Source organism: Pleurocapsa minor HA4230-MV1, assembly GCA_019359095.1.
Taxonomy (GTDB): Bacteria; Cyanobacteriota; Cyanobacteriia; order Cyanobacteriales; family Xenococcaceae; genus Waterburya; species Waterburya minor.
The window spans coordinates 173014-230684 of sequence record JAHHHZ010000020.1 but is presented as its reverse complement, the minus strand read 5'-3'; the positions used below and the strand labels follow the sequence as shown (position 1 = coordinate 230684).

Here is a 57671-nt window from a genome sequence, read left to right as displayed (position 1 = left end):
CGCCTCACTTTCCAAATTAAATCTTGCTACACAAATTTAGATAGTAAACGGTAAAAATTGTCAAACATTTTATGATTAAGTAATGCAAAGCAAAATTGAAGTAATCGCTCAATAATTTTGTTAAAGTTTGTTACATAATATTTAGTTATTGTTATCGAATTGTGTCAGATCGGGGATTTGGCGGATTTAGAGGAGCATTTTTTGATAAAAATACTTTACGTAAGCTTTTTAGTCCAGGTTAAGTTAAAGAGCAAGCTAATCTTGAAATAACCTGTTCATATCGCCAACTATACAAGGAGAGTCAAGTTATATGTTCACCCAGGTCAAATCCACCGTTCGTCACGTTAAACCCGATGCTGTTAACGGACGCGATCTACTTAGGGTGGTCTATGTCGTACTAGAGCCACAGTATCAAAGTACTTTAACTGAGGCAGCCAAGTCGATTAATAATAATAATCCCCACCTAGCTATTGAACTGAGTGGTTATTTAATTGAAGAATTAAGAAACGAAGAAAATTATCATAATTTTAAACATGATGTCGCTCAGGCGAATATATTTATTGCTTCATTAATATTTGTTGAAGATTTAGCTCAAAAAGTAGTTGAGGCCGTAGCACCTCACCGTGATAATTTAGACGCAGCAGTGGTATTTCCTTCGATGCCAGAAGTTATGCGTCTGAACAAGATGGGTAGCTTCTCGATGGCGCAGTTGGGTCAATCCAAAAGTGCGATCGCTCAATTTATGCGTAAGCGTAAAGAAAAGTCGGGCAGTTCTTTCCAAGATGCGATGCTCAAGCTGTTGCGTACTTTGCCTAAAGTATTGAAATATTTACCTGTGGAAAAAGCCCAGGATGCTCGTAATTTCATGTTGAGCTTTCAGTACTGGTTAGGTGGCAATGCCGACAATTTAGAAAACTTTTTATTGATGCTGTCGGATAAATATGTTTATCCAGACAAGCAGGACAAATTTAAATATGCCGAACCAATCACTTATCCTGATATGGGTATCTGGCATCCTTTAGCACCAAAAATGTTTGAGGATATTCAAGCATATTTAGCCTGGTTTAATAGCCGTAAAGATATATCTGACGATCTCAAAGATCCTTTAGCACCTTGTGTTGGTTTGGTGTTGCAGCGAACTCACCTAGTGACTCAAGATAATGCTCACTATGTAGCCATGGTGCAGGAACTAGAGTGTATGGGGGCGCGAGTCATTCCCGTCTTTGCTGGAGGATTAGACTTTTCCAAACCTGTAGATGCTTACTTCTGGCAAGAAAATCAAAATCAAGCCATTGTTGATGTAGTAGTTTCACTGACAGGCTTCGCCCTAGTGGGTGGGCCAGCTAGACAAGATCATCCCAAGGCGATCGAATCCCTCAAACGCCTGAACCGCCCTTATATGGTAGCTTTACCTTTGGTCTTCCAAACCACCGAAGAGTGGGAAGAAAGTGAACTAGGTCTACATCCTGTCCAGGTAGCCTTACAGATTGCTATTCCTGAATTAGATGGAGCGATCGAGCCGATAATTGCCTCTGGTAGAGATGGGGCTACAGGTAAATCCATTGCCCTGCAAGATCGGGTAGAAGCGATCGCCCGTCGAGCGATGAAATGGGGTAGTTTACGTAAGAAACCCAAGCTCAAGAAGAAGGTAGCCATTACCGTTTTTAGTTTCCCTCCTGATAAAGGCAACGTGGGGACGGCAGCTTATCTCAACGTCTTTGGTTCTATCTACGAAGCCATGAAAGGTTTACGGGATAACGGTTATGACATCCAAGACTTACCTGATTCGGCTGAAGACTTGATGCAAGCGGTGATTCATGATGCTCAAGCCCAATATGCTTCTCCTGAACTGAATATTGCCCATCGGATGTCGGTGGAACAGTATGAAAGATTAACACCCTATTCCGTGAAGCTAGAAGAAAACTGGGGGCCACCTCCAGGACACTTAAATAGTGATGGTCAAAACCTGCTGATTTATGGCAAGGAATTTGGTAACGTTTTTATCGGCGTACAACCTACCTTTGGTTATGAAGGCGATCCGATGCGGTTGTTGTTCTCTCGTTCAGCCAGTCCCCATCATGGTTTTGCAGCTTACTATACTTATCTAGAGCATATCTGGCAAGCTGATGCCGTCCTGCACTTTGGTACTCATGGTTCACTAGAATTTATGCCAGGGAAGCAAATGGGTATGTCTGGGGATTGTTACCCTGATAGCCTGATTGGTAGTATTCCCAACATCTACTACTACGCAGCCAATAACCCTTCCGAGGCGACTATTGCTAAACGCCGTAGTTATGCTTCGACAATTTCCTACCTCACTCCTCCTGCCGAAAATGCAGGGCTATATAAAGGTTTGAAAGAACTAGGGGATTTAATTGGTTCCTACCAAAGCCTCAAAGATGGTGGACGAGGTATCCAAATTGTCGATACGGTAATGGATCAGGCACGGATTTGTAATCTAGATAAAGATATTAATTTTCCTGAGCATTCAGCCAAAGAAATGACCCAAGACGAACGGGATACGATCATTGGCTTGGTCTATAAACAGCTAATGGAAATCGAGTCTCGCTTACTGCCTTGTGGCTTACACATCATTGGTAAACCGCCATCTGCCGAAGAAGCGATCGCAACTTTAGTCAGTATTTCCAACCTAGACCGCGAAGAGGAAGGGATTATTTCTTTCCCGCGCATCATTGCCAACAGCATTGGTAGGGATATAGACGAAATTTACACTAATAACGATCGCGGTGTCTTAGCCGACGTGCAGCTATTCCAAGATATTACTCAAGCAACTCGTGCTGCGGTGGGTGCATTAGTCCAGGCTCAAATTGATGCTGAAGGTCGAGTGTCCATGGTGTCCAAGCTTAATTTCTTTAATATTGGCAAGAAAGCCCCTTGGATGGAAGCTTTAAACGAACATGGTTACAAAAATATCGATGAAAATGCTCTCAAGCCTCTAATCGAATATCTCGAATTCTGTCTAGAACAAGTATGTGCCGATAATGAACTGGGTGGACTACTTCAAGCTTTAGAAGGCGAATACGTCTTACCTGGCCCTGGTGGTGATCCGATCCGTAACCCCAATGTCTTACCTACTGGTAAAAACATTCATGCGTTAGATCCGCAGTCGATTCCTACCCTAGCTGCGGTGCAATCAGCCAAAATTGTGGTAGACCGCTTGATTGAACGTCAAAAACTGGACAACGGTGGTAACTACCCAGAAAGTATTGCTTGTGTGCTTTGGGGAACAGATAATATCAAAACCTATGGTGAGTCTTTAGCCCAAATCATGTGGATGATTGGTGTTCGTCCTGTACCCGATGCTTTAGGACGGATCAACAAACTAGAGCTAATTCCTTTAGAAGAACTAGGTCGTCCTCGTATCGACGTGGTAGTTAACTGTTCGGGTGTTTTCCGTGACCTGTTCATTAACCAAATGAACTTATTAGATCGCGGTGTAAAAATGGCAGCCGAAGCCGATGAACCTGTAGACATGAACTTTATCCGCAAACACGCCTTAGAACAAGCGGCAGAAATGGGTATTAATGTCCGTCAAGCAGCTACAAGGATTTTCTCTAACGCTTCTGGTTCATACTCTTCCAACATTAACTTGGCAGTAGAAAACAGCAGTTGGGAAGAAGAAAAAGAACTCCAGGATATGTACCTCAACCGTAAATCCTTTGCTTTTAACTCCGATAACCCAGGAGTCATGGACGAAAGCCGAGGTTTATTTGAATCTTCTTTAAAGCGCGCTGATGTTACTTTCCAAAACTTAGATTCCTCTGAAATCAGCTTAACCGACGTATCTCACTACTTTGATTCCGATCCGACCAAGATCGTATCTAGCCTAAGAGATGACGGTAGAAAACCCACTGCCTACATCGCCGACACTACTACTGCTAACGCTCAAGTGCGCACGTTATCAGAGACTGTACGTTTAGATGCTCGTACCAAGATGCTTAATCCCAAATGGTACGAAGGAATGTTGAGCAACGGTTACGAAGGTGTGCGGGAACTATCCAAGCGTTTAGTTAACACTATGGGATGGTCAGCTACGGCCGATGCAGTAGACAACTGGGTCTATGAAGATGTTAATACTACTTTCATTGACGATCCCGAGATGTGTAAGCGATTGATGGACATGAACCCTAATTCTTTCCGTAAGATTGTGGGTACTTTGCTAGAAGTGAATGGTCGTGGTTATTGGGAAACTAATGAAGAAAATCTCGATCGCCTGCGGGAACTGTATCAAGAAGTGGAAGACAGAATTGAAGGAATTGATTAATTAAATTAATTTCAGGTTAATAATTTAGTTGGGAGGTGCAATGTAATGTTGCATCTCTTTGTTTTGTTTATGAAGTGAAGGACAGGATTGAAGGAATTGATTAGTAGTTAATTTAATCTGGGCAATTATAATAACAAAAATATTAATCAAGACCAAGTAGAGCTAGCATCAATCAAGAAAGCGATCGCAAGTAAAATAATTAAACTATTTATCAATATACTTATAAAGCATAAAATTTTATGACTGATAGATTGTATTTTATATAATCCAATAATTCCATATATAACTCCTAGCATAAGAGTCAATGGTAATAAATGTATTAAAATATATAGTGGACTACCGAGTATAAAGAAAACAATTTTTTGATTCGAGTCTCCTAAAGCATATTGAAAATAATTAATGTACTCATCAGACATTAAAATTCCAACATTAACTACTATTAATAGCCTATAAACACAGAACAATAATATACTTTTAGATTCGTCGTTGATGTCTGTTAGCTTCTGCATGATTTTAAATTATATTTGTAAGTTTTAATTATTACTTTCAAGATAACATTAAGCAATTTGTTCAATGTAATCAACTAATAAAATAAATAAGGTGATAGCCTTTATTTCAGACAGACGATCTCCCTACAGATAAAAAATCAACATTTCATAATTTTGACTTCATAAGCTTTAAACTTGCAATAAGCCTAATGGCATGGCTTCGCTACACGAGTGATAACAATTAAACTTTCAGACACTATTTAAGCGATTGAAATGCGATCGCACCTACTAAAATGGAAAATAACACATAAACCCAAAAAACAACTATGGAGTAGGAAAATGCTATCGCACCTCCTAAAATGAAAAATAGAACATAAACCCAAAAAACAATTATGGATTAAAGATATTCCTTTACCATCAAAAAGAATTGCGATCGCTTCGCAATTCATATTAATAAGTAGAAAATAAGATTAAAGGGATATATACATTAACTTTTTTTATCTATTTTTACTTACTTTAGGTATGACAAACATTATTTCTAACAAGATTTATCAAGGATGTATATCCAAGTTGAAAAAGAGGATTGAATAGTATTATAAATACTAATCCAGTCATCTGGACGGTCGTCAATCTAACCTCCTGATTCATATTTTCTTTATATAGAATAAAAGCTTTCCCAATTATTCCCACCATTGCTGTTCCAAATGAAGGAAATCCAAGCGGAAATGGAAAGAATAAAGTCCACGCTATCCATGTAATTTGATCTAAATAATTAGAACTTTCTGACATTGATATGTCCAGACAATTAATTATCCAAGGAAATGCAAGGATGAAAATAATTAACCAGAATAAAGTATAGGTGGAAAGCAATTTTTCGTTAGGTATTAAAAAAGCAATAAAATAAAATATTACTGGTAATAAATTATAGATGAATAAAAAAATAACTTGTTCCATACATAAATTTTTTTTCAAATAGGATATAAAAACAACTATGGAGTAGGAAAATGCGATCGCACCTCCTAAAATGAAAAATAGAACATAAACCCAAAAAACAATTATGGATTAAAGATATTCCTTTACCATCAAAAAGAATTGCGATCGCTTCATGAATTGTATCAAGAAGTGGAAGACACAATTAAAGGTATCGATCATGAGTAAAATTGAAATTGAAGAACTAAGAGAACTTTTCTGATTTAATTTAGTAACTTTAATATTTAAGTGATTATTCTAAATGTTAAATTAATTCTTTCCGTCAATACTTTGGCAGTTTTTGGTACTTGATGTTTCCAAAAATGTTGTGTTGCACCCTGCATTAGTAGTAGACTACCGTGGGTCAAAGCAAGTTCGATTGTATCTAAATCTTTATTTAATTTATGTCTTAATTGAAAACGTCTTGTTTCACCAAAACTGATTGAAGCAATAATTGAATTTTGCTCTAATTCTGGCTCATCGTCACTATGCCATGAAACGTAATCTTTTCCATTGCGATATAAGTTTAATAAGACACTATTGAAGTTTAGCTCTACTACTTTTTCAACTCTTTCTTTAATTGAAAGTAGTGTCGGTGTCCAGGTATCGGGATTCATGTTAATACCTGAATATTTATAGGATTTACCTCGATCTCCGTACCAAGCAGTCAATCTAGGTAAATCAACTTCTTTACCAAACATTTTTATTTTATCTTGTCGCCAATTTATACTACCTAGTAACTCGTTGAATAGTTGGTCGCTTTCTAATTCTTCAAAAAAATTTCGATACATAATCACTTCTCCATCAGGCATAGATTCACCTGATGGCAAAGTTACAATTTCAGGATGTTTTTTATTATCAGTTTTCTTGGTAGAAAATAGATCGAGATTCAGTTGTTTTTGCATATCATTTAGTATGGCATAATTAAAATTAATTTAATTATGATTAAATCATTTGCACCATAAAAATTTTATGATATCTATCTATATAATAGTTATTATCATAATCGTTCTTTTTCATTGACCAAACTTTATTTCTAATACCAGTATTCTTTGTACATATATTATTTACCATCACGCTATTTGATACAATTTGATAAAACGTTTCAATCCTAGTTCTACCATCATATCGTATCGGACTAATACACATAAAATAATTATTCCCAGTTTGAGTTGTTAGAATGAGTGATGCTAAATCATTTAAATCTATGCTTTGTAAATCAAGAATATTAGAAAATATATGAATTTTTGAAGTCGCGTATTCAGAAGATATATCACTTTCTCCTAAGTTTTCAAGATATTTATTAACAGGTTTAATATTTATTTCCTTTAATTCTTTAGGAGACAAAGCTTGATTAATGTATTCAATCCCTCTTTTGAGTGCAATCAGAGAAGGTTCAATTAATGTAAGTTTTTTAAAAGGTAAATTTATTTGTTTTGAGCGACAATAACTTATTAATGAACAAGTATCAGTTGCAGCACCACAACCATAACTAAAGATTTCCAGCTGTTTATCGTCAAATTTCGATATATCAAGTGCGTCAAACGCTTCTATTAGTTTATAATAATGTTGTATGCCATAAAAAGCGATATAAGTATCTACTTCTTGATTAGATATAAGGATTTTTCTACCATGGTTAATTGAATTAATAACGTCAAATACCTTTTGAGGATTTTGTAGATATTTTTCTAAACAAACTTCATAGACATCTTTAATATAATTAAAGTCAGGTTTGACTAAACTTACTCTTAAAAGCTGGCTTACCATCTTAATTTTTACTTTTGACATTTACTGGTTTTAATCCAATATGTCTTAAAGAAAATTAAGTAGTTGTGATCTCATTACTGTTTATTTAAGTTTAAAACTTAGCCATTTAAACTACTAATAAAAATCTACTAATTCAGGTACTATCGCCTAATTTAAATCTATCAACAAATAAGGATGCTGAAGATAATCAGCACCTTTACTAACTACAAACTACTAATCATTTCTAATACTTCCATCGGGCATAATCGTCTGACCAAACTTTGCACCAGTTAAATTCGCCTTATCAAGATTGGCATCTTTTAAATTTGCTCCCCGTAGATTTGCCCAGACTAATTGCGCGTGTTCGAGATTAGCATTTCTGAGATTTGCTCCACTCAAATTAGTATGATTCAAGGTAGCATGACTTAAGGTGGCTTTTTCTAAATTTGCCTCAATCAAACTAGCCTGATACATTAGTGCCTGGTTGAGATTTGCAGCATAAAGAATTGCTCGATTGAAATAAGCTCTTTCAAGATTAGCTTTACTTAAAATAGCCCGATTTAGATAGGCATCGCTAAAATTAATCGCTGCTAAATGTGCTTTATGCAAACATATATTTTGTAATTGCGATCGCGAAAAATCTCTTCTACCTGCCATATATGCAGCTTTCAGTAACTCCACCTTCATTGCCGTAGTATTGTACTGATCTAATTCCTGTTTTTTAATTACCTGTGCCATTCAATTTTTGCCTCCTAATCTTCTGACCATTCTTCTTTGGCTAAGAGATCGCAGATATGATCTCTTAAGAGATAATCGTTTTTTTCTAATTCACATTCAGCGCAAATCCATTCTCTTGGAGAAATAAACTCGCAAAGAACATAAATTGGTTGATGAGGAGCGATCTTTCCTGTTTTAACTAGATCAGAGGCTTCATTTTTAATCTCATCAATAGAAAAGTTAACTGTGGCAATCATGATTTACCTCATTGGTTAATTCAATCTCATTTTTAAGATAAGCAATAAGCTTGAGGAAATTGTGAGCAATATTAGGAAGTAGGAAATGTTCTATCCCTCTTTTGTCACTTTCCGAGAATTAAACTACAATCAAAAAAGTTGTTGGTAGCGGTGAGGCAGAGAGGGTAATAGATTCAGTATTTAGGAAGTGTCTTAAAGGACTAGCTGCGTGTCGTCCTTTAGGGTTCTTTATTAGTTGGTTTTCATCAATTAATCGCTGTCATGAATCAATTTTCTGTTTATTTTCCTGATGGCTAAATCCTTTTTCTGCTACTCTTTTGCCTCGGAAAGTGACAAAAGAGGGATAAGTTATCCCAACTCCACCTTTACCGAGTACGTTAATAATTTTATAGCGATCGCAAATGATTGTACCCGAAATATTTTTACTCTGCATGCTTTTTTGTCAACTGATTTATGCTAATAATTTTTAATCTTGGTGAGTAATAAATAGGTAAGTTAGGTCAAATTCTGCTTTTAATGCCAACATCAGCTCTAATACTTGGGTATGCAGGGTAGCGTCGAGCCTACCCTATAATTTTCTTTCGTGCCATGCTAGTCCTAATAATAGAGCAATTGAAACCATATAGCCTGGCTCTTCCATTTGAGTAAAAATAAATCCCAAAACTAAGATTGACAGTAAGGTTATTTTTAAAGAACTATTCAAGCCAAAATTTTGCCAAACTAAATAAGCTAAATATAAATATGCTCCTAAACCAAATAAACCCAAATCTCCCCAAATTCCCGCCCAGCCAAAAACAGGGCTAAAAATACTTGAGCTATTAGTAAGCCAATAACCACCCACAAATTTCATGGCATCTGTCCCCATGGAGGTGTAGGTAGCACCAAAACGACTTAGTATAGACCAATAATCGACGAGAAACCACGCTCCCAAGCGACTTACCGTATGACCAGGGCCTAAACCAACAAACCAATTAATTGGGGACTGAAACTCATCTATAATAGCGCGCACCGAATAAAATTTAGCATACCAAGCTTCGCCATCTGTTTCGTATAGTTCTGGTCTTGCCCAAGCTGTAAAGGAACTAAACTGTTCTATGTTTTGAATGCACCAGAAAAATACTAAGCCGAAAATAAGTATTCCGATCATCAACCTAATAGTCTTGCTCAGATCTTGAGAATTAAGCAAAATCAACAATATCCAGGCAACTACATAAGCCAAGATAAGTTGCTTAGAATCAGAAAATAGAAGCTGCCAAAATGCTGCGCTTAAGGCTAATAAACGAATCCAAAAGGGAATTTTTTTGTCATTAAAAAAGTATAAAGCAAATGCTAAAGATACCGAAGCAGAGATGTAATTGCCCGCTCCCGAAACAAAAAATACCCCACCGCAACCATCCGTACCGTTAAAGCCTTCAGCATAAAGTTTATCCGCGTCAATTAGAGGTTTTTGCACGGCAGCAAGTATGAAATTAATTAGAGCAGACCATATTAACCACTTTTTAAGTTTTAAACACGATGCACCAGACATAGGAATACTAACAATGGCAGTTAAGAAGATTATTGGTTCTGCTAGCATCATGAAACTAATGATTGCATTAATAAAACCAGTTTCATTCCATAAGGCACTCGCCACAATTACAGTGAAAAATAAAAATAGTCCTGATAAAAGAGAGTAAGTTAATTTAATTTGTTTAGCATCTTTCGTCGGCGCGGTTGTTAAAATAATCCAAAAAACCCAGGGAATCACTACAAAGTGGGCGTGACTAACAATTGAAGGAATACCCAAGGTGGAGCAGATAATTCGCGAATAAAAAACTATAGCAAAAGCAAAAATAATTAAATTAGTACTATTAGTCCAGGTTATTTTTTTTTTGCCTTTTTAATGCTTAATTGTGAGCTATTTAAGTTCATTAGTTGATTGGTTTAAATAAATTTAAAATAAATAATTAAAATAATTATCTTTTTTTCGCTCTTGCCTTCAATTTCAATTTACTTTACTAATTGACGAAATTTAGTCACAGTCCAATCAATTAATTTAGGACGTTGATGTGGTGCGTATAACCAAGCGATCGCTAGTTTGGCTAATGGTAAAGGCATCCAGCCAACCCAAATAAACCAAAGACTATAAACTAATCGTTTGGGAACATTAAAATCAGAATATTTCCAGAGACTACGAATTCCTTGATAAATTAATTTGGTAGAGCGATCGCTCTCGACTAGATGGGTTTTACCATTAAGTCTAAGAGAGATAATTCGCGACCAAAGACGACCAATTGCACGTTGTTCGAGATCTGGAGGAATTTTATAACCAAATTCTGCTGCTTTATTGCTTAACAAGGCAAAATTTTGGAGGTCATGGCGAACAAAACGCTTAAAGCGATCGCCTGTTACGGTAGCTAATGCCCATTGATTGCTATCGTGGACTCGATACACTCCCAAAGGCTCTTCAATGGCTGCAACTTCTCCATAAAAAGGTACTTGAAAAGATAGATAATCGTCTGCTGTTAGCTTATATTCATCAGGAATAGGAAATAATTTGCTTAAAACCTGACGATTAAGAGCATTGCCACTGGTGGGAGTGCTGACATATCCTCCTTTTTCTAACAGTGTTTGCCAGACTTTGCCACTAGATAAAGGGGAACTTCCTTGAGGACAAGAATAACCTAAAGATTCTCCTTTCCCGTTAACTACATTAAGACGGTAATGCACCTTTGCTAGATTTGGTTTCCAGATGTTAGCGATTTCCGTTAGTGCTTGAGGCAATAAATAATCATCGGAATCAAGAAAGATAATAATATCTCCTTTGCTTCTAGCAAATCCATTATTAAAAGCGGATGCTTGTTTGCCGTTGGGTTGCAGAATCGGGATGATGCGATCGCCATACTCAGCTATAATTACACGGGAATTATCCGTTGAGCCATCATCAACTACAATCACTTCAGTCTCGGGATAGGTTTGATTTAAAGCACTGTTAATTGTTTCGGCTAAAAAGCGATCGTAGTTATAATTATTAATAATAATACTGACAAAAGGTTGAAAATTCATTTTTTTTCATTAAACAACAAACAAGCTTTCAACCTTCTATTCCTGAATCACTCCTAACTTATTCAAAATTGAATTTGGTGTTTCCGAGGGTGCTAGTATTATATGTTCAAGGTCGGGCTTGAATTTTTTTATTTCAATAAATTGACCAGATTTTTTTTGCTCAAAAAAGCGGTAGCTCCAAGGTGAAACAATATTTACTACATCTAAAAATGAATTCCCAAACTTTGGCAAGAAATAATTATTAAATTCACCATAAATAATGGGGCGAGTTTGACTAAGAAAAGACGAACCACCATCCAAAAACATAACTTCAGCCCCTTCAACATCAATCTTGATTAGATGACATTTTTTGATATTTTGTTTTTTGACAAAGGTATCGAGTTTTGTTAAGTGGGCTTTTGAAGTTATACCAAAATAGCTGACTGGTATTTCTCCTTTAACCATTACAGCATTGCCTGTAGTAGAATTATTTTTGTTTTCCAGAGATATTTTGATCTCACCTTCATCATCTCCTAATGCAATTTCGTATGCTCTGACAGTCTCTTCTAAATTATTTAATGAAATGTTAGTTTTAAGACGCTCAAAATTAGATTTAACTGGCTCAAAGGCATATAATTGACCATTTAGTCTCTGTAATTTGCGACCCAATGGGACTGAATAAAACCCAATATTTGCGCCAACATCAAATACAACACATTTTTCTTCTAAGCAATTCGACAATTTTAAAATTATGTCGTTATCATAATAACCTGTCCAATAAGACCACTGCTCTGTTCGACTTCGCACATCTAATTGCATCCAAGTCCCATCTTGCATTTTAACCTTTGAAATACATTCGTGGTTATGATTAAAATTACTTGATAAACGACTAATTGCATTTCCCAAACGACGTTTTCCTCTAAAATAGGGTGTAGAACGAGATAAATAAGCAATTGCATTACGTAATTGATACACTATTTTTACCTAATTATTTTTTATTGAATGTCATATTAAATGTTTTCTAAAAGCAATTGTTTTACTTTTTGCCCTGCTACTTTCCAATTTAAACGTGATTGATATTCATTGAAAGCAGAGAGAGCCATAATTTTATAATCTGCGTAGTTAGAAAATAAATTATATATGTAATCGCAATATTCAGATATATCAGCATTGAGATCGAACAGATTACCATTGATATTTGTTTTGATAATTGTTGGAATCCCACCAACTTTCCTGGAAATACAAGGGACACCAAATGAATTTGCTTCACAAAAAACAACTCCATAGCATTCTGCTTTTGAAGGCAGAATCAAAAAATGAGATTCCGCAATGAGTTGATTAATTCTTTTTTTTCCAGTAGCAGTAGACTTACTGATAAAGCCCAAAGGTTTAACAAAGCTAGGGATAGTTCCTTCCACAATCGGTTCACAACCAACAACTGTTAATTCCGTATCTAAACCTGCATTATTCAGTTCTTCAGCAACCTTGAGCGCAACATCTCCTCCTTTACGATACCAATCAACACCTAAGAACAAGAGTTTGCATTGATTTGAAGGTCTAGCTTCAATCAAATCCTTCACCTCATCCAAAGTTTTTAAAGCATCAACATTTGCGCCAAAGGGTACTACCTTTACTTTAGCAGGGTCTGCATTGTAATACTTAATTGCCGTCTGAGCTGCCCATTCAGAAGCGTAAATTGCTAACTTACACTTTTCTAGGGCAAGCTTTTCTATCATGTGCCAGTTTTCAAGTGATTCCTGGCATAGATTTCTATACTGGGGGTAAAAATCTATCAGACCAGCACCAGTTGCATCTGCCCAGAAAACAATCGGTTGACTACATTCAAGGTAGACAATTGGTCTTATCGTCGCGCTAAACACGATGTCTGCATTTGTTGAAGAAAGCAGGTTAGAAATTTGATGGGCATAATCTTTAAGAACTAATATATCTGAGTCTTTTTCATAATGTGAACTTTGAAATAACCTGTAGTAACTGCGTTTTAACTTTTGTCTCATCCTCAAGTCAACCTTCTCTTTCAAAGGTCCGAGATAGTCCAAATGCATACCTTGGCTTTTCAAAGATTGTGCAATATAGTAGCCTAAGCCAGACCATTCATTTAAGCCAGCTAATCTACGTGAATTATAGGTTGTTGCATAAGCTATCTTCATAAATTTTCTCTTTCAATTGTTTGTAAATGTTTGTAAAAATAAATGATTAGTATTGCCTCAATTATCTAAGACAACTTCTTGATAACTGCCCGATTTAATAATTTGACCCCGATCAAGTTGAAATATTTGATCGCAGTGTTCAATGGTTGAAAGACGATGAGCAATAATAATAATTGTCTTTTTGCCACTTAAGGCTTTAGTCGCTTCTGTTACCAGTTTTTCGGTTTCTGTATCCAACGCAGCAGTTGCTTCATCAAACACCAAAATTTCTCTTTCGTGATACAGTACTCGGGCAATTCCAATTCGCTGTCGTTGTCCTCCCGATAAAAGTACTCCCCGTTCTCCCACCATAGTTTTAATACCATTTGGCAGTTGTTCGATTACCTGAGTCAACTGAGCCATTTCAACCGCTTTTTTTAAACGTTCTTGATCGATTAAGTTATCAGCAACTCCAAAAGCAATATTGCGTTCAATCGTATCGTCAATTAAAAAAATTGTTTGAGGAACATAACCCAGTTGATCTTGCCAAGCACGTAAATTGTTATAGACAGAAATACCATCAACTTTAATATCCCCAGATTGCGGCATAAAAAGACCTAATAAAACATCAACCAGAGTAGTCTTACCAGAACCAGATTTACCAATTAAACCAATCGATTGCCCTTTATTGATAGTCAGAGAAATTTCTTTCAAAGCTTTGTTATGAGCATTAGGATATTGATAAGTAAGCCTATCTAACGTAAGTTGTTGCTCAAAAAGTATAGGTTGTACATCTCGATTGAGTGAGAGATCTTCAGAACGAGTTGGAGATTCAACATTAGATCTAGACTCTCTTTTTTCTAACTCTTTGAAGTCAAAAAAGAGGCGATCAAGAGCATGAGTATTAGTGCGAATGACGTTAATACCAGAAATTAAATTGCCAGTTGCTGGCAATAAACGAATCGATGCCAAAGCAAAAATACCTAAAACCGCAGTTAGATTTTCTTCATTTCCTTGATTTAAATTGATAAATAACAGCGTAAACCCAATTAAAAAGCTAATCATAAACGCTTCGACGACAAAACGGGGTAGATTGCCATAACCTGAAGCCAAACTTAAATTTCTGGCGTATTTTTGGGTTTGAACCGCCATTTGCTGCTGAAAATATGATTCACAACCTAGTACACGAGTTTCCTTAAAACCACCCAAACCATGATTCATAATCCGAATCATCTCACCATTTGCTTTCCATCCTTCACTACCCCAACGAACTAAACGGTCTTTCATAGGATATAACAAACCTAAGCTGACTAAGAGAATAATGGCAATCAAAATTAAAGCCATTGAATTAGTATTGACCAGTAATATTATTAATGCCAGGATAATCACAGCATTAGAGATTGAGGTCAACAGTGACATAATTAAGCCTAGACAAACCATATCGGTTGAGGTGACAACATTTTGAATTAAAGTTGCTGAGTTAGTTCCTAAGTGAAAGCTATAAGGTGCTTCTATATATGCTTTCATTAATTTTGATGCTAGTTCACCTCGCAAACCATAGCCAAATTCAAAAACTGATTTTTGAGCATTAAAACTAAAAAAAGCTTTAATATAAAAAGTAATAATTACTAATAAACCCAAAATAATTAGAAATTGTTGGTGCGAATTAAAATGTAATTGTTGATAAACCAAATTTAGCCAATAATTATTCTTGACTGTATCTGGATTAGTAGCTATCGCAATGAATGGTCCAATTATTCCTGTTCCAAAAACCTCCAAAACGGAAATAAAAATAAATAGAAACATCATTACTAGTAGCTGTTTGTGATTACTTTTTGTAATATAAAAAAATTTATAAAAAAATTGATTCATAAGTATGTATGTATGTATGTATGTATTTGATTTTGAAATAACTTTTCTTAAACGATAATATCCCTCAGTATTTTTTTTACAGTTGACCCAGATGTAGATCAATTTAATCGTCGTTGATATTCATTAAAATAGTTTAAAAAAATATTTTTTACTGTTTAATAAATAATAAATAAATTATAATTATTTATTATTTATTTTATTCCTCTTTTTAAATCCAAAAATAATCGCCAAGTAAACTGTTTTCAAGAAAAAAGATATAGTCATTAAATTAATATGCCATAAAACAACTTTGAGCGCTAAATCAATTAATTTATAACTACATTGATATTTATATTTAGCTCGATAATAACCTTTAGCGTGAATAGAGCTAAAATAAGAGAAAACTTCTTTTCTTCCAGTGCTTATTAGTTTTAAATTTAAAAAATCATCGAGTATATTAAAGTAAGTCTCTGGAAGTAGATTTTGATTCCCGTACCAACTGTTTTTTCCATGAATACGGTACTTTGTAAGAACATGATTAGTTAAATAAACTGTTCCAATCAACGATGCTCCTTTAACCACAAAATCATCTGCTGAAGTTTTAATAGACTCGCTAGGTATAGGAAAAATTTTTTTTGCAAGAGAACGAGTCATTGCTATACCGCTAGTAGGCATTCCCAGATAGGGGATAAACCGATACTTTACAGCAAATTGATAGACTTGTTCGGGAGTACTTAACTTGGTTATTACTTTGTCTATTAATTTATTTTTTTTGCCTCGAATTTTAGATAAGTATCTCCAATCATTGATAGTACTTAAAGTATTCAAAATATCAATATCAATAGTCAATCCTTTTTCATCTATAGGTTGAATGTAATTAGAAATCATTGCATCGGGATTGTGTTGAATTATCTGAGTAAATAATTTCAACAACTCCTCCACTTTATTAGAAATAAATACATCATCAGCATCAAGAAAAAATATAATTTCTCCTTTGCTGGCTGCAAAACCTGCATTTAATGCTGAAGCTTGTCCACCATTTTCTTTAAGCAACGGAATTACACGAGTTCCATAGTCAGCAATAATTTCACGAGAAGAATCATTAGAGCCATCATCGACGACAATGATTTCGGTATAAAGATAACTTTGACTTAAAACACTGTCAATCGCTTGTGACAAAAATTGCTTATAATTATAATTGTTGATAATAACACTAGTTAGTGGTTTAAAATTCATAAATATATTTTTTGTAGTCGCAAAGTTTATTAATTATAAAACTCAAAATTTATAATATTTGGCATTAACGTAGTTTTATTTTATGATAATAAACTTAATATTGGTATATTTATTATTTTAAGAGACATAACAAAATTCATTTTTAAAACTTAAGATCTTCTAAATAAAAAACTTAATATGCGGTCTCTAAATAAGTAATAACGCCAGTGAAGCCAATCTGATAAGAGCAAATTGAATGGATTATTCCGAAAACCATTGTTTTGTACTAAACAAGACCACAAGCGTAGTCGTTCATCAAATGGCATAAGAGACATTTGCCAATGAAATATATTGTTAATCTCAGTACTATTAATGCTTGGTAAAAAAATATCTGGTTCACCTAAAAACATCTCATTTACTAAATTCAATTTTTTAGTTACTCTAGGTATCTTTGTGGCATATGCATAGATTTCATTTAAAGAAGACTGCCAGTTATTGCCCCAATGATTCTCTTCAATTTTACTTTTAGTAGCGTTTCCTAAAGCAAGCCTAAACTTTTCATCTTCAACTAAGCCAGACAAAACTGCTGTGTACTCGTCAATATTTTGAACTCTAATTAAATTGCCGTCTAAACCTGGCATATCAGCACCCAAGATCTCACAAGCATCAGAAGAATATGGATAACGACTTACCAAAGGTAAGCTGTAGCTTCCAGCTTCCAGCAACGATGTAATCGAGACAAAAGGGTATGAGTCAACATATATGTCCGCAGCTTGAAAAAATATATCTGTAGCTTTCGTTTGTCTCAACACTTTAATTCTTCTTTGAGTTTGCTCAATTGCTAAAGACCAATCCTCTTCACCATCACCAGGACCAATTACAACCAAAATCGCTTGTTTATATTTTTTTAATAACGGAACGTGTGCATCAGCAAAACTAAGACCGTTAATTGTTCTATACTTAGCTACCCTAGCAATAGAAAAAAGCATCACAGCATTTTCATCTATACCCAGCTGTCGCTTGGCCTCCAGTCGAGAAAGTTTTCTCAAAGATGGTTCTAGAATTGTTGGTAAAAGTAAATTGCGCTGTTCTTCAATTCCCCTTCGCTTCAAAGATAGGCGCATACCTGATTCACGAAGATTAACTACGATATCGCTGATACCAGCACCTAACCAAAACCAGTGGTCGCCATGGTTTACATATATAATCGGTGGAGACTGTTCTTTGTTGGCAAATGCAATCATTGGAATAACATCATGTTCTAATGTATGTATTACAACAATATCTGCTATTCTGGAATATTGAAATAGCTTTTTAGCTCGATAAGTAAATCCTCCTATTCCTTCGTTCAACACATAGATATTGCCTTGACTGCTCAATACTAAATCTACAAGTTCTTTTGAAACATTCTGTGGAGCTTGTTTGGTTAAAGCAAGTGAATGTGAACTTAAATTGTCCTGCTGAATCCAACGCCTTATTAACTGGGGAATTCCGCCAATCATTGTCACATTAGTAGCAACATGGAGAATTTTTCTAAGTTTTCCAGGTACTACAGTAGTTTTGTGAGGATCAAAATTCTTTGGTATAACTTTTTGTCCAATTGTGAGCAGGATTTGCTCAATTTCTGGACTGACAAAAAAACCACAATGATTCAGTTGAGCGTGAAAAGATGCAATTTGACAGTAAGCTGCTGCTGCATCGTATTTATGACTTTTTAACAAAGACGATGCTTGTGAGAGAAGATTACTAAATATTTCATAATTTTTAGGGATGAGGCGACTACCTTCTTCTCGCCAAAGATTCAAGGTATTGTTGGTCAGTTTATTGTTCATCTTAGATGGTTTATTTTTTGTTTTAACTGTGAGTCAAAGAAATATTGGTTTCAAAATGATCAAGGAGCTTTCAACTAATAGAATTCATTTTTAGTCTCAGCTCCATCGGTTTTAGCTGCCTGTAATTCAGCACAACTTGCTAATTAAACCACAAGACCTGGCAGTGGAGTGAAAGGTAAAGCTCCCATATCTTTGAAAATATTAACGGCAATTTGCTGCGCTCTTTGATCTGTACGAGGATCTACTACTTTGTCGCTATCTAATCCCCACACCCATTGAACAGAACCTGTTGAAAATACTTTTGCACCACTTGCTGCTGTATAACGGACAGCATTAGAAATAGTGGTATCAGTTCCTGGGGGAAGAGGAGGAAGCGCGCCTAGCGGTTGAACTGGTGATTGTGACAAAATTACTAGATTTGCTGGAGTAAAGCCATTATTAACAACTGCATCCCATTCATATCCTACTAATCTGGAAATTCTGTCACCGTTCTGGAGACCAGTGTTAGCGTAGTAAGGGTCTGAAGCATTAGTAACTACATAGTCAAAACCATTGTAAATATTATTACTACCAATATCTCCTGTATACATCACACCTAGTAAAGCATTTTCTGGTCGGTTAACTTCTGCGCTACGGAATAGAGTTGTTGCTTGAGCCGGGTCATCTTGGGCGACTGGATCTATTGCCCAATCATCTTTATAAACCACCATGACACGATTTTCTTCTCCAGTACTAGAAGGGTCAAATCTTACACGCCAATAGGCGGTATTTGCCGAAAAGAAGGCTAGATTAGTGCCATTATCGCGAGCTTGTTCGACGTTATCTCGCATTTCTAGCGACCAATATTCGTCATGACCGACAGATAAAAAGGTCTTTTGAGAATATAGTTGTAAGGGATTGGTATGAACATCGAGATTAGTGTAATAAGAAACGTCATAGCCTTGAGATTCCAGCCATCTTACCTGGTTATATTCCCAAGTTAATCGGTTGTTAAAGCTCTCTATATTACCATTTTGACCAAAGGGTCGGTCGAAAGAAACCTTAAATGCTCGTTCATTGCCAGCACTGTTGAAATCATAGGTGCTGTAACCACCATAATTATTATAGGCTTGAGCCGTTGTCACAGCTTCTTGGAAACCTATGTCAGCAGGTCGATTATCGTCCCGTAAAGTAAACCATACTTGGGCTTCTTTCCCAGTACTAATATCGGTTAACTTAGCAATGTATAAACCGCTAGTCCAGTTGTTGTCGGTCTGTAGTGCATAAGAGGTATTCCAATTGTATTCGACTAATCTAGTTTCAGGATCGAAGGTAGGCCCAGCTTGGGTAATACCATTAAGTAAACCACTACTAGTAATCAATCGACCTCCATTGCCTCCGTAATAGCCTAATCGATAAACATCAATTTTGTATTGTCCAGCTTGTGCCAGAGATACCTTGATTGGTAAAGACTCTCCTTTATCTATACTGGTTACAGAAGCAAATCCTGCAATTTCATTGCTGTTAGCAGGGTTAGTAATTTTCCAATCACTAGTACCTGTCTTTTGATTTTCCAGAACAATTGCATTTTGAGCAGTAATACTTACCTCAGAACTAGAAATATTCTCGCTACCTCCCAAAGCATCAATGTAATTAGCTGTTGCTCGTACTTGTTGACCTAATAAAGATCCACCTAGTGTTAAGGTTTTGGTGGTTGCGTCAACAATATTAGTCCAGACATTATTAGAAAACTGTTGCCACTGATAGTTAATTGTTACCCCTGTCAGTCCATCGTTATCGAGAATGTTAGCAACTAGGTTACGCCCAGTAGTTGCACTACCAGCTAAAATACCTAGACCGAGATCGTTGATGTTGGCAACGGTAGATGTAGCTGTACTAATGAGACTTTCACTGCTTCCCAAAGCATCGACATAATTTGCTCTGACTCTGACTCGCTTATTTACCTGTGCATCTTCTAAAGTGAATGTTTTGTTGATGGCGCCATTAATATTAGTCCAAGTAACTCCATTATCATTACTTTGCTGCCAATGATAAGTAATCGTATTTTGATTAACACCATCGAGATCGCTAACGTTTGCTGTTAAAGTTTGGTTTTCTGCTACTTGACCAGCGATCGCAACTGTACCAAGATTATTGTTAGGAGTTTGATTAGTAGTAAAGACGATATCGCGGAAATAGTTGGAGTTTTGGTAAGACTGGGTGGGGAAATTAGCTGGAGTCGTATTGTAAACGCCGTTAGAGCCATCGGCTACGGCACTGATATTACCATTGGTAATTGTAGTTGCCAGTCCATTATTAGTAGATACATAGTGAGTATTGGCATTGACTGAGACAATGTAGGTTGTATTGGCTGCAATACTGATGGGAGTAGTTAAAGCTTGTTGTTGCCAACCTGATGCTGTTTCATTGCTGAAAGTCACACTTCCTAGTAATTGTCCTGAAGCCGACCAAATTTTACCAACATGAGTACCTGTTTCACTCTCAGCTTTATAATAGCGAAGGGCCGAAATCTGTCCTGCTTGGGCAGTTCTAAACTCCATACCTAGCTCATAGTCTCCTGCACTACCAGTTCCATCGGTAAGGTTGGTTTGGGTGGGAGTTTGACTAGTAAAGAGACTTTCTAAAACGGCTGCGGAAATCGGATTACTCGCAGTACTCAAAATATTTTCATTAGCGCCCAAAGCATCTGCATAGGTGGCATTGACTCGAACTTGTTTGCCAACCAAACTGTTATCTAAGGTTAGATTTTGGTTGGTTGCGCCTGTAATATTTGTCCAAGTATTGTTGTTAAGCTGCTGCCATTGATAGTTGATAGTTATTCCAGTTAAACCATCAGCATCGGCAACATTTGCTGTGAGAGTACCGCCCTGTGCAGCTGTGCCATTGAGAGTAACCATACCCATGTCGTTAACATTAACCACAGAAGTTGTAGCTGCACTGGTAGCATTTTCGCTATTGCCTAGGGTATCAGTGTAAGTTGTTGTCACCCTAACTTGATTATCTACCTGAGCTTGTCCTAATACCAGAGTCTGATTAATTGCGCCTGAAATATTAGTCCAGGTTGTACCGTTATTATTGCTCTGTTGCCATTGATAGTTAATCGTGCTGCCTGTGAGTCCATCGGCATCGCCAACTGTGGCGGTTAGGATTTGGTTTTGGGTGGCTGTGCCATTGACGGTTATTGTCCCAGGATTATTGTTGGGATTAGACGTATTAGTAGTAAAGACAATATCACGGAAGTAATTAGAGTTTTGATAAGATTGAGTGGGGAAATTAGCTGGAGTCGTATTGTATACTCCGTTAGAATCATCGGCTACTGCGCTTATATTGCCATTGGTAATTGTAGTTGCCAGTCCATTATTAGTAGATACATAGTGAGTATTTGCATTGACTGAGACAATGTAGGTTGTATTGGCTGCAATACTTATCGGCGTTGTTAGTGCTTGTTGTTGCCAGCCTGATGCTGTTTCATTGCTGAAAGTCACACTTCCTAGTAATTGTCCTGAAGCCGACCAAATTTTACCAACATGAGTACCTGTTTCACTCTCAGCTTTATAATAGCGAAGGGCCGAAATCTGTCCTGCTTGGGCAGTTCTAAACTCCATGCCTAATTCATAGTCTCCTGCACTACCAGTTCCATCGGTAAGGTTGGTTTGGGTGGGAGTTTGACCAGTAAAGAGACTTTCTAAAACGACTGCGGAAATAGGATTACTAGCAGGACTAAAGATGTTTTCGTTTTCGCCTAAAGTATCGGTGTAAATAGCGTTAACTCGAACCTGCTTGCCAACCAAACTGTTATCTAAGGTTAGATTTTGATTGGTTGCGCCTGTAATATTTGTCCAGGTTGTACCGTTATTATTACTTTGCTGCCATTGATAATTGATAGTTATTCCAGTTAAACCATCAACATCAGTGACATTAGCTGCTAGAGTACCACCCTGTGAAGTTGTCCCATTAATTGTAGCTATGCCGATGTCATTAACGTTAGCTACAGAATTGGTTGCTGCACTAGTCGGATTTTCGCCACTACCCAAGGTATCAGTGTAAGTTGCTGTTACCCTAACTCGATTATTTACCTGAGCTTGTCCTAATATCAAAGTCTGGTTAGTTGCACCTGAAATATCAGTCCAAGTTGTACCGTTATTATTGCTCTGTTGCCATTGATAGTTAATGGTATTGCCTGTAAGTCCATCGGCATCGCCAACTGCTGCGGTTAGGATTTGGTTTTGGGTGGCTGTGCCATTAATTGTTACCGTACCAGGATTATTGTTGGCAGTTTGATTAGGAGTAAAGACGATATCGCGGAAATAGTTGGAGTTTTGATAAGATTGGGTCGGGAAATTAGCAGGAGTCGTATTGTAAACTCCGTTAGAATCATCGACTACGGAACTGATATTGCCATTGGCAATTGTAGTTGCCAGTCCATTATTAGTAGATACATAGTGAGTATTGGCATTGACTGAGACAATATAGGTTGTATTGGCTCCAATACTGATAGGAGTAGTTAGTGCTTGTTGTTGCCAGCCAGAAGCTGTTTCATTGCTGAAAGTCACACTTCCAAGTAGTTGTCCTGAAGCTGACCAGATTTTACCAACATGAGTACCTGTTTCACTCTCAGCTTTGTAGTAGCGAATAGCCGAAATCTGTCCTGCTTGGTCAGTTCTGAACTCCATCCCTAATTCATAATCACCTGCACTACCAGTTCCATCGGTAAGATTGGTTTGGGCTGGGGTTTGGCTGGTGAATAGGGTGGGCAAAAGACCCTCGTATTCATTTATGAAAGAATTAGTAAAAGGTATTGCTGTTTCAATCTTGCCTGTACTGTATTCAAGCAGCCAGTTACCACCTTGAGAGTCATCACCAGTAAAATCTCTAGATGCTGCTACATCAGCACCAGTTAAGTTACTAAAAGTATTAACAAAAGCTTGTCCTGCTTTTTCTCCTGCAATGTTACAGCCATATAGTAAGATATCCGCTTCTGGAGTTAGTGAAGATGTCCACTGTTGTAGTTCTTGTTTGTATTCGTCAAGTGACGCGGAATTAAAGATACTATTGCCTAGCTGTAACTCTGCTGTATTGCCGTGAGAAATAATATGAATACCTGTTAATTCATCGTATTGTTTTAGAACCTGGCTAATTTGCTCAAAGCCGTCTTGATTAGGATTGAGAATAACTTTAATATCTGCCTGAAGATTTTCGGTAAGATTTTTGACATCAGGAACACGAGAATCAATAAAAGCTATTGTTTGGCCATTGCTAAGATGATCATTAAGTCCCAGTAAATTTGGGAATTCTAATGATTCGGATGAATCTAACAATAAGTTGTTATTATTGCTACTGGAACAATCGTTAGAAGATTGAGAATCAAAGTTAAACATAGAAAATTACTTAAATTTATTTGAGTTTTATAGATAGATGTCTCGATAATATTTAGCTAAAAAAAACACTAAGAAGGAAGTTACAGACTAGATTAATTAGGCATTAACGATATTTTTTTAGTATTGATAAATAATATTTTGGGTCAATGCTTAAGCCTTATCATTCACTTCTTAGTATTGAAGAAAATAAAAAGTAATAAAAGTTAATATTGGTTTGAACGCTTATTTTTGAACGCTTATTGACGAGCCGAGCTTTGTAAAAAATGGACAACATAATCCTGTTCTGGTTCGCTCATTTGATGAAACAGAGGCAATATAATTGAATTATTCTGTGCTTGTTCGCTTTCGATCAAGCGATCGCAACTTTCTTTTTTACAATCACAGGTTTCTCGTTGAATTCCACAAGACCACTTTTCTTGGTTATAAGCTGGTTCACGATGAGCGCACATAATGCCTCTACGGGTGGACACGCCAGCATCTAGCATTCCCTGCATAACTGGCACTTGATCGCAACCATTAGGTAAACGAACACAATAACTCTGCCAGTTGCTTTTAGCCCATTCTGGTTCTGTGGGTAACTTTAAGCCTGGTATGTCTGCAAGCATTTCGTGATATCTAGCTGCTAGTTCGCGACGACGGCTAACAATCTCTGGTAAGCGTTTAAGTTGTTCTCGTCCAACTGCTGCTTGGATATCCGTCATGCGGTAGTTATAGCCCAACATGGGGTAAGACTCGAAAATGACTTGTTTTGCACCATGACGCACAGTATCAGGGACACTCATACCATGTTGTCGCCAGAGACGAAATTGCTTGTCCCATTCAGGATTATTCGTGGTAATCATGCCACCGTCACCAGTAGTAATTACTTTGCGAGGGTGAAAAGAAAAACAAGCAATATCTCCGTGAGGTTTACCAATTTTTTCCCATTTGTCATCCCAAAGAATTTCACTACCAATAGCACAGGCTGCATCTTCGATAACTGGTAACTGATGACGACGAGCAATATCGATAATAGCTTTGAGATCGCAGGGCATTCCCATTTGATGAACCACGAGAATAGCTTTTGTGCGATCGCTAATTACTGATTCAATTAATAAGGGATTAATGTTATAAGTCTGCGGTTCGATATCCACAAAAACTGGTGTCGCGCCACAATAGCGAATACTATTAGCTGTGGCAATATAGGAATGACTGACAGTAATGACTTCATCCCCTGGTTGTACTCCTACTGCCAACAATGCTAAATGTAAAGCGGTAGTACAATTAGATACGGCACAAGCATATTTAGCCCCTACTTCTTCAGCAAATTCGGCTTCAAAAGCTGCTACTTCAGGGCCTTGAGTTACCCATCCCGATAAAATAGCTCGACTTGCTGCTGCTGCTTCTGCTTCTCCCAGAAATGGTATAGCAATAGGAATTTTTTTAATTGTTTTAGACATTGCTTGTTTCTTGCTCCTGTTTTTGCGAAAGCCACCAACTAACTAATTTTTCTAAACCTGCTTCTAAAGATACGGCGGTAGTAAAATCGATTAATTTTTTGGCTTTACTAACATCGGCAATCCGTCTTTGTACAGGATTAACTTTACGTTCTGGCCCATATTCTGGTTTTAAGTCAGAACCCATTACTTTAGCTAAACTTAGAGCAAGATCGTTTAAGCTGGTTTCTGTACCGCTAGCGACATTAAAAACTTCATCTGTAACATCAGCTTTGGCAGCACAGATATTAGCTCTAGCAATATCTTCGATATAGACAAAATCCATTGTCTGTTGACCATCGCCAAAGATTAAAGGTGGTTGATTGTTGGCAATTCTCTCCATCCAACGAATTAGGACTTCGGTATAGACACCATAAATATCCATGCGAGGGCCATAAACGTTAAAGTAACGCAATGCCACGTAATCCAACCCATACATATCGTAAAAGCTACGTAATATACCTTCATTAAAGGTTTTAGCAGCACCGTAAAAAGTACGATTGTTATAGGGATGATGAGACTCGGTAGTGGGAAAGTCTTTTGCCATCCCGTAAATAGAAGCCGAAGAAGCTGCTACTACTTTTTGAACTTTAGCGTTGACTGCTGCTTCCAAGACATTAAAAGTACCGTCGGCTAAAACTTCGAGTGCCAAACGTGGTTCTTGAGCGCATTGAGTAATCCGAATTGCTGCTTGGTGAAAAACTAGATCGACACCTTGCATGATATCTGCTAGTAATTGGCGATCGCGAATATCTCCTTCTACCATGACTAATGGGCCATTAGCTGCTGCCCAAGCTAAGTTTTCTTGGCGACCACGAGTATAGTTATCTAAAATAATAATTTCGGCTACTTCTTCTTTAACTAATAAATCAGCAATATGAGAGCCAACAAGACCTGCACCACCAGTGATTAAAACTCTTTTATTTTTCATTTTTTTGTTGTAAGTAAAAAATTTGCTTTTCTAAACTTTGAATACGATTTAATAGCTCAGATGTTTGCAGTCCTAAAGTACTTTTGACTGATTTAATTACTTTGGCTGCTTGAGTTTTTTCTTGTCCAAATAATTGAACTTCAAGCAATCTTAAAACTCCATTCCCTGTCAAAATATCAACATGACCTTCTGTTGGCGATCTATTAATAATTCGTCCAGGAATTCGACCTATATATTGAGGTGCATTATTAACAATTTCGGCTTGCCAAACTATTAATTTTTCACCTTTGAAATAAGTATAAGCACCAGGAAAAGGTTCAACTAAAGCACGAATCAAATTATTAATTTTTTTAGTACTATCCGACCAATTAATTTCGCCATCTTCTGGTAAACGAGTACAACCATAACTTGATTGCTCGTGATTTTGAGGTATTCCCCAATTACCTTGTAAGGCTTTAATAATTGTTATCCCCAAGTTTTCTTTTTGAATTTGATTTAATTTCTCGTATAAAGTTGCCACCGTATCATCATGCTCGATAGGAATTAATTGCTGATATAAAATATTACCTTCATCTAATTCAGGTGAGATTAAATGAATACTAATTGCTACATGAGATTCATCATTAATAATTGCCCAATTAACATTGGCGCGACCACGATATTGTGGTAAAGGGGAATAATGAACATTAATAAAAGTAGTTAATTTAATTAGCGATTGAGGGAGTATTTGGTTGTAAGAAGAAACTACAACACAATCAGGTTTTAGTTCAACAATTAAAGATTGAATGGCTTTTTGAGATGGATCATTAAAAAGAGGAATATTTTCCTTTTTAGCCAAATTGATAACGGGATCGTTTGCTTCAGATTCTTGAGCTATATTTCTGACTATACCAACAACTTGACATTGAGAAATTAAAGATTCTAAAGCTGTCAAAGTAGTAATCCCCAAGCCAATGAGCAAAACTTTAACCATTTATACTTGTCCTATTGCTTCAGAGCAATTGTTAACTAAAATTTCAGCGATCGCAGCTTTATCAGTTATTATTTGTGAATTAGCTTGATTGTTAAGCCCTGTTGTTTCCGAGGTAACTAATCTCTGACGATATACTACTTCTGCTGCTGTTAACCCACCAGTTTGTAAACGAACAATCGCTTCTGGGCCAACATCTGAAGGTAAAACTCCCATATGTCCTGGTTTTGGTGCTTTTGGAGGAAATAAAGGAATATTATGCTCACTAAAAGCAGCACGGTCAATCTCCCCCCAATATTGTAGTACTACCGCCTCCGACCAAACATTAGCGATCAGCTTCGCAGCTTCTACTGATAAGACTGGATATGATTGTGGCTGTAGTGCAACTAGAATGGCATCATAAGTTTTATCTAAAGATGTCTGTGTCAAATTTTCTACAGTATCTACTCTTGCACCTGCATTTAACAAACCTCGCTCAATAAATGTCCGAAATGGGTTGTCGCAAAGAAGCAAAATATCACAGTTATATACAGAAATTCCTGCATCTAGTAACTGCTTAATTGCCATCATCCCCAAAAAGGAAAAAACATCTACTGCTGAATGACGTTCGTTGACACCGACAATCGGAATATTGCGTTTTTGACAAGCTAGTCGATCAATATCTTCTGGTCTAAATTCCCATGCTTCATACATTAAACCTATAGCAGCATTAGGATTCATCCAACTAATCATTTCAGCATTTATAGGTCGCACATGTCCGCTATTAGTAATAATGTCGGCTGCTGCCACAATGTCTTGAGTCTTAGTCGTAATAAATTCGATCTTGTCTCTGACTTGTCCTAATTGAGCTAACTTGGCGGTTTGCTCTTTAACTTCTTCCGCACTACCATAGGGAGTATCCTGAGTGATAGCGTAGACTTTTTTCGCTCCCGCCATTGCAGCAATAATCGGTGTCACAATATAAGCTCCAGTAGCTGCTTCAGTCAGTACAGTTAAGTCGTTTAATTGCAAATTACACTCAGTAATTGACCTTTTGATTAGAGAAAGAAGTCGTTTAGAGTTAAAACCAGGCAGAAGGTTGTTATCAATCATTGATCAACTCCCTCAACCACACTTTGTAAAGCTGTTGCTACAGTTTTAACTTGCCCAGAAGAAAGTTCTGCATACATAGGTAATGAGAGAACTTCTTTTGCTACTAATTCTGAATTCGGAAAATCACCCAGTTTATAACCTAAATCGGCGTATCCTGTTTGCAGATGTACGGGAATAGGATAGTGAATACCAGTTTGAATTCCCTGCTCATTTAGTTTTTGCTGTAGCTGTTCTCTTTGGTGAGTTCGCACTGCATAAATATGATACACATGATGACTATAAGGCATCACGGTTGGAGTTTTGACTCCTGAATTGGCTAAAAGCTCGTCATACTGAGCAGCATGAGTTCTTCTGGCTTCTGTCCACTGGTCTAAGTAACGTAACTTCACTCGTAAAATTGCGCCTTGAATCCCATCCATGCGATAGTTATAGCCTTTCATGACATGATGATATCTTTCCTCTTGTCCCCAATCCCGCAACATTTTGATTTTGCGAGCATATTCGGGATTACTGGTAACTATTGCACCACCTTCGCCGTAAGCTCCTAAATTCTTACCTGGATAAAAACTAAAACAGCCGATATCCCCAATGCTGCCAACTCTTTGTCCCTTGTACTCCGCTCTATGTGCTTGGGCTGCATCTTCAATGACAGTTAAACCATGACGACGAGCAATTTCCATGATGGGCTGCATATCTGCTGGTTGACCGTATAAATGTACGGGCAAAATTGCCTTAGTTCGAGGAGTGATCGCTTGTTCGATTTGCTTTACATCAATGGTGTAAGAAATTGGATCGACATCGACAAAAACTGGGGTAGCTCCTGCATAACAAATAGCTGCTACAGTAGCGACAAAGGTAAAGGGAGTTGTAATTACTTCGTCCCCAGCCCCAATACCCGCAGCAAGTAAGGCTAAGTGTAAAGCACTTGTACCTGTATTAAGAGCCAAAGCATAATCGGTATTACAGTAGGCTGCAAACTCTTTTTCAAAAGCAACAACTTCGTTACCCAAAATAAACTGGGTACTATCTAATACCTTTAAAACAGCCGTATCTATCTCTTCTTTAATGCTTAAATACTGAGTTTTTAAATCAACAAAGGGAATCATACTGCTACCTCGATTTTATCTAATTCAACTAATTGACCCTGCTTTTTCATGGAAAGAGTAGCAGCTTCAAGAATTTTGACTATTTGCAATCCTGCATAGCCATCAGTAATTGGACGTTTGCCTTGTTGGATACATTCAATAAAATGTAATGCTTCAGTACGTAATGCCTCTGTCATTTCTAGCTTAGGAGACCACATATCTCCTGTACGATAACCAATTAGCATTTGATAGACTTTATCCGCATTACTATTGATATTGCCATTTAAAGTAATACCTTTATCGTATACTTTTAGCTTTTCACTAGGCTCTAAGTCATCAAACACGACCATTTTTTCACTACCACCAATAAGGGTACGACGTACTTTGACTGGTGCTAACCAATTAACATTAATATGAGCGATCATATCATTGTGGAAAAATAAAGTTAAATAGGCTATATTTTCTGGTTCTCCAGGAACATGACTTATGCCAGTTGCCGAAACAGCATAGGGCTGAGTTTGCAATACATAGTTCATAATTGAAAGATCGTGTACTGCTAAATCCCAAAGTACATTGACATCGTGCTGAAATAGCCCTAAATTGACTCTGACCGAATCATAGTAATAAATATCACCCAGTTGCTTGCTAGATACAAGATCGCGCATTTTTTGCACTGCACCTGTATAAACAAATGTATGATCGACCATTAATACTAAATTACGTTTTTCTGCTTCTTCAACTAACCGCAATCCTTGTTCTGTGGTTACGGTCATTGGTTTTTCGACAAAAACGTGCTTACCAGCTTTTAAAGCTGCCAGTGCTAAGTCAAAATGTGTCGATACGGGAGTGGCGATCGCTATAGCATCTATTTTATGATTAGTAACTATATCTTGATAGTTTGTGGTTACTTCAATAGTTGGATATCTTGTCTGCGCTTTTAATAATAGTTCTGTCTTGAAGTCACTAATCATAGTAACTTTTGCGGTCGGCAATTCAGCAAAATTACGAACTAAATTTGGTCCCCAATATCCGTAGCCAATTACGCCAATATTGATGATATCTTCCATTAGTTTTGTTTCGGTATTTATATTTGATAAAAAATATTTATGTACGATTATTTAGTCAAAAATATACAACTATATTGTCTCTTAAAATTATTTTTGTGTTATTTATGTAATTGTACATATAAATCAAAGTTTTATATATAAAACTTTGATGTTGAGCAAACAAAATAATATACATTTTTGACAAATATTTTGCTCTAAAAAAAGCAAGCCTTTAATTAATTTTGTTTTTTAATAATTATGTCACGTTTTGATAAAATCATTTGATAATATTTATTTTTTTAATTTGAATTATTAATGCGAGCATCTCCCACAACGCGAGCCGGAACTCCAGCCACAATTGCATAATCGTCAACATCATTAGTTACAACCGCACCAGCTCCGACTATAGCGTGTCTACCAATATTAATTCCTGGAAGAATTGTGACATTACTACCAATAGAGGCACGGTTTTTGACTGTGGTTTGAATCACATCCCAATCAGTTTCTGTTTTTAAACTGCCATCTTCATTAGTAGCGCGAGGATAAAGGTCGTTGGTAAACATTACACCATGACCAATAAAAACTTCATCTTCAATAGTTACCCCTTCACATAAAAAACTATGAGAAGAAATTTTGCATCTCTGTCCTACAATGACATTTGCTTGAATTTCAACAAAAGTGCCAATTTTAGTATGGTCACCAATTTTACAACCATAAAGATTAACTAAATTAGGATGAAAAATTTTTACATTACTACCTAATACAACATCATCATTAATTGCCATTTTTATTTACGTTTAATTTATTAATTTATTAAAATAACTAAAGCTGAACATAAATTTTTTGGGAATCTGAACTCTCTTCAGGTGTCTGTTGATTTAACCATAGTCCTTTACGTCGCCAATACTGCTCAAGAATAGCCATTTCTATTTGTTTATCCGACAATATATTTAGCTCAATTAAAATTTCACCTAATTTTTTACCAGACATTATAGTTTTTTGAAGTAGTAAAATTTGTTTTAATTTTGAGTTTTTAAGTAATTTTTGCTCAATTAAAATTTCACCAAGTTTAATATTTTGATTTCTTAAATAATATTTCAATTGAGGTAAAGAAATTAAATTATTCTTAATCAAAATCTCGCCTATTTTTAACTCATAAGCTTGTTCTTGTTCTTGTATTACTTTATTTAAGATATCTGTAGTTATTAAACCTTGTCTAACTAAAATGTCACCTATTCTTTTAGGTGAAGTATCTAGCTCATCAATATTAAACATTGAATGACCATCTACTGAGTTTTGATCCTCTAGTTTTAATTTTTCTTGATAGAGAGTCAATAATTGTTTGATAGCTAAATATAGAAAAGGTGGAATCGTTGAACCATAACGACGCCAGAGACGCCGTGGCTCTTGTAATAAGCGATATAGCCATTCTAAACCTGCTTGTTGAATCCATTGAGGCGCTCTGGGATTAATTCCTACGTACATTGAAAAAACAGCCCCAACTCCAATCATCACCCCATTAATCAAACCCTGATATTGAGACATCCAGATTTCCTGTTTCGGACATCCCAAACAAACAAATACTATGCCAGCTTTACTTTTATTGATATCTTCTATTAATTCAGTATCTTGATTAGCATAAATTTCTTCAATAGAAAGATGAGGAATTGCTTTCATCCCAGCAATTTTTAAAATTGGGTATTCACGGTTTAGTTTTTGCTTAATCTTTGCTAATATTTCGTTCGTAGAGCCTAAAAAATATATTCCAACCCCCGTACTTTCAGCTAGGTTGCACAAATTAAGAAAGACATCCATTCCCGATACCTGGTTTTGGTGATGTATTCCCAATCGACGTAGCATCAAAACTAAAGGCTTGCCGTCAGGAGTAACCAAATCTGCTTTCTGTAAAATCGTTTTAAAGGCTGGATGCCAGTAAGCCTCCATTAGCATATGAACGTTGGCCAAACAGACAACTTTGCTCGTTCTCATTTTCGCCCAGCGTAGCATCAACATGATTTGCTCATCCAAAGGCAGACAAGTAACAGGAACATTAAGTAGTTCTTTTTTTGGTATCATCCTTGCGTTGTTTGTATTATAAAAATAGCTTTAAATCTTATTTTTATTCCGTTATGATTTGCCCTTTGTAATTAATCACGCCGTAATTTTAAAAAAGCGCACGGCTCATTCTCAAAGTAAATTCGCTAACGGAAGGGTTAGATCTTCTAGGGTCAGAGGTTTTATTCGTCTGTAACCAATCTTTTTCCTTAGCCAACCTATAATTGCAACCTTTTTCTTGAAGTGAAATTAATAGCCAAAGTGATCCATGTTTTTGACAACAAAAAGCTTCTATCCATTTTTTTGTATCTAGGTATGTAGAGTTTTGATTAGCTAGCAACTTAGCATTTTTAGCAGAAATACATAGATTTTTCTTAATTTCAATGTCATTTTGATAAAAAATGTAATATTTTGAAGTTCCTAACCTCCATAATCTTTGCTGACAAAAAGGACAATTATAAATTTGAGTTTTTCCTCTTTTACTTCTTTTATTAGGCATAAAACTACATTGATTTTATTTTAATTAAAAAAAAACAAGCAAAAATTTTCTAGTTTTTAACTTAGAGAAAAACTAAAAATAACAATATTAGAATAAGTTTCATATGCAAGTAATATACAAATAGTTAAATAGATGTATGCACTATTGTTCACATATGTTTAAAAGTTTATAAACCTATCAAGTTTAATTTTTATGATTTTTAAAATAATCAAAATAAGCAGATAATGCACGACAGTTTTTGATATTTAAAGAAAAAACATTAAATATCAAATAGATTATCTATTTTAAGGCAACAGTGCCTTGAACAGCAAAATCGAAAGTGCACTCAAAGGTGTCTTCTCTAGATATTTGTGCAAAAGATTGCTATTTAAGTATTGATATTAAAAAAACATTATTGCATTATTACATTATTAATTCAAAGAAGTCAAGATTAATTTTTTAAGTAAGTTTTGTATTAATTTTTTTTAACTGCTTAAATTAGAAGGCTTGATTTTTGTAGCAAATATGTATATTTTATAGTAAAAATGTACGAAAAATTGTCTTATGTATGTATTATACTATTGTTTTCTATAGAACAAACATATTATTTTTTTAAATAGAAATTTACTACTTGCTTATGTTTAGCAATTAAACAATTTAAAAATCATGAACCATAATCTAGAGACGCAAAATTTTTATCCTTTAAATAATTATTCTACGGCTGAAAACTCTGAAGGAGGCTTAAATTTACGTGAAATAAAAAATATTATTTGGCGCAAAATTTTTCTAATTATATGTTTTACTTTAGGAATGACCTCTTTTGCCTTTATAAAAATGTTAATTACCCCTCCAGTTTATTTTGCCAGTTTTGAACTATTGGAGCCATTAAACATTGAAACTAAAGTTACTTCTACTAATGAAGAGTCTAGAGAAACCAGAGAAGAAATTACTTCTGTAGAGTTGAATGATGTTCAACTTAAAATTTTAAAAAGCCCTAAATTAATTTTGCGTGCTGTTGAATTACTTCAAAGTAAATATCCCGACATGAGTTATCAAGAGTTATATGATGGCTTAACGATTAACATAATCACTGATAGTCAAGAAAATCAAGAAGCTCAAGATGTTCTGCTAGTAACATATGAAAATGTAGATAAACAAAAAGTTGCTAGTGTTGTGGATGTTTTAATTAAGGTATACATAGACTATAGTGCAGAAAAACGCTTATCTGGAGTTAAACGAGGTATTAGTTTTTTAGACCAACAAATACTAAAAGCTGACTTAGAAGTTAACAATATAGAAGAACAAATTAAAACATTAAGAAGCAAACATAATTTTATTAAGCCAGATATTTCTTTAGAACCTCTAACAACCCGTTCTAATAAATTAAATCAAGAAGCAGAGGATATTAATATCAGGATCGCTGAACTTAGGTTGATGGCTAAAAATCTGGATCGGGAACTAAAAACAAAGCCAGAAAAATCAGAGACGGCGATTAAGCTTGCTACTCCTCAGTATCTTGAATTACTCAATAAATCTCGACAAATAGAGCTTGAAATTGCTCGTAAGTCTGCGATTTTTTCAAATAATAGTATAGAAATACAAACTTTAAAACAAGAAAAGCAACAAATTATTTTTTTAATTAGAGAAGTAGGAGAAGAGATTCGCCAACAGTTAAATAAAGAAATTAATATATCAGAAAATCGCCAACAAAACATAGTTAAAGGAACAAATAATTTAAAATTACAATTAGAAGGTTGGTCATCAGTTTCTAGTGATTACAATAACCTTTTACAAAATCTAGCTTTAGCTAATAATAAACTCAACGAATTTGAGCTGCAAAAAGATGCCCTTTCAATTGAAGCTGCTCAACAAGAAGCACCATGGCAACTTTTAACTCCAGCAGAAGAACCAGCAACTAAAAATTTTGGTATGATTAACTACTTGTTGCTAGGTTCAAGTTTGGGATTATTGTTAGGTGTAGGAACAGCTTTAATTTTAGATAAATATCAAAATATTATTTATACTTCAGCTAAGGTTGAAGAAATAACTAACTTACCTATTTTGGGTACAATTCCTCATATACCAAAAAATAAGACATTAGCATTTATTAAACAAGAATTAAGACAATTATCTTCACAAGAATCACATTCGCTCAAACAACGATCTCTTCCAGAGTTAGCTTCTTTATCAATGGAAGCATTTCGTTCATTTGCTGCTAATTTAGGTCTTTTAAATTTTAATTCAGGGCATTTAGATTCCAACATTAATATTAAGTCTCTGGTAATTACTTCGGCGATTTCTGGAGAGGGAAAATCTACTGTTGCCTTAAATCTTGCTAGAGCATGTGCTTCAATGGGTAAAAAGACTTTGCTGGTTGATACAGATCTACGTAGTAATGATCGTTTAACTAAATATTTGGATTTAGAATCAGAAATAGGTTTAATAGATATCTTAAATCAGAATGATTATAATTTAAGTTTAGAGCAAATTAATACTAAACAATTGCTTTTAGAAAGTAATTTATCTTTTATCACTTCTGGTTTAAAAGATGAAACAATTACAAATACAAAATTACCCAAAAATTCATCTTTTATTAAACAGGACTGTAGTCACTTATTAGCATCAGCAAAAATGCATATTTTAATTGAAGAATTAAGAAATAGTTTTGACATAGTTATCTACGATCTTTGCGCTATAGTTGGATTTGCTGACGTAAATTTACTGGCTGGTCAAATAGATGGAATTGTCTTAGTTACCGAGGTAGGTAGAATACAAACTGATGAAATAACTGAAGCTCTTAATCAATTAAGATTGTGTAAAGCTCCAATTTTGGGATTAGCTATTAATAATATAAATTAAACAAGTAGAAGAGTCTTGCTAAATTAACTAACTGGAAAAAAATCCTCGCTCAACCTCTTGTTTACTGGATTCAACTTGAAGCAACTAATAAACTTTTCAGAAGGTTGAACTAATGGACTTTATCTCTTTTATGAATCATTACAACCATTCAAAACTAAAATTGCGAGTATTAATTGTTAGTCATGCCTATGTAGTAGGAGTAAATCAAGGAAAACTAAAGGCGATCGCCGACACAAAAGAGGTAGAATTAGCTTTGCTTGCTCCTAATAATTGGAAAGCTTTGGAATGGAACCGTTTTCTACCATTAGAAATGCCTTTTCCACAAATTCGTATTTACTCCGCACCAGTTTGGTTTACAGGCAAAGTTGGCGCACATTTATATGCACCCTGGAAAATTTGGCAAGTGATCGATGATTTTCAACCAGATTTAATTCAAGTTGAAGAAGAAATTTTTTCTCTCTGTGCTTTCGAGGTAGCAATTTGGGCAAAACTCTATCAAAAGCCAATGGTAGTTTTTGGTTGGGAAAATCAACAGCGTTCCCTACCTTTACCCAGACAATGGGTACGTAATTTGGTCATGAGTGCGACTAACTTATTTATTGCTGGCAATCAGGATGGTGCAGCAGTAATGCGTAACTGGGGTTACACCAGACAAATAGAAATAATGCCTCAAATGGGGGTAGATACGGTTTTATTTTCCCCTCAAATTCCTAGTAATAAAGATGAATTCAATATTGGCTTTCTTGGACGATTAGTACCAGAAAAAGGGATTGATATTTTATTTACTGCTGTCAGTCAATTACAACCACAAGGTTTAAATTGCCGAATTACGATCTGTGGTTCTGGTTTTAGTGAAGCTGACTTAAGACAAGAAGCAAAAAAACAAAAGTTAGAAGATATCGTAACTTGGAAAGGAGCGGTGCGCCATGAAGAAGCCCCCCAAGAAATAAGTAAGTTTGATGTGTTGGTGCTTCCTTCTCGTACCGTTGCTACTTGGAAAGAACAGTTTGGTCACGTAATCATTGAGGCGATGGCGATGGGCATCCCTGTAGTCGGCTCTAGTTGTGGAGAAATTCCCAATGTAATTGCTCATCCTGATTTAATTTTTCCTGAAGAAGATGCTACAGCCTTAGCAATAATTCTAAAGCGGGCTATCTGCGATCGCTCTTGGTTACAAGAAATGAGCAATTACGGCATTGATAGAGTGCAAAAATACTATTCTCACGAACGAATTGCCCAAAGATTAGTTGATTTGTGGCAGAAAACAATTTTCAATTTAAATTAATTTATGGATAAAACAATCAGATTTGTGGGTATCGATCTCTGTCGAGGTTTGGCAGCTTTTGCGGTTATTTTAGTTCATTCGGGAGATGAAACTTGGGGTATTCCGATCAGCGATCGCGCTATTCAATTTCGTTATTTATTTTATTTTGCTGTTCCTTTTTTTTTAGCAGCGTCTTTTTATTTTTCAACTAAAAAATTACCCTTAAATGTTTCCATCTCTTTTTGGCAGAAAAAGTTTAGGCGAATCATTATACCTTATTTGCTTTGGAGTCTTTTTTATGTCACGTTTAAAACAATTATATTTTTGCTAACCCATAATAACAGTCAAATTAAGCAATTATTATCTGATCCATTAGCGATTACTTTTTTGGGTGCTGCTTCTTATCATTTGTATTTTTTACCGCTTTTAGTCTCTGGAACTTTATTGTTGCCCTTGGCTAATTATTTTAATCACCAGCCAAAATCTCTACCTTTACTATCTTTATTTTCTGTATTAAGTCTTATTATTTATCAATTGCTATTGACAAACAATAATTCTTTTGATTTAGGGAATTATACAGCCTTTCCTAATATATTAAATTTAATATCTACATCAAGCTGGCTTTATTCTCCTTTAAGAATTATTTTGGTTAATTTAGCTTGGATGATAAGATGTTTACCATATTTTTTTATGGCGATGCTAATCAATCAATTCTTCAAGAAATATAACTATCAATTATTTTATAGACAGCCAGTTATAATTTTATTATTTTTTGGTTTCTTATATGTTAATATTATTGGCAACAATTTTCTTCCCAAGGCAGTAAATGAAATTACAATCGCCTTTAGTTTGTTACTCTTAGGAATTGCGATTTCCTATTATCTTAAAAAGAATACTTTAATCAGTAATCTCGGTCTATGTTCTTTTGGTATTTATTTGATTCATCCTTTTGTTAAAAGTGTAGTAGAAATTATAATTGTCCAGCTCATACCTCAACTTGCCCAAAGTATTTCTATTATGTCGATGTTAGGTTACTCTATATCTACTTTTTTAATTAGTTGGCTATTGGTTGCAATTTTGCTAAAAAATAAAACCTTTTCTCAATATATATAATAATTTTCTTAATGAACTTTTAAAATAGTTTATGGAGTGTGTAAATGCGAGTAGTAATTGTTAGGCGAGAAGCAAAAGTTGCTTTTAGCATGGATGTCTATGCAGATAATTTGGTTGCAGAATTAAAGCTCCTTCATCCAGACTGGGAAATCATTGAAATTGCTCCTAAACCTTGGAGTAAAGATTTAGAGAACTTATGGCATTCTGGTAATCCAATTCGTAAATATTACGAACGTTTTTTAAATCATCCTCGAACAGTAAGTAATTTAGAAGCTGATGTCTTTCATGTTATCGATCATACTAACGGTCATGTTGCATATTGGCTAAAAAAATCAGGTAAACCAGTGATTATTACTTGTCATGATTTAGTACAATATGTATATCCAGAAATCTTAAAAAATCAGTCTCGTTTTCCAGCTTTCAGTATGGCTGCTTGGGAATATTCAGTCAGAGGAATTACGGTAGTCGATCGTACCATTGCTGTTTCAACAAATACTGCTCAAGACATTACTAATCATTTAAATATAAACCCTGAAAAAATAACTGTAATACCCAATGGTGTTGAATCACAATTTCGTCCGCTATCCTCTGAAATAGTCCAAAATTGGCGACAGCAATACACGGCCTCGCCAGAGGAAATTTGTATATTAAATGTTGGTTCAACTCATCAACGTAAAAACATCATAACGGTTTTAAAAGTAGTAAAAGCGATCGCCAAGCGGGGATTCCCCGTTCGTTTGTGGAAAATTGGCGATGACTTTACGATAGAACAAAAACAGTTTATCAGCGAGCAAACTTTGAGTAAACATATAACCTTTTTAGGAAAACTAGATCGCGAAGCTTTGATTTGCTTTTATAATGCTGCTGATGTGTTATTGGCTCCCTCTCTTTATGAAGGTTTTGGTCTAACTATTCTAGAAGCCATGGCTTGTGGAACACCTGTCATTACATCTAATGTTTCTTCCTTACCAGAAGTAGCTAATGATGCAGCAATTTTAGTCAGTCCTACTGATGTCGAGACTATAACCACAAGTATCTTGCGTCTTCAGCAGAATGTTTTATCTCATCAAAAACTAATAGAGCAAGGATTAGCTAGAGCCAATATATTTACCTGGAAAGAAACTGCTGCACAAATGGCACATATATATGAAAAGACAGTACCTTCAAAGGTAATGCATAAAAATTATGATCAAATTCATTAACTCTTAAACATAATATCGATCTTTAAAATAACTTAACTATGAAAGTTTTATTATCTGCTTATTCATGTGAACCAGGCAAAGGTTCTGAACGTGGTGTAGGTTGGAATTTAGCCAAAGAAGTTGCCAAATACCATGAAGTCTGGGTATTAACCAGACCCGATGAAAGTCGAGAGGCGATTGAAGCAGAGTTAACACGCAATCCAATTCCCAACTTACATTTTATTTATTTTACCCTTCCTTTTTGGCAAGACAGTCTACGTTGGGGACAATCTGGTGCAATGCAACTTCATTATTATTTTTGGCAAATTCAAGCATATTTTGTCGCACGAGATTTACATCGCAAAATTGGATTCGATTTAGTTCATCATGTTACATTTGTACGTTATTCTTCTCCCAGTTTTCTTTCTTTTTTACCAATCCCTTTTATTTGGGGGCCAGTAGGTGGTGGAGAGTCAGCACCATTAAATTTTTGGACAGATTTTAACTTAAAAAACAAGCTGTATGAAATCTTACGTTTGGCATGGCGCGCAATTGGTGAATTCGATCCATTTACTGGTCTAACTGCCCGAAAAAGCGCAATTATCTACGCAACTACAGAAGATACAGCCCAAAGAATCAAAAAATTGGGTGCAACTCATGTTCAACGAGCCTCAGAATCAGGTCTTTCCCAATCAGAAATCGAACAACTAAGTCAATGTCAGCCCCCAACTAATTCTCCAGTTCGATTTATTAATATTGCACGTCTTCTTCATTGGAAAGGTATCCATTTAGGTCTACGAGCATTTGCCAAAGCTAATTTAGATGATGCGGAATACTGGATTGTAGGTGAAGGAACTGAATTAGAAAATTTGCAAGCCCTGACTCTAGATTTAGGTATTACGGAGCAAGTAAAGTTTTTTGGTTTATTAGATCGTGAGGAAGTTTTAATCAAGCTAGGACAATGTTTAGCTCTAGTACACCCGAGTTTACATGATTCAGGAGGATGGGTTCCTTTAGAAGCTATGGCATCGGGCAGACCTATTGTTTGCCTAGATTTGGGAGGCCCATCAGAATTAGTGACCTCAGAGACTGGCATCAAAGTTTCGGCAGATAATCCCCAACAGGCAGTCACCGATCTCGCTCAAGCGATGGTGAAATTAGCAAAAGAGCCAGGTTTATGTACTCAAATGGGACAAGCAGGACAAAAGAAAATTAAGGAGTTTTATAGTTGGGAAAGCAAAGGAAAATGGCTAGCTAATGTTTATGAAGAGTGCGTTAGTAAAAGTTTAATAAAACCAGAGAAAAGTTAAAAGTATGATGATTTTCTTAAAAATTAATTTAAACAAAAGTATTTTTGTATTACATCGTAATTTACTTTGGTCAGAGGGAAAATAACTATTTAATTAATTTTGAAATTATGGCAATGAAAAAACTTTTATTGATAACCTTTCCTGTAGATCTGGGCAATGCTACATATGAAAAGCGTTTTATTAGTTTATTTAAAGAAAAAGCTGATATAGATCTTAAAGTATTTCGTTTTAATTCTAATCAAAGTAAATCTCATCCTAAATCTATTTTTACAATAGATTATCTACTAATTTTTTTAGCAAGATTACGAGAGTCTATGAAACTGTGGCAAGCTATTTATCAAGCTAAAAAAGAAGAGAGAGCAATATTATTTCATGGAGTATCCACAGCACTATTTGGCTATTTAGCTACTGGAAAAAATCAAAGTTATATAGTAACTGAGTGGACTCGAAAGTTGTATGAACCAATTTGGAAAACTTCTGGTTCTCCTAATTGGTTAACTTGGATTCATACAAAAATTTTAAATGCACAAATATCTGTGTTGGGACTAACAGATAATGTTATAGACCAAATAAAAAAAGATTACCATGTACCATCCACTAAACTCAAAAAAGTTAAGCTTCCATTTGCTTATGATTTAGAGCTTTTTGTATCTAGTCAAGAGTTTAGAAATAATGAGATTCGTCTTTTATTTGTAGGTGGTGATTTTCAGCGTAAAGGTGGAGATATTTTACTTGATTGGTTTAAAAAATATAATGAACCAGGATTAAAAATGACTATGGTTACAAATTATCTTGTAGAACCTTGTCCAGGAGTTACTATAGAAACAAATGTTCAGTATGGAAACTCTAAGCACGTTGAACTATTTAAAAATCAAGATATTTTTGTTTTACCAACTAACTGTGATAGTTATCCATCAGTTTTGGGAGAAGCAGCTTGTGCTGGATTAGCAATTTTAACTACCAAAAATGCCTTGGGAGCCTCTGAAGTAATTGAAAACGGCAGGAATGGCTATATTTGCGATTCTCAAGCAGAATTATTAGAGAGACTAATAATGTTAACTAAAGACAAAGCTTTAATCTCAAGTATGAAGCAAAATAGTCGTAAGTTAATGGAAAATAAATTTTCTCAAGAACGAGTATTAAAAGAGTATCTTTTATATATTTTCGATTAACTATTTTAAAATTTTAATTAAAGTAGGTAAGTATAAAAAATAATAAAAGACTGTATCTCTTGCCTACTTATAATTACCTTCTATTTAATGTTACCCAGATACTTATGTTTATAAATAAAATAAGAGTCCTATTCTTTGGTCTTGGTATTTTTCTGAGTTTAGCTATGTCAGGATGTGATGACGAAGGTTATTTCATTTCTCCTCAAGGTTCAGACGATAATCCTGGTACTCTTAATCGCCCATTCAAAACCGTTCAAAAATGCGCTGAGATTGTTCAACCTGGCGAAATATGTTGGTTACGACAGGGAATTTATCGTGAAACCGTACAACCCGCAATTTCGGGAACGAGCAAAGAGCCAATAACCTTTGCAGCATATAAAGATGAAGAAGTAACGATCTCTGGAACTGAAATAATTGAAGGATGGACTGTAGATCGCGATTCAATTTTCCGTACTAATGCATCTCTACCTGTTAGTAATTACAGCGACACTGAATTTTTCGCCAATCAAGTTTTTGTGAACGGGGAAATGATGCCTGAAGCTCGTTTTCCCAATCTAGACGAAAACCGAGATTTTTTGCGTCCCACTTTAATCGGTGGAGGTTTAAAAAGCGAGGGAGGAACGGCAGCTACGATTGAAAATAGCGAAATTCCTGTTTTATCTGAGGGATGGGCAGGCGCAAAAGTGTGGAGTAATGAATGGTACACTACTCGTACAGGTACAATAACTGACAGTCAATCCAAAAAATTAACCGCTCAAATGACTGCTCCTTGGGAGAGGGGCGGATTTTGGTTGTATTTTTTTGGTAAATTAGAATTACTCGATAGTCCAGGTGAATGGTTTTATCAAGATCAAAATAAAACTTTATATCTCTGGTCACCTAATGGCAAGAAGCCTAGTCAAGTAGAAGTCAAACAGCGCAATTTTGCTTTTGATTTGAACGATCGCTCTTATATATCTATACGTGGTTTAAATCTATTTGCTAATACTATCACTACCAGCGATCGCAGTACTGGGATAGTCATTGATGATATTCGAGCTAAATATGTATCCCACCACATGACTCTACCGCCATTACCTGAGACAGAGCAAGCACCTGACTCTGATAATGCTTTATTCTTGGCTTCACACACACATGATACTGGAATTCAGCTAAGAGGTAGTGGCAATACCTTAAAAAACTCGATTATCGAATGGAGTTCTGGCAACGGTGTGCTGTTAGAAGGCAAAAACCATCTAGTAACCAATAATATTATTGCCAGTACTAATTATCAGGTATCTTATGCTGCTCCTGTCCGCATCAATGGCAACGGTCATCAAATTACTCATAACACGATTACTCGCGCTGGTCGAGATGCCATAAATATTGATTGGCATACCGCAGGTGTTGATGGGCGAAATATCGAAATTGCTTATAACGATATTTCTCAGTTTGGGATGCTCAGCACTGATTTAGGTGCTATCTATGTTTGCTGTCACGTTAATCTAGAAGGTGGGGCGATTCATCATAACTGGATTCGAGATACTAAAGCATTCAGTAATGCCTGGGGAACTCGCGGTATTTATTTAGACTTAGAAAGTTTTAATAGCACAATTCACCATAACGTAGTCTGGAACTTAATTTGGGGTCAAGATAACTATAATTTGCTGGCTGGTAGTCCCAGAGGACACGAGCGAGTCTTCAATAATACTTTTCTAGGAGAAGTGCTTACCAACGGAGGATCTGTTGACGCAAGGAATAATATTTTTGCAGGCTCTAAAAGTATAGTTGCCGAGCGACAATCTAATAATCTGTTGATGAATACGGATAGTAAATTTGCTAAACCTCCTACAGAAGAATCAAAATCTTTGCCCGATTTTAGCTTACAGCCAAACTCTCCAGCCGTAGATGCTGGAGTAAACATTCCTGGGATTACAGACGACTTTAAGGGCGATTCACCTGATATTGGTGCTTATGAGCGAGGTCAACCAGTCTGGAAAGCTGGCTCGACTTTGAAATATACTCGGGAAAAAAACAGGGCGAACGCATTTTAATCAATGTTTTTGCTTTCTTAATTATTTAAGTCCCGTAGTGGAATTAGTGCCTAACATCAGCGTCCAACGAATAAAATTCGTCATGTCAGAGAGAAACGATTTTTTTTCCCTTTTCACCAAACTAAGCGGTGCGACACGAAGTTAGTCCTTTAGGGCAAGCCCCTTTCCCTTTTCCCAGCCTCAGCAGATTAATTTGTTTCTTAGGAGTTATTTAGCTAATAATGGTGCCGCCGCCAACAGTTTTTGAGTATAGGGATGTTGTGCTTGAGTAAAAATCTTTTCCGTTGCGTCAATTTCGACGATTTGTCCTGAATTCATGACGGCAATGCGATCGCAAAAGAATCTTGCGACCCAAAGATCGTGAGTAATAAATAGGTAAGTTAGGTCAAATTCTGCTTTTAATGCCAACATTAGCTCTAATACTTGGGTTTGTACGGTAGCGTCGAGCATACTCACAGGTTCATCGCAGATTACTAGCTTAGGCTTGGTAATTAAGGCTCTGGCGATCGCCACTCGTTGTTGTTGTCCCCCTGATAGTTCTTTGGGATAGCGTCGGTAATATTCTGCCGTAGGGGTCAAGCCTACTTTTTCCAGCATGGTTACTACCTGTTGCTTTGCTTGGGATGAGGTAGCAAGCTGATGAATTAATAAAGGATCGGCAATACTTTCGCCCACAGTCATCCGAGGATTAAGGCAGGCATGAGGATCTTGAAACACCATCTGTAGCTGTCTTCTCTGACTCCGCATGGCTGAAGCTGAAAGAGTAGTTAAATCCTGTCCCAGAAATTCAACTTTGCCCGCAGTGGGTTTGAGCAACTGTAAGATTGTGCGAGACAGAGTACTTTTGCCACAGCCAGACTCACCGACTAAGCCTAATATTTCCCCTGGATATAGATCGAAGCTGATATCATCTACGGCTTTAATTTCTGTTGTCTTTGCTTGAGAAAATATTTGCTGAATTAAGTTTGCTTCTAAAGAAAAATACTGTTTTAAATGTTCTACCCGCAGAATCGGTTTTTCTTCTGTGCTGCTATTGTCAGTATCTTCGGCGACTGCTTGTAAATGAAGGGCGGCATTGAGCAACGACTTAGTATATTCATGCTGGGGATGATAGAGAATCGACTTAACGTCTCCCGTTTCCACCATTTTGCCTTCATACATCACCGCAATGCGATCGCAATATTCTCCAACCATGGCTAAATCGTGAGAAATCAAGAGCAACCCCATATCCCTCTCACTACATAGTCGAGTCAATTCCGTCAAAATCTCCGCCGAAACCGTTACGTCAAGGCTTGTGGTGGGTTCATCTGCCACAATTACTTTAGGGTTGAGCAAAAGAGCCAGAGCGATCGCCACCCGTTGACGCATTCCTCCACTAAATTCATGGGGATATTGTCCCCAGCGGGTTGCAGGTATTTTGACCGTCTCTAAAGTTTTCAGTGCTAGTTGCTTGGCTGCGGATTTAGTTAACTCAGGCTGATGAGCTTTAATCGTCTCTAAACAATGAGCGCCAATAGTCATTAAAGGATCTAAGCGCGTCATGGGATCTTGAAATACCAGAGCCACGACTTCTCCCCGAAATTGACGTAATTCAGCCTTATTTAGCTCAAAAACTGATTTATCTTGAAAAATAGCCTTACCCAACACCTGACTACCTTCGGGTAAAAGACGCATAATTGCCCGCCCCAAAGTTGATTTACCACAGCCAGACTCCCCTACTAACCCGATTTTTTCCCCTGGTTTAAGTTCAAAAGACACATCATCTACCGCCCAGATCGTATTCCCTTGTGGTTGACGGGGATATGCCACTTTAAGATGCTTGACTGACAATAGGGCTTGAGTCATAGTCTGAGTCATGGTATTTGGCAAGAGAAAAATTAGTCTATCGCATTGTAATCAGCTATTAAGCAAAATGGCTATGATAATTTAGATTAACCACCGACAATTTGGTTACAGTTAACAAAATGTCCACTTTCTCTGTAATTTTAAAAATCACTGAGTTATGATAGCAAGTCGAACATTGTCAGACTAGAGTTTAATCTTTACTCTAGCCTTATCAAGTATTATTTTGCTCTTTGATTATAGTTATGCAAAAATCTCAGCCAGTATTTGATCCAGGACAACAAACCAAGTTTCAACAACTACAACTTGAAATCAAAGCGTTAGAAGAACAAGTAGAAAATGCACTTAAACAGCAATTGGAACAAGCTGACTGCAATGCACATTCACCAATTCCTTTAATCGTAGTTAGCGATCGCTTTGCCAAATCGGGAATTAAATTAGCCCAGGAAAAAGCTTACCAAAATTGTTAGTTTGACTGTTCTTTACGCTGATTTATTTTTTGAGCAGTACGTAAAATTTGCCCCGCTAAAATAGCTGCTCCAAAACCATTATCAATGTTGACTACGCCAATCCCCGTGGCGCAAGAATTCAGCATCGTCAGTAAGGGAGCGACACCAGCAAAACTCGCTCCGTAGCCGATGCTAGTCGGTACAGCAATTACGGGGCAATCTGCCATTCCCGCCACTACGCTGGGTAACGCTCCTTCCATCCCCGCGACGACAATCAAGACATCAGCTTCATACACTACCTGGCTGTTGCTCAAAAGTCGATGAATCCCTGCTACTCCTACATCCCAGAGGCGAACCACGGCAAAACCAGATAGTTCGGCAGTAATAGCTGCTTCTTCTGCCACGGGAATATCGGCAGTACCAGCCGTCAAAATTGAGATTGTACCTATCTGAGTTGCTGCTTGAGGCTGAGATAGTGAGCAAATACGAGCCATAGGGTAATAAACTAGCTCAGGAATGGCAGTTTTTAACTGTTGGTAGACTTCAGCTTCGATCCGAGTTGCCATCACTACCGTCGCGTCTGACTGCATCGCCTTAATAATCTTAATCAGTTGTTCGGGAGTCTTGTCAGCACCCCAAATAACTTCGGGAAAGCCTGTTCTGAGCTGCCTGTGATGGTCAATCTTGGCAAATTGCTCCAAACTTTCAAAGGGTAAATGCTTGAGTTTTTCCAGGGCGGTTTCGGGGCTAATATCGTGCCTAGCGATCGCCTGGAGTAATTTTTGTAGTGCTTCTGGCTGGGTCATGTTTGAAAAATAACAACAAAAAAAGAGAGACATATCGCTGGGGATATGCCTCATGATTCAGATTAAATTATACCGTTAGTATTAATTAACCAGCTTACTTGGTTTCAGAGAATTCAGCATCAATGACATCATCTCCACTATCAGCACCACTGCTGCTTCCAGCATCCGCATTAGGAGGAGCTTCAGCGCCAGGTGCTTCTCCTGCTGCTTCGGCTGCACCTTCACTTTGCTGATACACGCTGCTGCCAATACTGTAAAGAGTTTGTTGCAGTTCAGGTAAGAGAGTTTTGATTTTCTCATTATCCTCTGAAGCGATCGCTTCTTTGAGGTCTTTAATTTGACCTTCTGCTTTCTCTTTATCCGCAGCAGGCACTTTGTCCCCAAGCTCGGTTAGCTGTTTCTCAGCTTGATAGACGAGGGAGTCAGCCTGGTTTTTGCGATCGATCGCTTCACGGCGTTCTTTGTCGCTAGCAGCATTGGATTCTGCTTCCTGTACCATCCGATCTACTTCATCATCAGGCAGAGTAGATGCTCCAGTGATACTAATCGACTGTTCTTTGCCAGTACCTTTATCTTTGGCAGTTACGCTCAAGATCCCGTTAGCGTCAATATCAAAGGTTACTTCGATTTGAGGTACGCCACGAGGTGCAGGAGGAATTCCATCGAGACGGAAAGTTCCTAAACTCTTGTTGTCCTTACCAAATTCTCGTTCACCCTGGAGAACATGGATTTCTACGTTGGTTTGACCATCTACGGCTGTAGAGAAGGTTTCCGACTTTTTAGTAGGAATAGTAGTGTTACGTGGAATAATCTTGGTCATTACCCCACCCAAGGTTTCAACACCAAGGGAAAGAGGAGTCACATCTAACAACAAGATGTCTTTAACTTCACCACCCAAAACACCAGCCTGAATTGCTGCACCAACTGCCACAACTTCATCAGGGTTTACGGTTTGGTTGGGCTGTTTGTTGAGAACTTTTTGGGTAATATCAATGATCGCAGGAATACGAGTTGAACCACCCACCATGACAACTTCGTCAATGGCTTCTTTCGCTAGTTTAGAATCCTTAAGAGCTTGCTCTACAGGAACACGACAGCGATCGATTAAATCAGAACAGAGTTCTTCAAATTTAGCCCTAGTTAGGGAAACATCTAGGTGCTTAGGCCCATCCTGAGTAGCAGTAATAAAGGGCAGGTTAATATCTGTCTGAGTTGCACTAGAAAGCTCGATTTTGGCTTTCTCTGCTGCTTCTGTTAGACGCTGCAACGCTTGATTATCTTTACGCAGGTCAATTCCTTCGTTTCTTTGAAATTCTCCTGCTAGATAGTCAACGATTTTCTTATCAAAGTCATCACCACCTAAGTGAGTATCACCCGCAGTAGCTAGTACTTCAAATACACCATCACCTACTTCCAGGATGGAAACGTCAAATGTACCACCACCTAAGTCAAAGACGAGGATAGTTTCGTTACTTTTTTTATCTAGACCATAAGCCAAAGACGCAGCAGTAGGCTCGTTAATAATCCGTAGAACTTCAACCCCTGCAATCTTACCAGCATCCTTAGTCGCCTGACGCTGGGAGTCGTTAAAGTAAGCAGGTACAGTAATTACCGCCTGTGTTACCTTTTCGCCTAGATATTTACTGGCATCTTCGACTAATTTACGTAAAACCTGAGCCGAAATTTCTTCTGGTGCAAACTGCTTGTTTTGTGCAGGACAGTTGAGCTTAACGTTACCATTGTTATCTTTGATGACCTCGTAAGCCACCTCTTTGGTTTCATTATTCACCTCATCGTGTCTACGTCCGATAAAGCGCTTGACCGAATAAAAAGTATTACCCGTATTCATTACCGCTTGACGTTTGGCAATCTGACCAACCAGAAGATCGCCATTCTTAGCATAAGCAACAACTGAGGGGGTAGTTCTAAAACCTTCCGCGTTAGCGATAACTGTGGGTTTTCCCCCTTCCATCACTGCTACACAAGAGTTAGTAGTTCCTAAGTCAATACCAACAACTTTTGCCATACCTTAAACAAATACTCCGATAACTACAAAAACTAAATTTATTTTTTTAGATAATCAATCTAAAATTGCACTTGAAGGCGCAATAGCGATGATTGTGCCGATGATTCTTGACTTTTTTTGGTTTGACTAGCTCCCCTCAGTCTCCACTTCATCTTTCTATATAGTGCAAGTTGATGCAGGATCTTAGGTAGTGTAGTTTTCCGAACCTTAAACAGGCGGTTGTAAAGAAGTTAGGGGACTCATCGTCCGATTGAGATTAATCTCGATAGAATATCTAGGCAGCTACCATCTATTTCGACTTAATAATTTTAATAATTGTTTTATGGAACCAATGACTTACGTGGGTCTTGTGGCAGGGGTTTTAACTACTATTTCCTTTTTACCTCAAGCAATTCAAACTTGGCAGACTAAATCTACCAAAGATATCTCTCTGGCAATGTTTCTGAGTTTTTGCGTGGGCGTAATTCTGTGGATAATTTATGGTTTCTATACCAACAATCTTCCTGTGCTAGTTGCTAACTCCGCTACTTTCCTGCTGGCTTTTTCCATTCTGGTCTGTAAGTTGAAATATGGCTAAATACAACATTTAAAAGTTGAGCAGAGGTAATGGGTAATGGGTAATGGGTAATGGGTAATGGGTAATGGGCATTGGTGACAAGTTAAGAAAAAGCAGTCTTAGTCAACTACTACATATAGTGTTTTTTATTTTACTTAACACCAAATATGGATTAAAGGAAATATATAAGGCGATCGCTTTTTCGGTAACTAAAGTTCTTCAAAAATATCTCAGAAGCTATCCTAAAGGATTAGCTTCGCGTCATAGCTGAGAGCTAAGAGCTAAGAGCTAAAAAGCGATTGACCCTAAACGTAGTGTCTTAACTTGTCACTAATGGGTAATGGGTAATAGAGTAATAGAGTTTCAGCGCAAAGTTATTTTTGAGAATCGGATTTAGTATGAGGCTACATTTGTGAATACACCTTCTGTGGTCGCAATCTTAGGCATGGGAGTCTGGGGTACAGCATTGGGCAAGATCGTGCAAAATAATCATCATAATGTCCATTTTTGGTCACATCGTGGTGACACGCCTCTGGTATCTGTAGTTCAAGATGCTCAAATTATCGTCTCGGCAGTATCTATGCAGGGAGTTGTTCCTACTGCTCAAAAATTGCGATCGCTCGATCTCCCAATAGATAAAATTATTGTTACTGCTACCAAAGGATTAGATACGGAAACTAAGCGTACTCCTTCTTCGATCTGGCAGTCTATATTTCCCCACAATCCTGTAGTGGTACTTTCAGGCCCTAATCTCTCCAAAGAAATAGACCAGGGTTTACCCGCAGCCACGGTGTTAGCCAGCAATAATTTACCTGCTGCGCAACAGGTGCAACAAGTTTTTGCCTCGGATACATTTCGTGTCTACGTTAACCAAGATCCCATCGGTACAGAATTAGGGGGAACTCTCAAAAATGTGATGGCGATCGCTGCTGGGGTATGCGACGGCATGAATTTAGGAACTAATGCTAAAGCTGCATTACTCACTCGCGCTTTACCTGAAATGATCCGTATTGGTACTCATTTAGGTGCATCAGGAGCAACTTTCTTTGGTTTATCTGGCTTGGGTGACTTAATTGCTACCTGCGATAGTCCTCTATCTCGTAACTATCAGGTGGGTTATCGATTAGCTCAGGGTCAATCCTTAAAAAAGATCTTAGCAGACTTAGAAGGGACAGCCGAAGGAGTTAACACGACTAAGGTGCTGGTAAAAATTGCCGATTTAGAAGCGATCGCCGTTCCCATTGCTCAACAGGTTAATAAATTGTTACAAGGTGAAATTACTCCAGAATCAGCAATTAAAGCTTTGATGGAGCGTAACTTAAAGTCTGAATTTGATGACTTAGATTTTTAAGCTAGCCTAAATTGACTTAACTAATTAAAGAATTTAAGGCTTCGAGCAACTGTGGGGGAATGCTTGCTGACCAATTTCCTTCACAACGGCGATCGCAATTCAAAATAACTCTTAAAGAATAATTATCAGGATATCCTTCTACTTCCATCCACAGCAGACTAGTCTCCGCTTCACAACTAATCCGCTCTTGTTCCATTAATTCAGCTTGCATTTGGTTCATGGTATCCACAAGCTGATTTAACAGGCGACGAAAATCGGCAAATTCGGCTTGTGTTAGCTCAATTGCCCAATGATCTGCACCAATTAAGCCTGGATATTTATCTGTGTGGGGATGCCAGCCAACACGCCAGCCAGCCCCACTTTTTAGCAAACGCTGCATTGAATCTACCAGGAGCTATTTCTATTTCGGTTCTAATCACCAATAATTTCTGGTTGAGTCAACTCATCAGACATTTCAATGATGGCACGGATTACAGGCTTCATTGTGGGGTCATCAAAGTTTTCTAATTCTTCGTAACGACGGCGTTTAGCCCGATTAGCCACCTGAACCGTAATGCGATAGCGATTAGAAGCCGCGCTTACTAGTTCTTCAGAACGATACATGATATGAGCAGAGTCAAAAGAACTTTTTCTTTGCATTGATGGCGATGCCTCTTAGCTAGATGTTTGAGATGTTTGATAAATGCAGTTATTACCACAGCTTACTAGTTTAACAAAAAGAGACTAGATCGCCGTAAAAAAAGCGATCGCTTGATGTAAGTTAGGCGATCGCTTTGTTCAAAATTTAATCAAACCCTGGGTTTACTTAATAACCACATTGGACTCAGAAGCACTTAAGCTTTTCTCCAATAACATGACTTTTCTAGCCTGTGCAGACAAAGCCGATTTGTCGAGCCAGTTGGTGATCAACGCATCGGTAGAAAACAATCCAGCACCGTTGATGGTGAAAAACAAGAAACAGGCTGCATAGATAGCAGATAGCTCTAGGTAAGGAATACTCAAACCAGCAACTAAGACGTGGTGATACATAGCTACGCACATGGTGAAAAATAGACCGAGTGCCGCAGGTCTAACCAAAAGACCAATGATTAATAGCTGTGCGCCAATAAGCTCGGTAAAGGCTGCAATATAGCTAAAAAATATGGGAAAAGGTAGACCGATATAAGCCACATAAGCTTCGGCAAAACTTTCGATATTGGCTAATTTGTCGATGCCATTATGGATCATCATAATCCCTACAACTGCTCTGAGGATTGCCCAGGAAGTTTGCTGCCAAAATTCAGGAGCGGTATTGGGGCGAAAAGCTTTAATGATTAGAGAATTAATCGACATATTACTTAAATTGGAAAAGTTGGAGAATAATAGCAGGTGTCAAATTTTGACCGAAGTTTAACTTAAATTAAAAAATGTCACTCTATCTTAAAATTTAACGCATTTTCCTAATAAAAATTAACTTTGCTTAATAAACATAGATTTTGTTTCTCATAAATTTTTGGTTCTGCGGAATTTGAGATTAGCTTTGAGGAGAATAACCTAGCCTTAACCACCACAAAGCCTTAAACTGAGATTTGCAGAGAATTTTAAAATATTTTTTAGATTGTGCGAAAAGTAATTATTGCTGGTAATTGGAAGATGCACAAAAATCAGGCCGAGTCACTGGCTTTTGTGCAGGAGTTTAAATCTAAAGTTGAGGATACGCAAGAAAACCAGGAGATAGTGCTGTGTACGTCCTTTACTTCTCTAACAGCTATGTCGAAGAATCTACATGGCAGCAGAATTATGTTGGGCGCTCAGAATATTCACTGGTCAGATGAGGGTGCTTACACTGGAGAAATTTCAGGTTCAATGCTGACAGAAATCGGCGTTGATTATGTCATTGTCGGTCATAGTGAAAGACGACAGTACTTTGGTGAAACAGATCAAACTGTTAATTTAAGGTTAAAGGCAGCTCAGCGATATAGATTAAAACCAATTCTTTGCGTTGGCGAAACCAAAGAACAAAGAGATGCGGGTGCAACTGAACAGGTTATCATCGACCAATTAAACAAGGATTTAGTCGAGATTGACCAAAGTAATTTAGTCATTGCCTATGAGCCTATTTGGGCAATTGGTACAGGTGATACTTGTGAATCTTCAGAAGCTAACCGAGTGATTGGAATTATTCGTCAGCAGCTAGACAATAAGAATGTCTCGATTCAATACGGTGGTTCAGTTAATCCTGGGAACGTTGATGAAATTATGGCGCAGCCAGAAATAGATGGTGCTTTAGTTGGCGGGGCTAGTTTATCAGCCAGTAGCTTTGCTCGGATTGCCAATTATCAGTAGCTAGCGTCTTGGTTAAATTAGGTTAGAAATAGGTAAGTCTAATCATCATTGGTCACATTCGACCTCACAAAAAAGCTGATTTACTCTTCGGAAAAACCCGAGGAGACAGCTACATATACATTTACTTGCACGTTGAACTTGCACGTTTAAAAATACTGTGTCTGATGACTCGGTAAATTTCCTGATTGATTGTTGGGCTAGCTGTTCGAGTTTTTTGCTAGTAAACGAAAACATGCTGATTATTTAAATTTACACAATATTTATATTTACCGCTATATTTACTGCCATAATGTTATTTAAACTAGTTTTATAAAACTTTTTTCATGCTAATTTAACATGCATTTAAATTAGGTTTATATAAACCTAGACCTGTTGTAGTAAAGCCTTTGGGCGATCAAAATAAATAAATGACAGCTTATTATGAGCGAGATTGTATCTAAATACAGTTCAGCGAAATTACTGAAAAATAAACTTTGATTTGGCTTTTATTATTTTACTAGTATTTTTTGTTTGAATATTTATCAGACTAAATATACTGATTTTTTAAAGAAAAAAGAATCAAAAATTCGGTAATTTCGCCAATAGTCTTATTTTGATAATTTGTTAGTATGGGACAAAATTGAGCGTACAAATAGAGCGTATAAGTCTCAAGTCCTAACTTATTTTTGCTTTGTGGCAAGATATTTTATATTGTTATGAGAACACATACCTAACCCATATTTATTGATTCATCAATTACTCTTAATTGTGTTTGTACAGCAATGACCAATATTTTTGCTACTCAATATTTATTACTTGCGCTATGGCAACTTAAATAATTATTGCTTAATGGCATTATGTTGACAATATATATTGATTTTTTATGCTAAATGTATAAAGCATGATTTTCGATCGATATAAGTAATTTTGCTGTCCAAAAAAATTCTATCCAGTATTCTAATTCTATTAGTCACGATAATTCAGAGAAAACCATGACAAGACCTAAAAAATCACAGCGTCAAGAAACAAATTCACCATTTAAAAGATTAAGATTAAATGTTAAGCTATCTCAAGAACAGTTAGCCAGAGAAATTGGGGTTGCAGTCTCGACAATTCGCCGTTGGGAAAAAGGACAGGCTGAACCAACTATGACCGTATCTCAAATGAAAGAATTTTGTAAAGCAGTCAAGAAAAGTTTTGATGAGTTACCGAATTCTTTGCTGCCTTCAGATATATCTGAAAATGGTAATAATAGCTAGACTTAATCTTAAGTTACTAACTTACAATTACACTAAATAATATTTAATCTTATTTTAGGCTACTCGTAGGTAAATAATTGTCAGATTAACAAACTGACTTTTTGAGGTTATTTGCTCATCAAAGCGTGGCTTAATGGTTTAAATTTAAGCCTGCTTTTTCGATATTTGAGCAATAAACAATAAAACTATTCTTCTACGAGATTGCCTGTTTTAAAGCATGACAGAATTGGGCGATCGCCTTAAGTTCAGATTCAGGAGTTTCTGACTCTAGACGTTTGACGATCGCACTACCGACAATGACTGCATCTGCACCCCAATCTTTAATTTGTTTTGCCTGTTGGGGGTCAGAAATACCAAAGCCTACGCCGATCGGTTTATCCGTAGCATGACGCAGGTTAGCAAGTAAATCTTGAACTTCTGCTGCCATCTGCGAACGTACTCCCGTAACGCCCGTGACCGAGACTAAGTAGATAAAGCCTTGAGACTTTTCGGCGATCGCTTTAATTCTTTCGGGGGAACTAGTGGGGGCGACTAAAAGAATTACTTCAATACCGATTTCAGCTGCTGATTTAAGTAGGGGTTCGGCTTCTTCTAGAGGCAGATCGGGAACAACTAAACCACTTACTCCAGCTTCTTTTATTTGCTTGAAGAACGATTCAACTCCGCGATAATAAATCGGGTTGTAGTAGGTAAATAGAATAATTGGCACATCGATCTTGCTGACTGCATCTTTAACTATTGCCAAGACATCTTCTAGTTGAACTCCCTTTTGTAAAGCCCTAGTAGCTGCTGCTTGAATCGTCGGCCCATCTGCCAGAGGATCGGAATAAGGAACACCAAGTTCAATCAAATCTGCGCCATTGTTAGCTAAAACCTCTAATGCCTTGGCCGTGGTTGCTAGATCTGGATCTCCTGCGGTGATAAAGGGAATGAAGGCACATTCAGAATTTTGTTTTAGCTGTTGAAAACGACGGGCAACATTCATGAGGCAAAATTTATTTGAGCTTAGATAATATTTGAGGCAGCAGGAAGATTAAGATTTTTTCTCCTGCTCAATTTCTTGCTGTAGTTGTGCTAACTCTTCAGGAGACATTTCTGCTAAACGTTTTTGCATCACAGCTTCTTCATAGTCTTTAAGCTGCTGATTGTAAGTCATGTTTTTATTGCCCACACGAAACAAATAAGTCAACGACCAGCCGACTAACAAGACAACTAGAGCAGCTTGAGTCCAGATTCCTGCATTAATGCTATCTAGACCAAATAACTGTAAAGCTAAATAAACGAGTCCAGCAGCGACAAATACCCCTAAACCAAGACCCAGAGCATCGATTCTACGCATACTGTGATCCTATGCGTTTAAATTACGACGTTTGGGACGGAAATTGAGCAAAGGACTTAATAACAGCATTCCAGGAAAGCTCAAGAACACAAACAGATACATAATCAATCGTTCAATTGAGCTGGCGTTATACCAACGTTTGCTGAGATAGAAATAGACAAATGCTGGCAACACCAAAAGATACGTGCCACTTAAAACTAGATACAATAAGGCAACTAAGTTGGTCTCTGTAAGTAGCATGACTGCTGTTTAAGATAAAGAATTGACACTGTTATTTTAGCAGGGCAAATACCCAGATTTTGCTCAATTAATTTACTTGGCAATTGGTTTAATCATTTAATTGTTTTCTCGCTCCATAACTGAGCAAGCGATCGAGAGTATTCAAACGATTTTGCCAGACTTGGGCTTGATAGGGGTCAATATTTTTAGTTTGTCTAACCCAAGCGGAAAACTTTTGACGTAGTGAACTTTGAGCAAGTTGAACTGATAATAAATTTTTGTTGGTAGGCCGATCGATAAAAGTTTGTAATTCCTCGCCAAAGCGATCTGCTTGTTGTCCCCATTCGAGCAAATTCTGGTCATCTGTTGCGCCAGGATAGGTTGTCAAAAAGAAATTCCATTCTTGCTGTAGGCTGCGATATCGAGATAAAGTCGCCTGGAAAGGTTCTCGGTGAGGCAATTGCTGAGATGCGCTTAATTTATCACCCTGAGTTTGATTAAAGATATTTGCCAGACTAGAGTTCAAATTTTCAGCAGCAAATAAAGAATAACCTTCTGTCGGTAAACCTCGTAATAACTGCATTTGATCTAGGGCTACCACCTCTGACATATTCAAGAGCCTGATGCCTGGCAACAGTAGTGCTTTTTTGGGCGTAAACTCTCTGAGTAAAGTAGTGGTTAGAGAATTTAACTGTTCTGCATCTTGAGCATAAGTCATCGGCACTAATAGATCGATCCAGTCTTCTTTGACCCAAGTTTCCCAACCTTGCTGAATTTTGTTCAGGCGATCGCGCTGAGGCATGGGAAACACCGCAGTTGATAAAATCAGTTTGGGATTAATTTGTTTGAGCTGCTGGTCAACTTGGGCGACAAAAGTATCTACCTGCTTAGTCCGAAAATCGACCCACTGGGGCCATAAAGGATCGCCAGGATTTAGCCTGAGAGGGTCGTAACCTGTTTCTCGCCGAAATTGTTCTCTAGCAACATTACTATAGCCATAGGTAATTTGACCTGAAGAACTGGGAAAAGGATAGCGGATATAGTCTAAATGAATCCCATCAACTTCATAATTGCTGGTGATTTCAGCGATTAAGGCTTGTAGATAGGCTCGAACTTCTAGATTAGCAGGATCGAAAAAAACCTTACCAGAGTTAACGTTAAAATAATTACCCTGTTGGTCGGTCATTGCCCATTGTGGTCGTTGGGATAAGACAGGCCCTAAGTAGTAGCGTGGTAAATTGAGAATCTCGTTATGACGTTCATTTGCCGCCGCAAATGTCCAAATCCAAGCGTGTAATTCCATATCCCTCTCGTGGGCTAGTTTTACAGCAGCTTTCAAGGGATCCCAGCCTTTCGTTAACGGGTTTTGTTGTGGCGCAATCTGGCTTGGGTAGATAGTATAGCTAGAGTTTAGGGTTTCAAAAAAGACTGTATTAATACCAGCGATCGCCATTTGATCGAAAATCTCGATCAGATCGTTTTCAGATTTGGCTTTTACAATCGTGCCACGATCAAACCACATTGCGCGGATTTCTGATTGAGCAACT

46 protein-coding genes (1 of these 46 running past the window's edge) are annotated in these 57671 nt (G+C 36.9%); 14 read left to right on the top strand and 32 right to left on the bottom strand.

Annotation, left to right across the window (positions count from 1 at the left end; genetic code table 11):
* Positions 1-310 precede the first annotated feature (310 nt).
* A complete protein-coding gene (locus KME09_11680) occupies positions 311-4285 on the top strand; it encodes a magnesium chelatase subunit H (protein ID MBW4534584.1) in 3975 nt (1324 codons plus the stop codon).
* Between the two features lie 1702 nt (positions 4286-5987).
* Here the strand turns inward: KME09_11680 and KME09_11675 are convergent.
* The 22 genes from KME09_11675 to KME09_11570 form a co-directional block, all read right to left on the bottom strand.
* Complete coding sequence (locus tag KME09_11675; protein MBW4534583.1) at positions 5988-6647, bottom strand: alpha-ketoglutarate-dependent dioxygenase AlkB; 660 nt, start codon at positions 6645-6647, stop codon at positions 5988-5990.
* A 40-nt stretch (positions 6648-6687) separates the two neighbouring features.
* Positions 6688-7530 (bottom strand): hypothetical protein, encoded by an 843-nt coding sequence (locus tag KME09_11670; protein MBW4534582.1) that lies wholly within the window; start codon positions 7528-7530, stop codon positions 6688-6690.
* Positions 7531-7722: 192 nt separating this feature from the next.
* Positions 7723-8226, bottom strand: coding sequence for a pentapeptide repeat-containing protein (locus KME09_11665; GenBank protein ID MBW4534581.1), 504 nt, complete (start codon positions 8224-8226; stop codon positions 7723-7725).
* A 14-nt stretch (positions 8227-8240) separates the two neighbouring features.
* Positions 8241-8462: a DUF4327 family protein gene (locus KME09_11660; protein MBW4534580.1), complete on the bottom strand. Its 222-nt coding sequence runs from the start codon at positions 8460-8462 to the stop codon at positions 8241-8243.
* A gap of 259 nt (positions 8463-8721) precedes the next feature.
* Positions 8722-8895: a hypothetical protein gene (locus KME09_11655; protein ID MBW4534579.1), complete on the bottom strand. Its 174-nt coding sequence runs from the start codon at positions 8893-8895 to the stop codon at positions 8722-8724.
* Between the two features lie 135 nt (positions 8896-9030).
* Positions 9031-10248 (bottom strand): hypothetical protein, encoded by a 1218-nt coding sequence (locus KME09_11650; protein ID MBW4534578.1) that lies wholly within the window; start codon positions 10246-10248, stop codon positions 9031-9033.
* A 203-nt stretch (positions 10249-10451) separates the two neighbouring features.
* Complete coding sequence (locus KME09_11645; GenBank protein MBW4534577.1) at positions 10452-11507, bottom strand: glycosyltransferase; 1056 nt, start codon at positions 11505-11507, stop codon at positions 10452-10454.
* Positions 11508-11543: 36 nt separating this feature from the next.
* Positions 11544-12461, bottom strand: coding sequence for an FkbM family methyltransferase (locus KME09_11640; GenBank protein MBW4534576.1), 918 nt, complete (start codon positions 12459-12461; stop codon positions 11544-11546).
* Between the two features lie 35 nt (positions 12462-12496).
* A complete protein-coding gene (locus KME09_11635) occupies positions 12497-13654 on the bottom strand; it encodes a glycosyltransferase family 4 protein (GenBank protein ID MBW4534575.1) in 1158 nt (385 codons plus the stop codon).
* 57 nt (positions 13655-13711) lie between these two features.
* A complete protein-coding gene (locus KME09_11630; protein MBW4534574.1) occupies positions 13712-15505 on the bottom strand; it encodes an ABC transporter ATP-binding protein/permease in 1794 nt (597 codons plus the stop codon).
* 180 nt (positions 15506-15685) lie between these two features.
* Positions 15686-16720 (bottom strand): glycosyltransferase, encoded by a 1035-nt coding sequence (locus KME09_11625; protein ID MBW4534573.1) that lies wholly within the window; start codon positions 16718-16720, stop codon positions 15686-15688.
* Between the two features lie 149 nt (positions 16721-16869).
* Entirely contained in the window at positions 16870-18531 is a 1662-nt protein-coding gene (locus KME09_11620) for a hypothetical protein (GenBank protein MBW4534572.1), read from the bottom strand.
* Between the two features lie 143 nt (positions 18532-18674).
* Positions 18675-23909 (bottom strand): DUF4082 domain-containing protein, encoded by a 5235-nt coding sequence (locus tag KME09_11615; protein ID MBW4534571.1) that lies wholly within the window; start codon positions 23907-23909, stop codon positions 18675-18677.
* Positions 23910-24145: 236 nt separating this feature from the next.
* Positions 24146-25348, bottom strand: coding sequence for a DegT/DnrJ/EryC1/StrS family aminotransferase (locus KME09_11610; GenBank protein ID MBW4534570.1), 1203 nt, complete (start codon positions 25346-25348; stop codon positions 24146-24148).
* Positions 25341-26315: an NAD-dependent epimerase/dehydratase family protein gene (locus KME09_11605; GenBank protein ID MBW4534569.1), complete on the bottom strand. Its 975-nt coding sequence runs from the start codon at positions 26313-26315 to the stop codon at positions 25341-25343. Before KME09_11605 ends, KME09_11610 begins: the two co-directional genes overlap by 8 nt.
* Positions 26305-27288, bottom strand: coding sequence for a methionyl-tRNA formyltransferase (locus tag KME09_11600; protein MBW4534568.1), 984 nt, complete (start codon positions 27286-27288; stop codon positions 26305-26307). The genes KME09_11605 and KME09_11600 overlap by 11 nt, the downstream gene beginning before the upstream one ends.
* Positions 27289-28377 carry a hypothetical protein gene (locus tag KME09_11595; GenBank protein MBW4534567.1) on the bottom strand — a complete coding sequence of 363 codons (1089 nt, stop codon included), beginning with the start codon at positions 28375-28377 and terminating at the stop codon, positions 27289-27291.
* Positions 28374-29483 (bottom strand): DegT/DnrJ/EryC1/StrS family aminotransferase, encoded by a 1110-nt coding sequence (locus KME09_11590; GenBank protein MBW4534566.1) that lies wholly within the window; start codon positions 29481-29483, stop codon positions 28374-28376. Before KME09_11590 ends, KME09_11595 begins: the two co-directional genes overlap by 4 nt.
* Positions 29480-30529 carry a Gfo/Idh/MocA family oxidoreductase gene (locus KME09_11585; GenBank protein ID MBW4534565.1) on the bottom strand — a complete coding sequence of 350 codons (1050 nt, stop codon included), beginning with the start codon at positions 30527-30529 and terminating at the stop codon, positions 29480-29482. Before KME09_11585 ends, KME09_11590 begins: the two co-directional genes overlap by 4 nt.
* Before the next feature lie 278 nt (positions 30530-30807).
* On the bottom strand, positions 30808-31293 hold the full coding sequence (locus tag KME09_11580) for an N-acetyltransferase (GenBank protein MBW4534564.1): 486 nt from the start codon (positions 31291-31293) through the stop codon (positions 30808-30810).
* Between the two features lie 37 nt (positions 31294-31330).
* A complete protein-coding gene (locus KME09_11575; protein MBW4534563.1) occupies positions 31331-32584 on the bottom strand; it encodes a WecB/TagA/CpsF family glycosyltransferase in 1254 nt (417 codons plus the stop codon).
* A gap of 88 nt (positions 32585-32672) precedes the next feature.
* Positions 32673-33062, bottom strand: coding sequence for a hypothetical protein (locus tag KME09_11570; protein MBW4534562.1), 390 nt, complete (start codon positions 33060-33062; stop codon positions 32673-32675).
* Between the two features lie 645 nt (positions 33063-33707).
* Here KME09_11570 and KME09_11565 point away from each other — a divergent pair.
* From KME09_11565 to KME09_11535, 7 genes are all read left to right on the top strand, one after another.
* Complete coding sequence (locus tag KME09_11565) at positions 33708-35900, top strand: AAA family ATPase (protein ID MBW4534561.1); 2193 nt, start codon at positions 33708-33710, stop codon at positions 35898-35900.
* 112 nt (positions 35901-36012) lie between these two features.
* Positions 36013-37185 carry a glycosyltransferase gene (locus KME09_11560; protein ID MBW4534560.1) on the top strand — a complete coding sequence of 391 codons (1173 nt, stop codon included), beginning with the start codon at positions 36013-36015 and terminating at the stop codon, positions 37183-37185.
* Positions 37186-37188: 3 nt separating this feature from the next.
* Complete coding sequence (locus tag KME09_11555) at positions 37189-38277, top strand: acyltransferase (protein MBW4534559.1); 1089 nt, start codon at positions 37189-37191, stop codon at positions 38275-38277.
* A gap of 44 nt (positions 38278-38321) precedes the next feature.
* The gene (locus KME09_11550; protein MBW4534558.1) at positions 38322-39479 is read left to right on the top strand and encodes a glycosyltransferase family 4 protein; all 1158 of its coding nucleotides are present in this window, start codon (positions 38322-38324) and stop codon (positions 39477-39479) included.
* A gap of 38 nt (positions 39480-39517) precedes the next feature.
* Positions 39518-40768, top strand: coding sequence for a glycosyltransferase (locus tag KME09_11545; GenBank protein MBW4534557.1), 1251 nt, complete (start codon positions 39518-39520; stop codon positions 40766-40768).
* Between the two features lie 107 nt (positions 40769-40875).
* Positions 40876-41940 (top strand): glycosyltransferase family 4 protein, encoded by a 1065-nt coding sequence (locus tag KME09_11540; GenBank protein MBW4534556.1) that lies wholly within the window; start codon positions 40876-40878, stop codon positions 41938-41940.
* 164 nt (positions 41941-42104) lie between these two features.
* Positions 42105-43973, top strand: a complete 1869-nt coding sequence (locus KME09_11535; protein MBW4534555.1) for a right-handed parallel beta-helix repeat-containing protein — start codon at positions 42105-42107, stop codon at positions 43971-43973.
* 207 nt (positions 43974-44180) lie between these two features.
* Here the strand turns inward: KME09_11535 and KME09_11530 are convergent, their stop codons facing one another.
* Positions 44181-45830 (bottom strand): ABC transporter ATP-binding protein, encoded by a 1650-nt coding sequence (locus KME09_11530; GenBank protein ID MBW4534554.1) that lies wholly within the window; start codon positions 45828-45830, stop codon positions 44181-44183.
* A 230-nt stretch (positions 45831-46060) separates the two neighbouring features.
* On the opposite strand from KME09_11530, the gene KME09_11525 reads away from it, so the two are divergent.
* Positions 46061-46285, top strand: coding sequence for a hypothetical protein (locus KME09_11525; protein MBW4534553.1), 225 nt, complete (start codon positions 46061-46063; stop codon positions 46283-46285).
* Here KME09_11525 and larB read toward each other — a convergent pair.
* Together larB and dnaK are read right to left on the bottom strand one after the other, a co-directional pair.
* Positions 46282-47070: a nickel pincer cofactor biosynthesis protein LarB gene (gene larB, locus KME09_11520; GenBank protein MBW4534552.1), complete on the bottom strand. Its 789-nt coding sequence runs from the start codon at positions 47068-47070 to the stop codon at positions 46282-46284. The genes KME09_11525 and larB overlap by 4 nt on opposite strands.
* 94 nt (positions 47071-47164) lie before the next feature.
* Positions 47165-49096 (bottom strand): molecular chaperone DnaK, encoded by a 1932-nt coding sequence (gene dnaK, locus KME09_11515; protein ID MBW4534551.1) that lies wholly within the window; start codon positions 49094-49096, stop codon positions 47165-47167.
* Between the two features lie 322 nt (positions 49097-49418).
* Between dnaK and KME09_11510 the strand changes: the two genes are divergently transcribed.
* The 3 genes from KME09_11510 to KME09_11500 all read left to right on the top strand — a co-directional run bounded on the left by KME09_11510 (position 49419) and on the right by KME09_11500 (position 51003).
* On the top strand, positions 49419-49673 hold the full coding sequence (locus tag KME09_11510; protein ID MBW4534550.1) for a SemiSWEET transporter: 255 nt from the start codon (positions 49419-49421) through the stop codon (positions 49671-49673).
* 64 nt (positions 49674-49737) lie between these two features.
* Positions 49738-49923, top strand: coding sequence for a hypothetical protein (locus KME09_11505; protein MBW4534549.1), 186 nt, complete (start codon positions 49738-49740; stop codon positions 49921-49923).
* Between the two features lie 141 nt (positions 49924-50064).
* Entirely contained in the window at positions 50065-51003 is a 939-nt protein-coding gene (locus tag KME09_11500; GenBank protein MBW4534548.1) for an NAD(P)H-dependent glycerol-3-phosphate dehydrogenase, read from the top strand.
* Positions 51004-51019: 16 nt separating this feature from the next.
* Here the strand turns inward: KME09_11500 and KME09_11495 are convergent, their stop codons facing one another.
* The 3 genes from KME09_11495 to KME09_11485 form a co-directional block, all read right to left on the bottom strand.
* Positions 51020-51382 carry a DUF1818 family protein gene (locus KME09_11495; GenBank protein ID MBW4534547.1) on the bottom strand — a complete coding sequence of 121 codons (363 nt, stop codon included), beginning with the start codon at positions 51380-51382 and terminating at the stop codon, positions 51020-51022.
* A gap of 32 nt (positions 51383-51414) precedes the next feature.
* Positions 51415-51642 carry a DNA-directed RNA polymerase subunit omega gene (locus KME09_11490; GenBank protein MBW4534546.1) on the bottom strand — a complete coding sequence of 76 codons (228 nt, stop codon included), beginning with the start codon at positions 51640-51642 and terminating at the stop codon, positions 51415-51417.
* Positions 51643-51804: 162 nt separating this feature from the next.
* Positions 51805-52329: a DoxX family protein gene (locus tag KME09_11485; protein ID MBW4534545.1), complete on the bottom strand. Its 525-nt coding sequence runs from the start codon at positions 52327-52329 to the stop codon at positions 51805-51807.
* A 273-nt stretch (positions 52330-52602) separates the two neighbouring features.
* Here KME09_11485 and tpiA point away from each other — a divergent pair, with 273 nt between their 5' ends.
* Both tpiA and KME09_11475 read left to right on the top strand, forming a co-directional pair.
* Positions 52603-53328, top strand: a complete 726-nt coding sequence (gene tpiA / locus KME09_11480) for a triose-phosphate isomerase (protein ID MBW4534544.1) — start codon at positions 52603-52605, stop codon at positions 53326-53328.
* Between the two features lie 971 nt (positions 53329-54299).
* Complete coding sequence (locus tag KME09_11475) at positions 54300-54566, top strand: helix-turn-helix domain-containing protein (GenBank protein MBW4534543.1); 267 nt, start codon at positions 54300-54302, stop codon at positions 54564-54566.
* A 193-nt stretch (positions 54567-54759) separates the two neighbouring features.
* Here KME09_11475 and trpA read toward each other — a convergent pair whose 3' ends face one another.
* The 4 genes from trpA to KME09_11455 form a co-directional block, all read right to left on the bottom strand.
* On the bottom strand, positions 54760-55551 hold the full coding sequence (trpA, locus tag KME09_11470; protein ID MBW4534542.1) for a tryptophan synthase subunit alpha: 792 nt from the start codon (positions 55549-55551) through the stop codon (positions 54760-54762).
* Positions 55552-55599: 48 nt separating this feature from the next.
* Positions 55600-55905: a DUF3007 family protein gene (locus KME09_11465; GenBank protein ID MBW4534541.1), complete on the bottom strand. Its 306-nt coding sequence runs from the start codon at positions 55903-55905 to the stop codon at positions 55600-55602.
* 9 nt (positions 55906-55914) lie between these two features.
* Positions 55915-56145, bottom strand: a complete 231-nt coding sequence (locus KME09_11460) for an NAD(P)H-quinone oxidoreductase subunit L (GenBank protein ID MBW4534540.1) — start codon at positions 56143-56145, stop codon at positions 55915-55917.
* 88 nt (positions 56146-56233) lie between these two features.
* Positions 56234-57671: the 3' portion of a family 10 glycosylhydrolase gene (locus KME09_11455; protein MBW4534539.1), read on the bottom strand. The gene runs 467 nt beyond the window's last position; only the last 1438 of its 1905 coding nucleotides appear in the window; its start codon lies beyond the right edge, outside the window — the gene reads right to left on this strand; the stop codon is at positions 56234-56236.

Coding starts and splice junctions, on each gene's coding strand:
- KME09_11530 (MBW4534554.1), bottom strand. CDS start 45,830: ATGACTCAGACTATGACTCAAGCCCTATTGTCAGTCAAGCATCTTAAA.
- KME09_11460 (MBW4534540.1), bottom strand. CDS start 56,145: ATGCTACTTACAGAGACCAACTTAGTTGCCTTATTGTATCTAGTTTTA.
- trpA (MBW4534542.1), bottom strand. CDS start 55,551: ATGAATGTTGCCCGTCGTTTTCAACAGCTAAAACAAAATTCTGAATGT.
- KME09_11665 (MBW4534581.1), bottom strand. CDS start 8,226: ATGGCACAGGTAATTAAAAAACAGGAATTAGATCAGTACAATACTACG.
- KME09_11670 (MBW4534582.1), bottom strand. CDS start 7,530: ATGTCAAAAGTAAAAATTAAGATGGTAAGCCAGCTTTTAAGAGTAAGT.
- KME09_11510 (MBW4534550.1), top strand. CDS start 49,419: ATGGAACCAATGACTTACGTGGGTCTTGTGGCAGGGGTTTTAACTACT.
- KME09_11600 (MBW4534568.1), bottom strand. CDS start 27,288: ATGGTTAAAGTTTTGCTCATTGGCTTGGGGATTACTACTTTGACAGCT.
- KME09_11495 (MBW4534547.1), bottom strand. CDS start 51,382: ATGCAGCGTTTGCTAAAAAGTGGGGCTGGCTGGCGTGTTGGCTGGCAT.
- KME09_11605 (MBW4534569.1), bottom strand. CDS start 26,315: ATGAAAAATAAAAGAGTTTTAATCACTGGTGGTGCAGGTCTTGTTGGC.
- KME09_11535 (MBW4534555.1), top strand. CDS start 42,105: ATGTCAGGATGTGATGACGAAGGTTATTTCATTTCTCCTCAAGGTTCA.
- KME09_11595 (MBW4534567.1), bottom strand. CDS start 28,377: ATGATTGATAACAACCTTCTGCCTGGTTTTAACTCTAAACGACTTCTT.
- KME09_11630 (MBW4534574.1), bottom strand. CDS start 15,505: ATGAATCAATTTTTTTATAAATTTTTTTATATTACAAAAAGTAATCAC.
- KME09_11680 (MBW4534584.1), top strand. CDS start 311: ATGTTCACCCAGGTCAAATCCACCGTTCGTCACGTTAAACCCGATGCT.
- KME09_11545 (MBW4534557.1), top strand. CDS start 39,518: ATGAAAGTTTTATTATCTGCTTATTCATGTGAACCAGGCAAAGGTTCT.
- larB (MBW4534552.1), bottom strand. CDS start 47,070: ATGACCCAGCCAGAAGCACTACAAAAATTACTCCAGGCGATCGCTAGG.
- KME09_11585 (MBW4534565.1), bottom strand. CDS start 30,529: ATGGAAGATATCATCAATATTGGCGTAATTGGCTACGGATATTGGGGA.
- KME09_11560 (MBW4534560.1), top strand. CDS start 36,013: ATGGACTTTATCTCTTTTATGAATCATTACAACCATTCAAAACTAAAA.
- KME09_11490 (MBW4534546.1), bottom strand. CDS start 51,642: ATGCAAAGAAAAAGTTCTTTTGACTCTGCTCATATCATGTATCGTTCT.
- KME09_11615 (MBW4534571.1), bottom strand. CDS start 23,909: ATGTTTAACTTTGATTCTCAATCTTCTAACGATTGTTCCAGTAGCAAT.
- KME09_11660 (MBW4534580.1), bottom strand. CDS start 8,462: ATGATTGCCACAGTTAACTTTTCTATTGATGAGATTAAAAATGAAGCC.
- KME09_11575 (MBW4534563.1), bottom strand. CDS start 32,584: ATGATACCAAAAAAAGAACTACTTAATGTTCCTGTTACTTGTCTGCCT.
- KME09_11635 (MBW4534575.1), bottom strand. CDS start 13,654: ATGAAGATAGCTTATGCAACAACCTATAATTCACGTAGATTAGCTGGC.
- dnaK (MBW4534551.1), bottom strand. CDS start 49,096: ATGGCAAAAGTTGTTGGTATTGACTTAGGAACTACTAACTCTTGTGTA.
- KME09_11540 (MBW4534556.1), top strand. CDS start 40,876: ATGGCAATGAAAAAACTTTTATTGATAACCTTTCCTGTAGATCTGGGC.
- KME09_11550 (MBW4534558.1), top strand. CDS start 38,322: ATGCGAGTAGTAATTGTTAGGCGAGAAGCAAAAGTTGCTTTTAGCATG.
- KME09_11645 (MBW4534577.1), bottom strand. CDS start 11,507: ATGAATTTTCAACCTTTTGTCAGTATTATTATTAATAATTATAACTAC.
- KME09_11620 (MBW4534572.1), bottom strand. CDS start 18,531: ATGAACAATAAACTGACCAACAATACCTTGAATCTTTGGCGAGAAGAA.
- KME09_11465 (MBW4534541.1), bottom strand. CDS start 55,905: ATGCGTAGAATCGATGCTCTGGGTCTTGGTTTAGGGGTATTTGTCGCT.
- KME09_11475 (MBW4534543.1), top strand. CDS start 54,300: ATGACAAGACCTAAAAAATCACAGCGTCAAGAAACAAATTCACCATTT.
- KME09_11655 (MBW4534579.1), bottom strand. CDS start 8,895: ATGCAGAGTAAAAATATTTCGGGTACAATCATTTGCGATCGCTATAAA.
- KME09_11555 (MBW4534559.1), top strand. CDS start 37,189: ATGGATAAAACAATCAGATTTGTGGGTATCGATCTCTGTCGAGGTTTG.
- KME09_11570 (MBW4534562.1), bottom strand. CDS start 33,062: ATGCCTAATAAAAGAAGTAAAAGAGGAAAAACTCAAATTTATAATTGT.
- KME09_11565 (MBW4534561.1), top strand. CDS start 33,708: ATGAACCATAATCTAGAGACGCAAAATTTTTATCCTTTAAATAATTAT.
- KME09_11580 (MBW4534564.1), bottom strand. CDS start 31,293: ATGGCAATTAATGATGATGTTGTATTAGGTAGTAATGTAAAAATTTTT.
- KME09_11525 (MBW4534553.1), top strand. CDS start 46,061: ATGCAAAAATCTCAGCCAGTATTTGATCCAGGACAACAAACCAAGTTT.
- KME09_11675 (MBW4534583.1), bottom strand. CDS start 6,647: ATGCAAAAACAACTGAATCTCGATCTATTTTCTACCAAGAAAACTGAT.
- KME09_11590 (MBW4534566.1), bottom strand. CDS start 29,483: ATGATTCCCTTTGTTGATTTAAAAACTCAGTATTTAAGCATTAAAGAA.
- KME09_11625 (MBW4534573.1), bottom strand. CDS start 16,720: ATGAATTTTAAACCACTAACTAGTGTTATTATCAACAATTATAATTAT.
- KME09_11505 (MBW4534549.1), top strand. CDS start 49,738: ATGGGCATTGGTGACAAGTTAAGAAAAAGCAGTCTTAGTCAACTACTA.
- KME09_11610 (MBW4534570.1), bottom strand. CDS start 25,348: ATGTCTAAAACAATTAAAAAAATTCCTATTGCTATACCATTTCTGGGA.